This is a genomic window from uncultured Streptococcus sp. (assembly GCF_963545685.1).
Taxonomy (GTDB): domain Bacteria; phylum Bacillota; class Bacilli; order Lactobacillales; family Streptococcaceae; genus Streptococcus.
The window spans coordinates 1-57,671 of the sequence record NZ_CAUUKN010000003.1 but is presented as its reverse complement, the minus strand read 5'-3'; the positions used below and the strand labels follow the sequence as shown (position 1 = coordinate 57,671).

The window sequence follows — 57,671 nt, the reverse complement described above, 5'->3', positions numbered from 1 at the left end:
ACAAACTGAGATGTAACTCTCGTGACCTCCAATTTGTACCTGTGCCCCCTCATAAACTGGCTCACCATCGTCCATGCGTAGAACCATAGTTGCCTTTCTCGAACAGTAGTGACATATGGTCTTAATCTCTTCAATTTTATCAGACAAAAGTAAGAGATACTTAGATCCTTCAAATAGATTATTTTGAAAATCATTTTTGAGACCAAATGCCATAACTGGGATATCCAACTCGTCAACAATTCGTGCCAAATCATAGACATTTGCACGAGTTAGAAACTGAGCTTCATCAATCAAAACGCAATAAGGTTTCGGATTCATATCAGCAATATAGCCAAAAATATCCGTGTCATCTCCAATTGGATAAGCCTTACGTCTCATACCAATACGACTAGAGATATAGCCGACCTCGTCTCGATCATCTAATCGACTGGTCAGCAGCACTACCGGTTTCCCTTGCTCTTCGTAATTATATGCAACCTTAAGGATTTCAATGGATTTCCCAGAATTCATGGTGCCGTAGCGAAAATAAAGTTGTGCCACACCAGACTCCTCTTAAATTTGTATTGTACCTATTTTATCATAATTCTAAGCGCAAAAGGGAGAGAGTCCGAACAATTTTTGAAAAAAAGTTCGCCTCACTCCCTTATTTATTAAGAAGTATCGTTACTCCCACTCCCTTATGAATAGGCTTTAGCTAATCGTTCAAGGAGTTCTTCTTTCTCCTCTTCACTAGCAAAGGAAGCTTCAATCGCTGTCTTATTATGTGCATAGAAATCTTGAACTGTGCTATCAAAATGCTTGTGATAGAGTTCGTATTCCTTGGTTAAGTTTGTATCAGAAACCGTACGATTGTCTGTATTAATCGTAATGTTAGCACCTGCTGCTTTCATTTTAAGGTACGGAAAATCATTAAGAGTCACTGCTGCCTTGGTCTGTAGATTACTTGTTAAACATAACTCACCCGTTACACCGTTTTTGATAAATTCATCCAAAAGTTCTGGTTCTTGAGCTAGGATAGTCGCATGGCCATTACGCTTAATTCCCATAGCAATTGACTCAGCAAGAAAAACCGGACAGCCACACTCACCAGCATGGAAGGTCATAGGACGGTTGTAACTTTGGACTTGTTCAATAAGAGGTTTAATCGCTGCAGGTCCATAATGATGCTCATCACCGGCAAAATCAAAACCAACAAAGTCACTATCTTCAACTTCATTTGCTTCATCAAGAATACGAGCCGTTAATTCTTGATCTGATTGGCGCATGCCACAAACTAGGGCCTTGGCTACAATACCGAATTCTTCTTGAGCTTGACGTAAGCCTTGACAAACAGCATCAATGGTTTCAGCGACAGTCAATCCCTTATCCATTGACAATTCTGGAGCAAAACGCACTTCAATATAGATAACATTTTCAAGAGCAGCCTGTTTAGCAACATCATAAGCCGCAACGGTCAAGGCTTCCTTTGTTTGAAGCAAAGGACGAATATAATCAAAAGCCTCAAGATAATCTAAGAGACTCTCACAGGTAGCAGGTGCTGTCACATGGTGTTTGAGCTCCGCATCGTCCTCAGGTAACTCAATCTGTGCCAAGTCAGCTAGGTGGCGAATGGTTTCCAATGATAGAGAACCATCCAAATGACAGTGTAGTTCTGTTTTAGCCAACTTATGAAAATCAATAGCAGTCATTCTTTTCTTCCTCTCTAAACAATATGTTTTTTATCAGATAAAAATTAATTTTTACTATCTTATCATTCTTATAGAAAAAGTCAAGGTATCGCGCCTAATAGGACGTAGTAGATTCTTGAAATGCCATTAGCATTTTGTTAGGATGTAACTATCAAGAATACAAGGAGAAACTTTATGTCTGACTATATTTTACCAGAAGTTTGGGAAAACCCAACCTCTATGGGAGGTGCCTGGGGTGGCCTAAACCAACCTACAGCTGGCGCACGTTTTGAACAAACTCTGCCAAAAGGTGACCAACCTTTCCAACTCTATACACTTCCAACACCAAATGGCATTAAAGCAACTATTATGCTTGAAGAACTTAAAGAACTCGGTGTGACTCAGGCGGGATATGATGCTTATCGTATTAAGATTGGTGATGGTGACCAGTTCGGCTCAGACCTTGTTTCTATCAATCCTAACTCAAAAATTCCTGCTCTGATGGATTATTCTGAAGAACAACCGGTGCGTGTCTTCGAATCGGCTAACATCCTCCTTTATCTTGCTGAAAAATTTGGAAAACTCATTCCAACAGATCATGCTAAACGTACAGAAGTTCTCAACTGGCTCTTTTGGCAAACAGGTGCGGCACCTTTCCTAGGTGGCGGATTTGGTCACTTCTTCCACTATGCACCTGAAAAAATCGAATACGCCATCAACCGTTTTGCTATGGAAGCCAAACGCCAACTTGACTTGCTGGATAAAGAATTAGCAAACAAACCTTATATTGCTGGGGATGAATACACCATCGCCGATATCGCTATCTGGTCTTGGTATGGTCGTCTTGCCCAAGACAAGATTTGGGATAGGGCTGGTATTTTCCTTGATGTAAAAGAATACAAGCACCTTCAAGCTTGGACTGAGAAGATTGCTAACCGTCCAGCAGTTAAACGCGGACTTGAAGTCGAATATAAAGATATCTAATTTTTGTAACGGTTTGCCTAGGTGAATCGTTTTTCTATTGTTTCATGATATAATAGAAGCAAAATAACAAGGAGACATACATGACTTTATTTCAAGCTATTTTAGAAAAAATCAAAGCCTACGACACTATTATTATTCATCGCCACCAACGACCAGACCCTGATGCTATTGGTAGTCAGATAGGACTAAAAGAAATTTTAAAAACAAACTTCCCAGATAAAAAGATTCTTGCAACAGGTGTCAATGAACCTACCTTATCTTGGATTGCTGAGATGAATGAGGTGTCCGACAAAGATTATGAAGGTGCTCTTGTTATTGTTACCGATACAGCCAATACTCCGCGTATTGATGATAATCGTTATGATAAGGGTGACTTTCTTATCAAAATTGACCATCATCCTAACGATGATGCTTATGGAGACCTGCTTCTGGTTGATACCTCTGCTTCAAGTGCCAGCGAAATTGTGACCGACTGGGCTCTCACTCTTGGTCTTTCCTTGTCAGATGCTGCTGCTCGTGTTCTCTACAATGGTATTGTTGGCGATACGGGTCGATTCCTCTACCCATCTACAACACCTAAAACACTAGAAATCGCTGCTAAACTTCGTGAATATGACTTTGATTTTGCTGCTATGGCTCGTAAAATGGATAGTTTTCCTTTCAAAATTGCTAAACTTCAAGGCTATGTTTTCGATAATCTTGAAGTTGATGAAAATGGGGCAGCCCGCGTCGTCTTAACTCGAAAAGTTCTTGATGACTTTAATATCACTGATGCTGAGAGTTCTGCTATTGTTGGAACTCCTGGCCGTATTGATAGCGTTGAATCATGGGCTATTTTCGTAGAGCAACCTGAGGGCCATTACCGTGTACGTCTTCGTAGTAAAAGCATTGTCATCAATGAAATTGCCAAACGCCATGACGGTGGAGGCCACCCACTTGCTAGTGGTGCCAATTCCTACAGCTTAGAGGAAAACGAACAAATCTATCAAGAAATTAAGGATACTGTAGCCCATGCAACTCACTAATCGTCGTGTACGTCTCATGGGGACTGTGATTGATGTCTCCATCTATCATGAACAGCCAGAGCCTCTACTTGATCAAGTTGAAGTGCTGCTTAATCTTTATAATAAGCGTTTTTCTGCCAATGACGACAGTTCCGAACTCATGAAAATTAACAAGGCGGCAGGTTTACATCCTGTGAAGGTTCACCCAGAACTCTTTGAACTTATATCTCTTGGAAAATGGCATAGTTGCCAGCCGGGCAGTCACCTTAATATTGCTATTGGACCTCTCATTCAGACTTGGCGAATCGGCTTTTCTGATGCCAGACTCCCCCTTCCTGAAGAAATCGCTCCACTCCTAGATATTATTAATCCCAATGCTATTGTTCTATCCGAGGAAAATCAAAGTGTCTTTCTCCAAGAAAAAGGCATGAAAATTGATCTTGGTGCTCTAGCAAAAGGTTATATTGCAGATCGCATTGCAGATTATCTTAAAGCTGAAAATGTCACTAGTGCTCTGATTAATCTGGGGGGCAATGTCCTAACATTTGGACCAGCCTTACACAATCCTGATCAAAAATGGCGAATTGGTATTCAAAATCCCAAGGAGACTAGAAATACAAATCTTATGGTACTTGCTATAAGAGATCAATCTGTAGTTACTTCAGGAATATATGAACGCACTTTTGAGATAGATGGCAAAACCTATCATCATATTTTTGATAGTCAAACTGGCTACCCGGTCTCTAGTGATCTAGCCAGTCTCACCATTATTTCATCTCTCTCAGTGGATGGCGAAATTTGGACGACTCGTTTATTTGGGTCAAGTCTTGAACGCATTTTCCAGGAAGTTAGTTCGCAACCTAACCTTGAAGCAATCATTGTTGATAAAGATAATCACTGCTTCCAGACAGCTGGCATATACAAGATCCGACTTTCCTAAAAAATAGTAAAAAAGACTTGTCAAGAAGACTAGCTTTTGATAAACTAAAATAGTTAAAAAAACTATGGTGCGGAAAGTACCATGGCAGAAAGGAAATATTTTAACATGAAAAAAGATATCCATCCAGATTACCGTCCAGTAGTATTCATGGACACAACTACTGGTTACCAATTCCTTAGCGGTTCAACTAAACACTCAAACGAAACAGTTGAATTCGAAGGTGAAACTTACCCACTTATCCGTGTAGAAATCTCATCAGATTCTCACCCATTCTACACTGGCCGTCAAAAATTCACACAAGCAGACGGACGCGTGGATCGTTTCAACAAAAAATACGGTCTCAAATAAGCAACCTCTTGTTGTTAAGCCATTCCGATTGGAATGGCTTTTTTCTTGTTCTCGGCTATAACTTCTCCTTCATATTTAGGATTGAAAAAAACAGCTTCCCAAGGGAAACTGTTTAATCATCTTATCCTGCTTTACCAATAGCCAAAGCCCAGATGAAGAAAATAGCAAATCCAAATAAGAAAATCAAACCTGCAATGGCAAGTCCTTTCAACCAAGCTGGAAGGTCTTTCTTCTCTTTAGTAACAAGTACATAGTTCAAAAGCGCAAAGAATGGTGTTGTAAGGAAAGAACCAATCATGGCGAAACGAAGCATTATTGCTACTTGACCTTGGAAGAAGAAAATAATGATAAGACCAAGAATAGCTGTCAAAGTCATCCAAACTTTCAAAGGTGTCTCATTGGAGTCTTTTTTGTTAAACAAAAGACGAAGAGATGTTTCATTTACACGTGAATAACCATCAATAACTGTGATTACAGTACCGAAGATACACAAGAAAGCGATAAAGGTAATCAAATAACGTGACCAGTCACCCAGTACTGATGCGTACATACCAACAAACTGCGCAATATACTTAGCTGAAGCAGCCTCAACAGGTTTCCCTGTTGGATATTGGATAAGGGCACCAAGTGCTACGAAGAATACTGCAAGAATAGCTGTTCCGATAAAACCAACGTTAAAGTCAAAGAGTGCATCTTCGGTATTAAAATCAACTGTTTTCTTTTTCTCAGCTGACCACAGTGAGTTGATAGCTGAAATCTCAATCGGAGCAGGCATCCATCCAAGAAGTGACACGATAAATGGAAGAGCGGCTAGCTGCCATGGTGATTTTTCAACGAAATCAGCGCTATACTCTGGATGTTTGATTGCCGCAATAATAACTGCTGCTACTGTTGCAATAGTCAAAGCTGACATGATCCATTTAGCCATACCGTCAAGAAGTTTGTAACCACCAAAGAGTAACATACCCCAGATAATTGCAACCAAGATAATTGACCATGTGGTAATACTCAAACCAAGCATTGGAAAGGCACTGGCAATGATGGCTGAACATAGAATGGAAACTCCCGCTGTATTAACCAAGGCTGAAAAGACATTCAAGATGAAGAATACCCAGAGGTAAAATTTCCCCTTTTCAGCGTAACCTTCAACCAAAGTTTTTCCTGTATCTGTGGTATATTCCGCACCAAAACGGAAGAACGGGTACTTGAAGACGTTGGCAAGAATAACTAGGCCTAGCAAGGCCCATCCATAAGAACCACCCGCTTGAGTTGATGAAACGATATGGGAACCACCTACGGCAGCAGATGCCATTAGGATACCTGGTCCCATTGCTTTTATTTTACTACGCCAGGTAGACTGGTTAGATGCATTTGTTTGTGACATAAAAAAATCTCCTAAAACAAATTTTCAGAATAATCTGAATTGATGCTTACCATTTTACACAATTGTTGGAATAATTTCAATAGTATTTCACATATTTTCTGAAAAATATAAAAAAGCCATCCAAATGGACAGCTTTTCACTATTTAGAAAGTCCAGTAAAGAAATCTACGATAGCTTGCCAGATTTGTGCAAAAATATTTTTGCTGTTCTCAAGTGTTTTGTTAGCATCAAAGTTTAAGTTGATGCCAGAGAAAGTATTACCCGCTTTCGAAACGATAGAATCTTTAAGTGAACTCAAACTTGACTTGAAGCTAGCGCTATCAATGATTGATGACTTAGATAAATTTAAAGCAAAGTTCACCAAAAGATTGATTTGTGTATCAGAAAGATTCAAGTTGTAGTTATTGATGGTTTGCTGAACAATCGTTTTAGCTTGATCCTCAGTCAACTTATCCCCTTTATCAGCGACTGCCGCCTTGATATCAGTCATAGCTACATTAAGCTTATCCGCATCATAGTCACTTTTTCCTGAATTTTCCTCATTGATTTGAGAAAGGGTTTTAAGCTCCTCTTGAGCAAGCTCTTTACTTTCATCTGAAACTTTAGCTCCATTCTGCTCTAGAGAATAATAAATACCAGCCAAGGCACTTTCCCCAGTAACTGGAATAGGTGCTGCTACTGTAATCTTAGCATGTTCAATACCAAGTGTCGTTGCAGCATTACGATACATATCTGAAGTGATTTTTGTGATATTTTGTGGTGTCACAATTTCTACACTCAAGGTTTCCTTAGCACCTAGTTTAGCAATCTTAACTGAAGAATATAACTGAAGACTAGAATCATCTGCAACATTCATGATATTTGCATAGGCCGTAGTCGTTAAAGTCTTGACATTGGTATCCTTGCTACTATCATAACCTAGCAAGTTCAAGGTCTGATTACGCTCTTCCTCTGACAAAGAATAACCCATAACATATTCAGGTTGAACATAAGACTCATCAATAACCTTTTGGACGTCTGACGATGTGGCTGCTTGAGCAGCTGAAGCAAAAGTTGTCACCGAAGCTAGAAAAGCCATCCCAGCAACGAAAAGTTTTTTCAATTTCATGTGTGTTTCCTTTCGAAAATAGAATAATATCCATAATCTCCTGAAGGACGACCGAGTATGGGCTCAGCCGTGAATTCATTATACCATGACTTAAAAAAATAGGGTCAAAAAAACTACTCATGCAATTCCAAGGGGAGCCCGTCTGGATCAGCAAAGAAAGTCATCTTTTCCCCAGTAAAACTATCCTTGCGAATAGGTTGGCATGAAATACCTTTTTGTTCCAAAGCCTCGACAACCTCTTCAATATTAGCCACTTTAAAAGCTAAATGACGTAGTCCACACGCCTCAGGATAAGACAGACGCTTTGGTGGCTCCACATAGTCTAAATCACTAGTCTTATTTCCAAAGATTTCCAGTTCTATATCACCACAACGTAAGTCTAATTTATAATCATGACGTTCCGAACGGTGATTTTCACGTATCATTTCAAAACCTAGTTTATTAACATAAAAATCTCGAGAGCGCTCATAATCAGAAACAATGATTGCGAAATGGTGTATTGTTTTCAAAAACATTTTTCCCTCCATAGAAAAAAGCCTTACGGCCTTTTCTTAACTTTGAAATTGATTGTATGACTTATTGAAAGCTTCAATAATATCTGAACTTGCCTTATCAAAGTCTACCTGCGATTCCAAGTTCCCTTTGACAATTGTACGCTGAGTTGCTTCAGCATCTGTACAAGTTACCAAAGTCACTTCAGACTTGCCAGGAGTGTCATCAATCACTGCTACTTCAGTTGGTTGGACAATTTTAACCTCACTGATAACATAGGTGTAAACCTTATTTTTATCCGTAAGGTAAATCTTCATTCCTTCTTTAGCCCTATCTAATGGGGAAAAGAGCATATCAGAAGCCCCAGCGATACCGAAAATATGGTGACTAGCCAATGAGTAGTTATTTTCTCCACCCATGACTTGATTTTCCTTCATAGTTCCAGCACCATAGGTAAGCTCTGTATTGCCGAGTCCTTTGAAAATAGGGAGATTAATACCAACCTCAGGGATAGCAATTCCACCAATGACTGGAAGATCTTGGGCATCCATCTGGGCTTGCAAGACCGACTCTGTACTAATCGATTTAACCGTATCAAAGTCAAAACTCGCCTCAGCTTCCTTGTTTTTCTCTATGGTCTTTTTAGAAACATTACTTACTTGATATTTATTAGTATTCCAAGCGATTACAGTGTTTCGAATTGATTTATTGAAAATTAACGCTAAACCAACAACCAAGAGAACAACAATCAAGCTCCAACGAAGAACCTCAAGCCACTTACGACGCTTTTTAGGCGTCTTATTTTTGTTATCTTTACTCATTAGTTGTCACCACTTTCTTGGTCTTCAGTAACTTGATCAACTTCTTCAGGTTCAACCAAAGCGAAGGTAACAATACGAGCAGTAGCATCTAAACGCATGACCTTAACCCCTTGAGTTGCACGACCTGTTTGAGAGATATTAGCAACTGCGGTACGGATAATAACACCCGTATCAGTTATGACCATAATATCCTCATCACCAGAAACTGTAACAATACCTGCAAGCTTACCATTTTTATCAGTGATATTTGCTGTCTTAATACCTTTACCACCACGACCCTTAGTTGGGTATTCAGTAGCTGATGTACGCTTACCGTAACCTTTTTCAGTAATAATCAAGACTTCTTGGTCTTCAGTAATAGCTGTTGCACCAACGACTTGGTCACCGTCACGAAGGGTTACCCCTTTAACACCAGCAGCCATACGACTCATACTGCGAATAGTATCCTCTTTGAAACGCACACTATAACCAAATTTAGTCCCAATAATAATTTCTTCATTACCAGTAGTCAAGAAGACATTGATGAGTTCATCACCTTCTCTAAGTTTCAAGGCAATCAAACCATTTTGGCGGATATTTTTGAATTCTGCTTCTTTAGTTCGTTTCACTAAACCTTGGCGAGTTACAAAGACAAGGTGATTGTTATCTGATGCTTCATCACTCTTGGCATTAATCACTGTTTGTATTGTCTCACCTTCATCCAACTTCAAGAGATTGACAATTGGTAAGCCCTTAGCTGTACGGCCGTACTCAGGAATTTCATAACCCTTGAGACGGTATACACGCCCTTTGTTAGTCATAAAGTAAAGGTGATCATGAGTGCTTGTTGAAACGATATCACGAACAAAGTCGTCATCGTTCACACCTGTCCCTTGAACGCCACGACCTCCACGTTTCTGAGAACGGAATTCGTCTTGAGCCAAACGTTTGATATACCCCTTGTTAGAAAGAGTGATAACAACATCTTCTTCTTCGATTAGGTCTTCATCTTCAAGTGAGACAACTTCACCGACCATCAGCTCTGTACGACGGGCATCTGCGAATTTACGCTTACTTTCATCCAATTCTTCCTTGATGATAGCAATGACACGTTCAGGTTTTGCCAAAATATCAGCCAAATCAGCAATCAAGGCAAGGAGATCATTGTACTCATTTTGAATCTTATCACGTTCCAAACCGGTCAAACGACGCAAACGCATATCAAGAATGGCTTGGCTTTGACGTTCGGTGAGTTCAAAGCGAGCCATCAACTCGGCTTGAGCCTCTGCATCAGTTTGACTATTACGAATAATCGTAATCACTTCATCCAAATGATCAAGCGCAATCAGCAAACCTTCTAAAATATGTGCACGTGCTTCAGCCTTATCCTTATCAAACTGTGTACGACGGACCACAACCTCTTGTTGATGAGCAATATAGTCAGCCAAAATTTGACGCAAGGAAAGGATTTTTGGCACACCCTTTTCAATGGCCAACATATTGAAGCTAAAGTTTGTCTGAAGTTGAGTTAATTTGAACAAATTGTTCAAGATTACATTGGCAGACGCATCACGACGCACTTCGATGACAAATCGTACCCCCTCACGAGAAGACTCGTCGCGAACTGCTGTAATCCCCTCAATACGTTTTTCCTGAGCCAAACGAACGATATGTTCATGGACCTTAGTCTTATTGACCATATAAGGAAACTCAGTGACTACAATGCGCTCACGACCTGATTTGGTTGTTTCAATTTCGGTACGCGAACGAAGAACAATAGAGCCTTTACCAGTCTCGTAAGCACGGTGAATACCAGATTTCCCCATGACCAAACCACCAGTTGGAAAGTCTGGACCAGGAAGAACCTCCATCAACTCACGGGTTGTGACTTCAGGATTGTCCATCATCAGTTTAACGGCATCTATAGTTTCAGCCAAATTGTGTGGTGGAATGTTGGTCGCCATACCAACCGCAATCCCTGTAGCACCATTAACAAGAAGATTTGGAATACGTGATGGAAGAACAATTGGCTCACGTTCAGAACCATCGTAGTTATCTTGAAAATCTACGGTATTCTTATTGAGATCACGGAGCATCTCCAAGGCGATTTTAGACATACGCGCCTCAGTGTAACGCTGAGCGGCTGCACCATCACCATCCATAGAACCAAAGTTTCCGTGACCGTCAACCAACATGTAACGGTAGCTCCACCATTGCGCCATACGAACCATGGCTTCATAGATAGATGAGTCACCGTGTGGGTGATATTTACCCATAACATCCCCGGTAATACGGGCAGATTTTTTATGAGGCTTGTCAGGTGTCACCCCAAGCTCATTCATTCCATAAAGAATACGACGTTGTACAGGTTTTAAACCGTCACGAACATCTGGGAGTGCACGAGATACGATAACACTCATGGCATAATCGATAAAACTCGTTTTCATCTCAGACGTCAAATTAACGTCAATTAAATTATTATCTTGCACTCTAAAAATGCCTCTTTTCTTTCATTCAAATCATTCCAATTTCTCATAAAAGAGAATGGAATTTTTCTATAATATTATACCATAAAACGCTTTATATTTCAGATGTGTAAACGCTTTCATTCAATAATTCCTTAATATTTCGTGACATCTATCACTTAAAATGGTAGAATAAGCAGTGTATGGGGTAACCCAATAAAAAATTAAGGAGATGTTTAGACCATGACTGCAACTAAACAACACAAAAAAGTCATCCTTGTTGGTGACGGTGCCGTAGGTTCATCTTACGCTTTCGCACTTGTAAACCAAGGTATCGCTCAAGAACTTGGTATCATCGAAATTCCACAATTGTTCGAAAAAGCTGTTGGTGATGCGCTTGACCTTAGCCACGCGCTTGCTTTCACTTCACCTAAAAAAATCTATGCAGCTAAATATGAAGACTGTGCGGATGCTGACCTTGTAGTTATCACTGCTGGTGCTCCTCAAAAACCAGGTGAAACTCGTCTTGATCTTGTTGGTAAAAACCTTGCAATCAACAAATCAATCGTAACTCAAGTTGTTGAATCAGGCTTCAAGGGTATCTTCCTTGTAGCCGCTAACCCAGTAGACGTATTGACTTACTCTACATGGAAGTTCTCAGGATTCCCTAAAGAACGCGTTATTGGTTCAGGTACTTCACTTGACTCAGCTCGTTTCCGTCAAGCACTTGCTGAAAAACTTGATGTCGATGCTCGTTCAGTTCACGCTTACATCATGGGTGAACACGGTGACTCAGAGTTTGCGGTTTGGTCACACGCTAACATCGCCGGTGTAAACCTTGAAGAGTTCCTTAAGGATACCCAAAACGTTCAAGAAGCTGAATTGGTTGAGTTGTTCGAAGGTGTTCGTGATGCAGCTTACACAATCATCAACAAAAAAGGTGCTACATACTACGGTATCGCAGTAGCACTTGCTCGTATCACTAAAGCTATCCTTGACGATGAAAATGCAGTACTTCCATTGTCTGTATTCCAAGAAGGTCAATATGGGGTAAGCAACGTCTTTATCGGTCAACCTGCTATCGTAGGTGCACACGGTATCGTACGTCCAGTAAACATCCCATTGAACGATGCGGAACAACAAAAGATGAAAGCTTCTGCTGATGAATTGCAAGCTATCATTGATGAAGCATGGAAAAACCCTGAATTCCAAGAAGCTTCAAAAAACTAATCTTACTTTAGTTAAATAAAAGCCTCCACTTGGAGGTTTTTTAGTATTTTTAAAAAGAAAAACAGCTAATTCAAATGAATTAGCTGTTTAATATTATTCAGCCGAGATAGCTGCTTTAGCAATATAGCTAAGTGGTTGGTTAAAGTGTGGCAAGAAGAACAAATCAAGCAATTGTAGACGATCAATTGTTACTCCTTCTTGAATTGCCAATGAGAATATGTGGATTCCCATTGAGATATCCATGCGTGAAACCATTTGAGCACCCAAAACTTTACGAGTATCTTTATCATAAACAATCTTGATAGTTACATCGTCATTTTCATCTTCCATGAAGGCAGCTTTTTGAAGATCTGTTGATTCTACTACTGCTGGATTGAAACCAAAGCGTTTTGCTTTCTCTTCAGTCAAACCAGTAGAAACCATGTTCAAACCATAGATAGAGATACCATTTGATCCTTGAACACCATTTGATTCTACATCACCACCACCGGCATTGTGGCCACCGACGATACCTGAACGAACAGCGTTTGAAGCCAAGGCAATGTAGTTGACATCGTCAAGAGCATTGTCATAAACGGTAGCACAGTCACCGACAGCGTAAACGTCCTTAACTGATGTTTCTTGTTTCTTATTAACAAGGTAAGCACCATTGCGGAATGTTTCCAATTTACCAGCTCCAAGGGCTGTATTAGGACGGAAACCAACGGCAAGAACAACCATATCTACATCGTAAGCATTTTTATCTGTTACGATGCGTTCTACCTTAGTTTCACCTTCTACTGCTTTAACAGTTTCGCCAAAGGCCAATTGGATACCATTGTCTTCCATATTTTTAGCCATAAGGTCTGTCAAATCACGGTCATAGTATCCTGCCAAACATGTGTCAACAACATCAATTAGGATAACTTCTTTACCATGACGTTGGAAGGCTTCAGCCAATTCAACACCAATGTAACCTGCACCAACGACTGCTACACGTTTAATGTCTTGTGACTTATCGTTCAATTTATCAATAACTTCTTGAGCGTTTTGGAAAAGTTTAACGAATTGAAGGTTTTCAAGAGTCGCTTCGAAAGTACGGCTACCTTCTTTAATCTCAGCACCTTCGATTGGAGGCAAGATTGGTTGTGAACCAGTAGCCAAAATCAATTTATCATATGATTCAACATGTTCTTTACCATCAACAAGAGCTGTAACAGTTTTACCGTCAAAGTCAATAGACTCAACTGGTGAGTTCATATAAACTTTTGCACCCTTGCTTTCGAGGCCTTCTTTGTTGGCATAGAAAAGGCCATCAGAACCTGAGATTTGATTACCAATCCAAAGAGCCATACCACAACCCAAGAATGAAATGTTAGAGTTTTGGTCGAAAACAACTACTTCATTTTGGTCTCCGTAATTATCGAGAATAGTATTAATACTAAAAGTACCAGCGTGGTTAGCACCAACAACTACGATTTTTGACATAAGTTTTTCCAACTTTCTTTTGATAATAGTTTACTATTTCATTCTACCATAATTGGAAAACGGTTACACCTTTTATGCTCAGACTTTGTTACTTTTTGAACAAATAAGACATTTTATCTAAAATCACCATATTATCGGCTCAAGACATATTAATTAGTGTGCTATATTGAATACTCTTATCACTAACTGCTCTTAGACTCTCTATCATTAAGCTAGTATCAAATTCTAATAATGACGGACTACTTGGCTCTTAGGCCACACAAAAAAGAGTGAGTGACACTCCAACTCATAGAGAAGATGTCACCACTCTTTTTGATTATACTAACTCATTAAAATCCCAAACGTCTGTCCAACCTTCATAAAATTCAGGTTCGTGACATACCATGAGGACACTACCTTTAAAGGTCTGAAGGGCACGCTTCAATTCGTCCTTTGCGTCAACATCCAAGTGATTGGTTGGCTCGTCCAAAACAAGGACATTATTTTCACGATTCATAAGGAGACAGAAACGAACTTTAGCCTGCTCTCCTCCTGATAACACCTGAATTTGACTTTCAATGTGTTTAGAAGTTAAACCACATTTGGCTAAGGCTGCACGAACCTCTGCTTGATTTAGGGCTGGAAAAGCATCCCAAACCGCTTCAAGTGGTGTCTGACGTGAGCCTTCTGCTTCTTGCTCAAAATAACCTAGGTCAATAAAATCACCCGTTTCAACTTCTCCTTCAAGAGGTTGAATAATACCAAGTAAACTTTTCAGCAAAGTAGTCTTACCAATACCATTGGCACCAACGATAGCTACCTTTTGATTGCGTTCGAAAGTGAGATTCAAAGGTGACTTAGTCAATGGATGGTCGTATCCAATAACGAGATCCTTAGTTTGGAAAATAAAACGTCCAGGCGTACGGCTTTCCTTGAAATGGAATTCAGGTTTTGGTTTTTCCGCTTGCAACTCGATAATTTCCATCTTATCCAATTTTTTCTGACGAGACATGGCCATATTTCGAGTAGCAACACGCGCTTTATTACGGTTAACAAAATCTTGAAGGTCAGCAATTTCCTTTTGTTGACGTTCATAGGCAGCTTCCAATTGTGCTTTTTTCATAGCATAGACAGATTGGAAATTGTCATAGTCACCTGCATAGCGAACCAAATCTTGATTTTCAACATGGTAGACAATGTTAATCACATCGTTTAAGAATGGAATATCATGCGAAATGAGAACAAAAGCATTCTCATACTCTTGGAGATAGCGTTTAAGCCAGGCGATGTGTTCAGCATCCAAATAGTTGGTTGGCTCATCGAGGAGCAAGATATCTGGTTTTTCAAGCAATAATTTAGCCAAGAGAATCTTGGTACGTTGACCACCTGAAAGGTCCGTCACATCTGTATCCATACCAAAATCCATGACACCCAAGGCACGAGCAACCTCATCTATCTTAGCATCAAGCGTATAGAAATCACGAGTTTCCAGTCGATCCTGAAGCTCACCCACTTCTTCCATCAAAGCATCAACATCAGCACCTTCTTCTGCCATAGACATGTAAATCTCGTTGATACGTTCCTCAGTTTTAAATAACTCATCGAAAGCCGTACGAAGAACATCACGAACGGTCATTCCCTTTTCTAGAACAGCGTGCTGATCCAAATAACCCGCTGTCACATACTTAGACCACTCTACCTTACCTTCATCTGGCTGCAATTTTCCAGTAACGATAGACATAAAGGTTGATTTTCCTTCACCGTTAGCACCGACAAGACCGATATGCTCACCTTTGAGCAAACGGAATGAGACATTTTCAAAAATGGCACGGTCACCAAATCCGTGACTAAGATTTTTGACTTCTAAAATAGACATAGCATATCTGGGCTAAAACAGTCTTTAGCCCTTTCCTTTCTTGACATTAACTTAACTATTTTACCATTTTTTGGTGTAAATTTGGACCTCTGCTTATGGAAAATCGAAAAGAAAAAGCAGGTCCAACCTGCTAAATCTTTAGTTTCTCCATAAAATACGCTTAAACACTGGATATAAGAGAGGAACCGCAATAATCGTAACAACCGATGTCCCAAAAGTCCCACCAATCTTAACCACTGAAGCCAACATGGCAGCTTTTAAGGGTAAAGATGCAACGACAGTGTTCATAATCGTATATTTGACAAAATTAAGAATGATTTTCGTCACTGCAGCTATCACTCCAGCGATAATGATGTTAGACATTCTATCATTTGATTTTAAGAGTTTTTCAAAAACAAGATAGAGCACCAGACAGACAATCAAAGATTCTAAAATGGTAATCCAAACCTCAGCAGCATATCCATTAAAAATATCAAACATCCCTAATCCTACTGTTGCTACAAGGGCGCCTTTTCTAGCACCAAAAATTAAGACAGCAATGACAACCAAGGCATTTCCCAGATGGACAAATTGTGGTCCAAAAGGAATCCGAATAAACTGTACACTTACAAGAATTAAGGCTGCATACAAACTCAATTCAACTAATTCACGCGTTTTGTCATTTTTCATTTTTCTCCTCCAATAGCTTATTAATGCCATTAAATAAATAATCGATATAAGGCTCATAAGAGAGACCATATTTTAAAGGACGACCACTAGAAAGTGTCAATAATAGGACTTTATCCATAAAATCCAAAGCCAAATCACAAACTTTTAGAAAATCAAGGTTATGAAAGTAGCCAGCTGATAAAATTGCCGTCAGTAAGTCCCCGCTCCCATAAAAATGTGATTGATATCGTTTCCTCATTCGATAAATTACTTGATTGGTCTCCTTATCAAAATAAGCCAATCCGATTTTTTCAGTCTCAAATGAAATACCTGTTAAAATAACTTTTCGAGGTCCAAGCTTGCTCAAATCTCTCAGAAGATTCTCAATAGTAGCCTTATCATAGGTACCTTCCCCAAGATAAGGAGAATCCGTCAACAAAGCAGCTTCTGTCAGATTGGGAATTATGACATCAGCCTGTTGACAGAAATCTCTCATAGCTTCTACGTAGTTCCTATCAAACCCTTGATAGAGACGACCATTATCACCCATAATGGGATCAACAAAAAGAGGAATCTTTTTTTGGCAAGACAATTGACTTACAAGGTCTAGTTCTTCTTCTGACTTGAAATAACCACTGACTAAGCCATCCACTCTAAAATCTAATTGCTCCCACTGTTTACAAAAACCTTGCATATCAACTGTAAGATCTCGCACATAGATATTGTCAAAGTCACCAGTATGAGAAGACAAAAGAACTGTTGGCAAGGGAAGAACTTCAGTCTGACAAGCTGACATGATAGGGAGACTACTGGTCAAAGCAACCTTCCCCAAACCAACAAGATCATTGGCAACAATTACTGTGGTCATCTATTTTCCTTCCCAAACTTTTTTAAACTGTTTGATAAATCCTGTATGGAAGTAAATATAGTAGGCAAAACCTAAACCAAGAATAGCAGCTACGAGATCAAAAGGAATTTTCATCATAGCATAGGCTGGTGTTCCATAGATAAAGGCTCTTCCAAAACCATAACCAAGTAAGTCAATAATTGCCCCAAGCAAGAGACCCAAAATAGCCCTAGATTTACTCAATTTTCCTAAACGCCCACCGACAACAAGTGAGATAGCAAGAACTTGAAGGCTGTGTGTTACTAATGTTACCCACATAGGAAGAGGATAAAAAAGAAAATCTCCAATAAATGACCCCACACCAGCAATTATGACTGCTTCCATAGGTGGAAATATCAAACCAACCAAAAAAATGATAATACCGTTAAAATAAAAGTGACCACCTGGAACAGGAATTGACAAGAGACTTGAACTCAAAATGATAACAAGTGCCATGAAAAATGCAGAGAGGGTTAAACGTTTTGCTGACATACCTAAAACTCCTTAGAAATAAATATAGTACAAGTTTATGGAAATTCTGACGATTAAACAAGTAGCTATTTCTCTATCTGACTGGGTACAGTTTTAAGGCTATAAAAAATCACCACACATCCATGTGGCGATAAACCTTATTGACCTTTGTTATCAAAGTATTTGACAGGTGCATTTTCAAGATTTTGCAATGAAATATTAGCAGTCGCATTTACTTCTGTACCATAGTCTGAGAATTCAATTATCAAGTCATGATCAAAATCAGACACGGCATAGTCAACAACAATTTCCTTAACTTCCTTAGGAGCAATCTCTGTCTTATTAGCAATCTTGTCTTTGTCATCATCTTTAGAGAAGACCATTGTCGCAACCTTCAATTCTTCCTTCTCCTGTTTAACATCGAGAACCACCTTCATCAAAAGTGTGTAGGCATTCATGGTTTCTTTGCTTGTGTTGCTGAGTTTATAGTGAACACGAACTGCTTTTTGACCTTCAGGGGATTCGATTTTAGTGGCAGAAAGGACTTGTACGCTAGCATCTTGTCCCACAAAGAGCATTTTGTTTTTATCGTATGTCCAAGTAGGCTCTTTCTCCGGTGTGCAGGCTGACAAACCAATAATGGTTAAGCAGGCAAGAGCGAGAAGTCCTAAGATTTTCTTAAATGTCATTCTTACAATCTCCTTAAACTTTTTTGGAATGGGCATTTAGTATTTCCTAATAACCTTTTTATTATGTCAAAATCTAATAATCTTGTCAAATGCTTCCAGACATCTTGCTCTCAGAGGACAAATAGGGTAAAATAAGAAAAAATCTGTAAGGGGTCAGTTATGAGCATTTATCAAGAAATTGTTGAGACTATCACCAAAGATATCCAAAATGGTAATTTGGAGAAAGGAAGTAAATTACCATCTATTCGTCAGCTTAGCCAGACTTATGGTTGCAGTAAAGATACTGCTCAAAGAGCGCTCTTGGAGCTCAAATATCAAAACTATATTTATGCCGTCCCCAAAAGTGGCTATTATGTTCTCGAGGGTCCCTCTAATTCCAATGATAAGATTCTACTCAACCTTAATGACTATAATCAATTAGCCTATGAGGATTTTCGTCTTTGCTTAGATGAAAGTTTGGCAGGGCATCAAGACTACCTCTTCAACTATTATCATGAGCAAGCTGGACTAAAAGAACTGGTTGAAGCATTAAAAAACCGCCTTGCCTCTGACGACATTTATGTCAATTCGAATCAGATTGTCATAACGTCAGGAAGCCAACAGGCCCTCTATATCCTATCACAGATGGATTTCGGTAACGGTGCTCACAAAATACTTTTGGAGCAACCTACCTACCACCGTATGAACCAACTGGTTAACAGTCAGAATCTAGCCTACGAAACCATCAATCGCAATTTTGATGGTCTGGACTTTAATCTATTAGAGGAGTACTTTAAATCTGGTCAGATTAAGTTTTTCTATACCATTAGTCGTTACTCTAATCCTCTTGGATTGAGCTACACTGCTAGTGAAAAAGAAAAGCTGGCTCAACTTGCCAAACAGTATAATGTCTATATCGTCGAGGACGACTATATGGGTGACTTTAGCGATAGTAAAAATCTACCAATTCATTACTACGATACTCAAAATCACACGATTTATATCAAATCCTTTTCCATGGCCCTTTTTCCAGGTTTACGGCTAGGTAGCCTCGTCTTACCACCAAACCTTAAGACTACCTTTTTGTCCCACAAAGGACTTATCGACTATGATACCAACCTCATCATGCAAAAAGCACTTTCAATTTATCTCGATAATGGTATGTTCCAAAAAAATATTAAGAAACTTGGAGACCTATTTCAACAAAACATGGCTAAAAGTCACGAAACTATCCAGAAAGCTCAGGTTAGCATTCCCTATCAGATTTCCCCTAGACACATTACCTGGAAGCTTACTAAAGGGATCTCATTAGAAAATTTCAAAGCTCAGAAACAAATTCGCTTTTTAGAAACATCCTTTATAAGACCGACTTCTGAGATTTATATGCAAATAGGACATGGAAATGAACTGAAGACTTTTTTAAAACTTTTGAAAATGACAGACTAAAAACTCAGACACAACAAAAGCCATCAAAGCGATGGCTTTTATTTATTTAGTCTGCTCAAAGCGTAGGTGTACGATTACTTTGTCACCATAACCGTTACGCTCCAAATCTCGTTGCAAACGGTATGAAATATAATGCTCAGCAATATTGATAAAACCGGCTTCCATGAGACGATTTTCAACCAATGATTGAATCATGTTAATGGTTGGACGTTCCACTTGAGCATCTTGGAGATCAAGTACTACTTTTTTAGTGACTTGAGCAAGGTTTTGGCGCCAAGAATCATCAAGAACATACACAGTCTGTGCTGCTTTTAAGATGGCTTGGTAGATTTTATCAGGATCAAATTCAGCAACTTGACCATTACGTTTAATAATTTGCATGGCTACCCTCTTTTCAAGTTTTTTCTTTTATTATGCAGAGAATTTACATATTTGTCAAGTACGAATCACTAAAAGAGCTATTCAGACTACTTATTCCCAGAATTTAGAAATGTACAGTGGTTTGCCATGTTTATCAAAGGATAGAGTTGCAGGATAGGACATTGACTGATTATGTCGAATATGATTAGCAATTCTCTTGTCAGCGTTTATCAGATGAATGTCATAAACCTGTCCGTCAGAATCAATAAAGACAGCATTGATCCTAGCACTACTCGATTTTGAACCGAAAGAACTAATCTCTATTTTACCAACTTGGCCATCAATAGTTTTTGATACAGGTCCTCTATAATCTTTGTAAATTGTGACGGTAGCCAAAGCATCCTCAACCAAAATCCAGCTCATTCCGAAAACAAAGAGATAAACGATTGGTAGGACAATCAAAGATAATTTACTTTTGCGGAACGTTTCTTTATGCCACTCCCAAATATCCTGAGGTGACATTTTCGTAAACTGCTTAATATATCGATGGATGAATAATCTATAGGCTAGTATTAGAAATGCTAGTTGACCCAAAGGATAAGCAACACTAGGTAAGCCATCAATAAGTACATTTACTTTATCAGATTCAAAAGTGTAACGTCCCCAAATTCCATCAAAGAACTCTAAAAACAAGTTATCTCCTTTTAGCCTTATATCTACTATCTTAAAAATCCATCTTATCAGATGGATTTTTAACTATTAACGTACTTCTGCTTCGACCTTTTCAGTAAGAGCTTTAGTAATTTTTTCCATATATTTGGCAACTTCTTCGTCTGTGAGGTTGTCATTTGGATTTTGGAAGGTAAGGCTATAAGCCATTGATTTCATACCAGCACCAAGTTTTTCACCTGCATAAACGTCAAAGAGTTTAACAGCAACCAAACGTTTTACACCTGCTGAATAGATGGCATCAAGAACTTCTTGATGGGTGATGTCAGCCTTAAGAAGAAGGGCGATGTCACGTGATACTGCAGGGAATTTTGTGATTTCAACAAATGGTTGAGCTGGTTGCAAGGCTGCTTCGACAGCACTAAGGTTAATTTCAGCCACATAAGTTTCTGGAATACCGTAGTTTTTAGCTGTTTGTGGGTGAACTTGGCCAAGGAATCCAATTGTTTGACCATCAAGCACAATAGCAGCTGTACGACCTGGGTGCATGCTTGCTAGGTCTTTTGTTGCTACATAGTCGACTGAAACTTCAAGTTTATCGAAGAGAGCTTCAACGATACCTTTAGCATAGAAGAAATCAACTGGCGTTGCTTTGGTTTGGAAATCTTTTTCCGCTACGAGACCAGAAATTGCGAAAGCAAAGGTATTGATTTCATTTGGCAAGTTCTCTTTTGGATTACCGTTTTGTTCAAAGACCTTACCGATTTCGTAGATGGCTACGTTGCTATTCTTACGGTTGACATTGTAAGCAACAGTATCAAGCATACCAGAAACCATGTTCTGACGGAGGGCTGAACGGTCAACAGTCATTGGCCACATCAACTCAGTCAAGTTACTTGGTGTCGCAGCAAATTCAACGGCTTTTTCAGGTGTTGTCAAAGCATATGAAATAATCTCTGTCAATCCAGCACCTTCAGCAATGGTACGAACCTTACGGCGAAGTGCTTGTGTTTCAGTCAATTCACCGGCTGTTCCTGCTGCTTCTGGAAGTGTAGTAGGTAATTTATCATAGCCATAGATACGGGCAATTTCCTCTACCAAGTCAGCTTGGATACTGATATCCCAACGACGACGTGGTACAGATACAGTGAATTTATCAGCATCACCTGAAAGACCAAAGCCAAGTTTGGCAAAGACATCTTCAATATCCGCAAATGTCAATTCAGTACCTAGACGGACATTTACATAGTCAAGGCTTGTAGAAACTTGGACTGGTTCTGTGTCGACTGAACCTGCTTGAACACGGCCTGCAAGAACAGTACCACTTGCCAATTCTTGCAACATTGCTGCTGCAAAATCAAGGGCTTCTAGGACAGTATCATTATTGATACCTTTCTCAAAACGTGATGACGATTCTGAACGAAGGTTGAGACGGCTACTTGTCTTACGAATCGATTTGCCATCAAAAACAGCAGCTTCGAGAACAACATTTTTAGAATTGTCATCAATCTCAGTTGATGCACCACCCATGACACCACCAAGCGCAACAGGTTTATCAGCAACGGTAATAACAATATCTTCGGTAGTTAATTCACGTTCTTCACCATCAAGAGTAACCAGTTTTTCACCCTGGCGTGCATCACGGGCAACAATGTGTGAGTCTTCAAACTTGTCCAAATCGAAGGCATGCATTGGTTGTCCAAAGTATAGAAGAACATAGTTTGTCACATCTACCACGTTGTTAATTGGACGAATACCAGCATTCATGAGAAGGTTTTGCAACCATTGTGGACTTGGTTGAACCGTGACATTCTCAACCACACGACTAGCATAAGTAGCCACTTTATCACTTTCGATAGCTACTGAAATCTTATCAGAGGCTGGTTTGCTGTCTTCAACAACTGTTTTTTCTGGGAAATGAACAGATTTACCGTAGATTGCAGCAACTTCATGAGCCACACCACGCATAGAAAGAGCATCAGCACGGTTAGGTGTGATTGACAATTCGATGATTTCGTCATCAAGGTCGAGGTATGGGAAAATGCTATCTCCAGGAACAGCATCTTCTGGCAAAATTTGGATACCGTCCGCAAATTCTTTAGGAATAATGCTATCTGAAAGTCCAAGTTCCGCCAAAGAACAGATCATACCAAGAGACTCCATGCCACGAATCTTACCTTTTTTAATCTTGTAATTGTCTGCAATTCGGGCACCAGGAATGGCAACAATAACCTTGATTCCAGCAGTAACATTTGGAGCGCCACAAACAATTTGACGTGGACCCTCAGCATCTCCTGTATCTACTTGACACAAGTGCAAGTGTGTTTCAGGCACATCTTCACACGTCAAGACATGACCAACAACTAATTTTGACAAGCCTTCAGCAGGTGTCTCAACACCTTCCACTTCAATACCTGTCGTCGACATTTTTTCAGCGAGTTTGGCAGTGGTAACATCCACATCAACCAACTCTTTTAACCATTTATAACTAACTAGCATAATTATGATACCAAGCCCGTTAAGAGCTCTCAGCAAAAATAGGAAAGGCATCGTTGGTGCACTAGCAACTAGATGGCTTTATCTTTTTTGCCCAGAGCTTAGGGCGGGTTCAAATCCTTTCTGTAATTTAGGAATATCTGTATTTGATATATGAGGAAGACAAACTTATGAGTTTTATCGTCTTCTTAAATCCTCTCTATCAACTTAATAATAGGTTTATAGTTTCAATTTTAGCAACCAATCGCGGTCCACTTTACCATCACCGACTGGAAAATCGTGTTCTGCGAATTTTTCAAAGCCATAATTATCGTAAAAAATCTGTGCCTTGAAATTCCTTTCCCAAACACCTAACCAAGCCCAATCACAACCCAGGTCACGAGCTTCTTGTAAAGCAAACTCAAATAATTGCTTACCCAAGCCCATCCCTTGGAAGGCCTGACTGATATAAATACGCTGAATTTGAAAGGCGTTGTCTAAGTGCTGTTCTGTTTGGGCAGATCCAACATTAGTTTTTAGAAAACCAGCCTTTTCACCATCAACCAGAATGAAAAAATAACGTGATTCTTCGTGAGTAATTTCATTGAGGAGCACTTCCTCAGAAAGTGCAGTATCAAAATAACCTTGCAATTGAGCTTCAGTATTATCATGAGCAAAAGTCTCTCTAAAGGTATCTTCTGAGATAACTTTTAATTCTTCAACCTCTTCGGGAAGAACCTTTCGAATAACAACCGTCATGACAACCTCCTAAACCTTATTTAAACTGTTCTGAGAAGCGAACGTCTCCTTGGTAGAAACCACGAATATCGTTTATTCCATAACGGAGCATGGCAATACGTTCTTGACCAAGACCGAAGGCAAATCCTGAATATTCTTCAGAATCAACACCTGACATCTCAAGTACTTGTGGGTGAACCATACCAGCACCGAGGATCTCAATCCAACCTGTCTTCTTACATACGTTACATCCTTTACCACCACACTTGAAGCATGATACATCAACTTCAACTGAAGGTTCTGTGAATGGGAAATAAGAAGGACGCAAACGGATTTGACGCTCTGCACCAAACATTTTTTGAATAATCATTTCAAGTGTTCCTTTAAGATCCCCCATTGAAATGTTTTTACCAACAACCAAACCTTCGATTTGGTGGAATTGGTGACTGTGAGTCGCATCATCTGTGTCACGACGGAAAACACGTCCTGGTGAGATCATCTTAAGAGGACCTTTAGAAAAATCATGTTTATCAAGTGTACGAGCTTGGACAGGACTTGTATGTGTACGAAGCAAGATTTCTTCAGTAATGTAGAAAGTATCTTGCATGTCACGTGCTGGGTGATCCTTAGGCAAGTTCATACGTTCAAAGTTGTAGTAATCTGTTTCAACTTCAAAACCATCAACAATTTGGAAGCCCATCCCCAAGAAAATATCTTCGATTTCTTCAGCTGTTTGGCTAAGAATATGACGGTTACCAAGGTTTACTTGGCGACCTGGAAGAGTTACGTCAAGACTTTCAGAGTCAAGTTGAGCTTGAATTTTAGCTGCTTCAACAATTTTAGCTGCCTCGTCAAAAGCTTCAGTCAAAACGTCACGAACTTCGTTGACCATTTTACCAACTTTAGGGCGTTCTTCATTAGGAAGGCCTTTAAGTCCCTTCAAAAGGTCCGTCAAAGAGCCTTTTTTACCTAAAACTGCAACACGCAATTCTTGTAATTCCTTAGAGTGTTCACCACGCATTTCAGCTAATTTAGCCTGCGTTAAGGTTTTCAACTCTTGCAATTGTGTTTGTAAATCCATGTGATTCCTTTCTGATATGACAATTTCGAATCGCAAACAAAAAACCACATGCCAAAACTCCAACCCGGAGCGTTGACACGCGGTACCATCCGTTTTTTATCTGGTTACCCAGACCTTGATTCGTCAGCCGTTTTCATGAGTGAATTCGCCAAACTTCCCTTGAGGAGGCTTCCAGTCCATGGCCCCCAATCCCTGTCAATTTCCATAAGGTTACTAGTCTCTACGACTTCTATTCAATTACTACCAATTTTACCAAAAAAATATAAAGCTTTCAAGAGGAGAAAAAATCCAGGTTTCCCAGCCTGGATTTTTTACTCGAAATAAGACTTCTTAGACTTGCATACTCAAAGCCTAACATGTGTCCAGAAAATCGTATCTTAACACATACACTATAACTAACTTCAAAAACACCATATCCCCATATGACATTTCCATAATTATTGTAACATGTCAGTAGAAAAAGACAAGCTGACCTCTTTCTCATAAAGGCAAAAATCCTAATCATAGCCACTGTTAGAGCATTTTACGCAATCGGTTGCGTATTTTTGAAAGCGCCAACCTTATTTTTTTCTGAAAGCCGTTTCAAATTTTTTTGAGACTATAAAAAAGATAGTGATAAAGCTATCAACTATCTTTCATGAAAATATAATCTATTTTTAGTCAAAATCAAGGTCTTTCAGTTTGACCGAGACGATTTTCGAGACACCTGATTCCTGCATGGTTACCCCATAAATAGAGTCTGCCGCAGACATCGTTCCCTTACGGTGGGTAACTACAATAAATTGACTGGACTTGTCAAAACGATTAAGGTAGTCACCGAAGCGTTTAACATTGGCTTCATCCAAAGCCGCTTCTACTTCGTCAAGGATAACAAATGGAATGGTTTTAACACGAATGATGGCAAAGAGAAGGGCAAGAGCTGACAAGGCCTTCTCACCACCAGACATAAGGTTAAGTGATTGAATTTTCTTACCTGGTGGCTGCACAGAAATTTCTACTCCAGCCTCTAGGAGATTGTCTGAGGTCAAAATCAAGTCTGATGAACCTCCACCAAACATCTGGGTAAAGGTCTGTTTAAAGCTTTCTCGGATAGCCTCAAAGGTTGCTTTAAAGCGTGATTTCACTTCATCATCCATGTCATTTATGGTATTCAGAAGGAGACTCTTAGCTTCGAGCAAATCATCCTTTTGTCCGTTCAAGAAATCAAGACGTTGCTTAACCTCTTCAAATTGGGCAATAGCATCTACATTGACCGGACCTAAAGCTTTGATTGAACGCTCAAGACCTTGCAGGTTCTGGCGTGTTTGTTCGACATTGTCAAGTGGGCTAGCCTGACCTTTGGCGACTTCAAGTGTCATCTGGTAATCTTCAGCCAACTGAGTCGCAAACTTACGAAGTGATTGACTAATCTGACTTTCACGTTCTTCCAAACGAGTCTGCTGACGAATCAAGTCCTCATTACGATTGCCAGCTTTAGCCAAACGCTCCTCCAAGTCTTCCAACTGACCTTCGTAATCTTGCACCTGAATCTTGGCACGGACAAGAGCTTGTTCCAAATCGTCCTTACGTTGGACAGCTTCTTTATGCTGTGCTTGCAAATGCGGAAGGCGGTCAGTTTGGTCATCATTGACCTGATTATTAAGGAGCGCTTTAAGACTATCCGATTCCTTCATTAACTCAGACAAGTCGGCTTGAAGACGATTACTTTCTGTCTTAGCAAAACGCAATTCTGCTTGCAAATCACGTTCCTTCAACTGAAGTTCTGATTGCTTGTCTAAGAGAACCTGTTTTTGTTGGCCAAGAGCATCTTTGTCTTCCTTAATGGCCTCAATACGGTCGTTAATGGCCTCACGCTTAGATGCAATTTGTACTAACTCTGCTTTAAGTTGTTCAGCCTTATCTTGAAGATTTGCCCCATCAGTTCCCTGAGAATCCTGTTTGAAACTATCCACTAGGGTTTGATTTTTCTCCACCTCTGACAAGGCTTGTTGGTGTTCTAGGTCTAGTTTTTGCTCTTGCAGACGAGCATTTTCACCATCTACCTTAAGGTCTTCTAGTTCTTTCTGTAGAGCCTTACGTTTGATCTTGAGGGCTTCAACTTTAGCTTCACTATCACTTAATTGAGCCTTAATCTGGTTAATTTCAGCAGTCAATGCATCCAGTTCAGGCTTGATGAAGAGATTATTATTTTGTTTGTTGGTACCACCAGCAAAGGCACCACCGGGACGAATCTCAGACCCGTCAAGAGTAACCATACGAACTTGGAAACGAACAGCTCGAGCTGCCTTATTAGCATTGTCAATGGTATCAAAGATTGCCGTTACCCCTAGGAGGTTTTGAAAAATATTAGATAAGCGGTCCTCATAGGTAACCAAATCGGAAGCCATACCAATAAAGCCCGGTGCATTGGCTAGACTTTGGGCAAATTGTCCGTTAAGTTGACGTGGTTTGATGGTTGTCAACGGCAAGAAAGTTGCACGCCCCTGACGATTGCGCTTCAAGTAGTCAATCGAACGCTTAGCAGCCGCTTCATCCTCAACAATAATATTTTGCCCACTAGCCCCCATAGCGATTTCAAGAGCCGTCTGATAGCGCGTATCAAAGGTCAAGTGTTCACTAACTGCACCAATAATTCCTTGAATGGATTGGGCGTTTTGAAGGACAGCCTTAACCCCTGCATAGAAATTAGAATGATTTTTTTGAATAGATTCAAGACTTTGACGACGGGCATCTTTACTCTTAAGGTGATCCATGAGGTCAAACATCTGCTTTTGAGCCTCTTGATAGTCCTTATCAAGAGTTTGATAAGCCTGAGCCTTTTCTTTGTAGATAGTTAGAAGGTTTTGAAGACTGGCTTGGGCTGCTTGATAAGCTTTTTGGGTTTCGCTGGCCACTTCCTGAGCGGAAAGCAAGTCTGCCTGAGCTTGTTTATACTCTTCAGCTTGAGCTTCCAATGCCTGTGTCTGACTATCCATGTCGTGGGTTACCTGAGTCAAACTGTTGGAAACCTTGGCTTCCTCCTGCATCAGACCAACATAGTCCTCACGTAAACGTTCAATAAGCGTATCTGGGTCATCAGAAAATTGCTCTAGTTCTTTTTGAATAGCAATCAGCTCCTGGGCAAGGCTATCCAACTCAGCATTCAATTCAACTTGGCCTTGATTAACCTTATTGAGTGCTGTCTGAGCTTCTTCTTTCAAATGCTCTAACTCACTGAGACGAGCTTCAGTTTCTTCTTTTTTCTCTGAACGCTGCTGACTCTCCATAGTATAAAGATCAATTTGACGCTCAAAGTCACTAATAAGACGTGTGACATCCACCAAGGTTTGTTGGTCAGAAGAAATTTGTTCTGAAATTTGATGTCGTTTCTGTTTGAGCTCCTGGTTCTCAGTCTCTAGGCGATGGCGTTCCTCATAATAGCTGGTTAATTTTTCCTTGACCGCTGCCAAATCCTCTTGGGTCTGGCTCAAATCAGATTTACCAACTTCAATATCGTGGACCAAAAGATTAAGCTGAGTCTGTCTACGTTCCTCATCTAATTCCAAATAACGTTTGGCAGTCGCAGCTTGCTTTTCAAGCGGTTTAACCTGACCATCTAACTCGTAGATGATATCTTCCAAACGATCAAGATTATCTTGGGTTTGATTAAGCTTGCTTTCCGTTTCTTTCTTACGTGTCTTATATTTGAGAACCCCTGCTGCTTCTTCGAAAATAGCGCGGCGTTCTTCAGGTTTGGCATTAAAAATAGCCTCAACACGACCTTGGGAAATAATGGAAAAAGAATCACGCCCTAAACCTGTATCCATGAAAAGGTCATGAATATCACGTAGACGAACCTTACGACCGTCAATCAAGTAATCATTGTCACCGTTTCGATAAATGTGGCGTTCCACACGAATTGTTTCACCAGCACCCGCGATAAAGCCATCACTGTTATCAAGTGTGACCGCTACTTCCGCATAGTTGAGAGCCTTACGAACCTCTGTTCCTGCAAAAATAACGTCAGGCATCTTGCCCCCACGCAAGCTCTTGGCAGATGATTCACCCAGTGCCCAGCGCAGACTCTCTGTAATATTTGATTTTCCCGATCCATTTGGACCTACAACGGCTGTTACTCCCTTGTCAAAGATGACTTGCGTCTTATCCGCAAAGGATTTAAAGCCCTGCATTTCAATTGATTTCAAATACATGCTTAATTTCCTAGTTGTTCAAGGGCAGCCTTTGCCGCTGCCTGTTCAGCTAATTTCTTAGATTTTCCAAGACCTGTGCTGAGTTCCTTACCATCAACAGCTACCTGCATAGTAAATTCTTTGGCATGAGCTGGTCCAGACTCGTCGATAACAGTATAAGTAATATCAACCGTTCCATTGACCTGAAGACACTCTTGCAAGGCTGTCTTATAGTCCGTGACGCGGTCAAAGTTTCCCTTTTCAACCTGAGGAATCATGACCTGATTCAAGAATTTCTCAACAGCAGGCAAGCCTTGATCCAGATAAAGGGCACCGAGGAAGGCCTCCCAGAGGTCACCAAGGATAGTGGCACGTTCACGTCCACCGGATTTTTCTTCCCCTTTACCAAGACGAATATACTGCTCGAATCCGCAAGCCTTAGTAAAACCTGCCAAACTTTCTTCACGAACGATAGTACTACGCATCTTAGACATTTCCCCCTCTGGCTTGTTAGGGTAGCGATTGTAAAGATAAACGGAAATGACTAATTGCAGAGCCGCGTCTCCTAAAAATTCCAAACGTTCATTATGTGAAATGTTTAGGAGGCGGTGCTCATTGGCATATGAGGTATGGGTAAATGCTGTTTCTAAGAGGTCTTTTTGGCTAAAAACAATACCAAAATCCTGCTCAAGTTTTTGTTCAAGTTGATTCATGAAACTTCCTTTCTTTTTAAGCACACTAATTATAATTATATCAAAAAAAGCTGATTTTCATGATAGAAAACTGCTTTTAGAGCCTAATCTGCTGATTTTGTGAGATTTAACCTATTCAACTAAAAAAGCTGAGCAATCTGAATCTGCTCAACTTCATTTTCTTAATAATCTGGACGAACAACACCTGTAACTGTCTCACGTGTTGCTTCGACATCTTCTTCAAGAACGACCTTGATGATACGTTTAGCTTCTTCTGAAGTACATGCAACCAATGGCAAACGAAGTGGTCCAACTTCGAAACCAAGATGGTTAAGAACAGCCTTAACAGGTGCAGGACTTGGTACTGAGAAGAGAGCGTTAACTTTAGGAATAAATTTACGTTGGATAGCTGCTGCTGTCTTGAGGTCACTATTTTCAATAGCTTCAAGCATGGCGTGCATCTCATCACCATTTGTATGAGAGGCTACTGAGATAACACCGTTAGCTCCAAGGTTCATAGCGTGGAAGGCATCCCCATCTTCACCAGTATAAACCAAGAAATCTTCTGGTTTATGTTCGATAAGGTAGGCCATATTAGCAAGGCTGGTACATTCTTTAACCCCGATAATATTTGGATGTTCAGCCAAACGAAGCATGGTATCAGGAGCCATTTCAACAACCACACGACCAGGGATGTTGTAGATGATAATTGGCAAATCAGAAGCGTCCGCAATAGCTTTGAAGTGTTGGTACATACCTTCTTGTGATGGCTTGTTGTAGTATGGAACGATAGCAAGACCAGCTGCAAAACCACCAAATTTAGCAACTTCTTTGGCAAACTCGATAGAGTCGCGTGTATCGTTGGTACCGACACCAGCAATTAATGGCACACGTCCATTAACGATTTTCTGAACAGCCGCAAAGAGTTCCAATTCCTCATCGTGAGTAAGTGTTGGACTTTCAGCTGTTGTCCCCGCCAAAAGAAGAGCTTCTGTATGATGAGCCAAAAGATGCTCAATCAATTCTGGAAGCGCATCGTAATTGATTGAGCCATCTTCGTGGAAAGGTGTAATAAGGGCTGTAATCAGTTTGACATCTCTTAATTGATCAATTGACATAATATTCTCCTTCAACCGTTTTCTAATCCTTTCCATTTTACCATAATTTTGACCAGACAGACAGATAAGTTGACAATTTTCTGAAAACATGAGGACTGACTGTTTCAATTGATGGCCAATAAACAAAAAACAGAGAGAAGTCTCTCTGCTTTATAGGATTCAGCATGATTTTAGTATTCAAGTACAACACTAAATCCTTACTGATTTCTGTTTCGCTCCCTATTTCAATTCAAATTTCAATTCTGAAGTTGAGCGAACCAAACCACGTTCGTGAAGTGTTTCTGCGATTTGGACTGAGTTCCAAGCGGCACCTTTAAGGAGGTTATCTGAAACAACCCACATGTGGATACCTTTTTCAGCATCCAAGTCTTTACGGATACGTCCGACGAATGTATCACGTGAACCTACAGCATTAACGGCTTGTGGGTAGACTTGGTTAGCAACGTCGTCTTCAAGGACTGCACCTGGGAATTCTGCAATAGCAGCTTTCACTTCGTCAATTGGTGCCACTTCTTTTGTTTCAATGTAGACTGACTCTGAGTGAGCTGACAAGACTGGAATACGCACACATGTTGCTGATACAGCAATGCTATCGTCTTCCATGATTTTCTTAGTTTCGTTTGTCATCTTCATTTCTTCGTAAGTGTAGTCATTTTCAGTGAAGACGTCGATTTGAGCCAAGGCGTTAAAGGCGATTGGATAGTGTTTCTTATCACCACCACATGGCAAGATTTCAGCTTTGACATCACGTGGGTTAACGCCATCATTCAAAACTTCTTTCAACTCACGTTGTGTTTCAAGGATTGCTCCCATACCAGCACCTGATACGGCTTGGTAAGTTGACACGATGATACGGTCCAGGCCCCATTTTTGACGAACTGGCTCAAGGGCAACCATCATTTGAATAGTTGAACAGTTAGGGCAAGCAATAATACCGTTGTGAGCATCAAGCGCATGTGCATTGACCTCAGGTACAACCAATGGTACATCTGGGTTTTGACGGAAGTATGATGTATTATCAACGACTACTGCACCAGCTTTAACGGCGTATGGTGCATATTTAGCAGAGGTAGATCCACCAGCTGAGAAAAGTGCAATATCTACACCTTCAAATGCGTCTTCAGTCGTTTCTTCGATGGTCACGTCTTGGCCTTTAAATTGCAAGACTTTGCCTGCAGAACGAGCAGACGCAAGGTAGCGAATTTTATCGATTGGAAGAGTTGATTCTTCCAACATTTTGATCATTTGAGCACCAACGGCACCTGTAGCACCGACAACAGCAACTGTGTATCCCATAGTAAAACCTCTTTCGGAATTTTCTATCAATTTAGTTTAGTGAATCTATTATACTACGTTTAAGCCCAGTTGAAAAGGGTTAAAAGGCCAAGAATAAAGAAAAGCCCCTACCAAATGGTAAGGGATAGGAGGCATCTTTCGATGAGAGTAGCAGGTTCACACAACTACTCAAGGTCCGCTCCTGCGTTACAATCTAATGTAGACCTCCTCAGCGCAAAAGGCTCCAAAGAGCCAATCGACTCATCGCATGTTTCTATTCTAGCATATTGAACGACAGAGTCAAGCTCTTGATTTCTATAAATACTTACTTGCCTCACGAATGCTAAGAGATGCCATTTGACTAGCATGTTGATCAATAAAAGCCCGAACCCAATCAGGATTTACCTTTGAGTAATTGCGCAAACTCCAACCGATAGCCTTATTAATGAAAAACTCTGTCTGCCCAAAGTTGTTACAGATAACCTCTGCTAGGAGAGCAGTATCTGTCAAATCTTTACGCATAAGCTGGTGGTCAATGGCAATACGTCTCAACCAAAAATCCTCATCAAGACTCCATTGGCGCATGATATTCTTGGTTTCTGGATAGTGAAAAGTAACCTCTCCGATGATAAGGTCCAATTGATCTATACTGTCCCACCATGATTTGGTTTGAGCCAATTCCTTTAGCTTTGGAAAATCTTCAGGTCTAAGCTCCTTCTTCTTTTTATCCAGATAATCCATAGCAATATATTGAAACTCACGGTAAGGTTGCTGCCAACACTCTTCCACAAAAGTCCAATCAATTGGATTTTTTATGAAAGGCTTAAAAAACTCTCTTTCAATCTTTTTGAGAATTGGTTTTTGAACGCCAAGAAAGCTGAATTTATTTTTCATATAAGCTTCCATTGCTGGGACTTTCGTTGAATCAGCTTGGTCTTCTAACAATTTCAAAAGAATGTTTGTATCCATATGATTTCTTCTTTTTTACATCAATGGTCCAATCAGAGAAAAGAGATAGCCACCTAGACGATGAGCCATAGGCATTTTCGACAAACTTTCCAGAGTAACTTCCTCTGAGAGAGCCTGGGTTTTCTCAAAATCTTGTTCAATCTTAATCACTTCCAGATTTTTATAAAGATAAATACCATCTTCAAAATTTTGATAGAGGCTTCGGTAGTCTGTGTTAATAGTGCCTACCACAGCTTGTTTGGCATCAGAAACATAAACTTTTGCATGGACAAAGCCTGGGGTATAACGGAAAATACGGACGCCAGCCTCCAAGAGGGCTTTAAAATAGGTAGTCGCAATATCAAAGGCATACTGTTTATCCGGAATTCCTGGCATAATGATACGAACATCAACACCTCGTCTGGCCGCAAAGGTCATGGCTCGAACCAATTCGTCATCCAAAATCAGATAAGGCGTCATGATATAGACATAATTAGTTGATGTATTTAGAAGATGTAAATAAACATTTTCGGCAACCTTGTGGTAGGTCAGCGGTGAATTGCCATAAGGGAGTACAAAGCCTTGACTCTTTCTTTGTTGAGGTTTTTCTTGTAGATAGTACTCCACATCCGTTTTATCCTCTATTCCAGTCACTGTCCACATGGTCAAAAAGAGAGCTTTTAGCGTTTGAACTGCTGAACCATCTAAACGAAGGGCTGTGTCCTTCCAATGACCAAAGCGTTCTCGTTTATTAACATACTCGTCAGCGATATTAACGCCACCAGTATAAGCAACTTGACCATCAATCACTGTAATCTTTCGATGGTCTCGGTAATTGTAATAGGTTGATAGAACGGGTTTGACTGGTGAGAAGGCCTGGGCTTTAATGCCAACCTTGTGTAGTCGCTCAATATAATCGTAGGACAAGGTAGTCATCTCATTCATCCCATCAAACATGACACGAACGTCCAGACCTGCCTTGGCCTTCTCCTCTAAAATTGTTAAAATCTCGCCCCACATGATTCCTTCGTCAATGATGAAATATTCCATGAAGATATAACTCTCCGCCTTTTTCAAATCCTCCAACAAGGCTGGAAGCATGTCATCTCCAAGTGGAAAATAGGTAACCTCTGTGTTTCTGTAGATAGGAAACTGTGCTGGACTATGCTCCAAAAAATAAGCTAATTTCTGTAATTGGCGATCACTTTGGGATAAATAATCAGCAACTTCTGGATTGGTGCTTAAATGGTCGGATGCCTGCACTGTAGCATCCTCAAGCCGTTTCTTCAAGCGTCTGACACCCAAATCAGCCAGTGAAAAGTAAAGCAGAGCCGTCCCAAAAATTGGAAAGAGGGCAATGATAATCATCCAGGACAGTTTGGAACGAGAATCCATGGAACGATTGAGCAAGTAAAAGAAGGTAAAGACACTCAACAAGTGTTCCCATAAGATAATGGATGGGAAATGCTCTTGTAGGCTGAGATATGAAAAGACAAGAAAGGCCAATTCCAGTAAGAAGAACAGGAGGATGGGAACCTTTCGGTTAAGTAGAATTTTGCCCCATCTGGAGGGCTTTTGGGGTAACAGTCTAGCACTTTGTTCTTGAGTCATATAGGCTCCTTTCGTGTAGGGGAGACCATTACAACTTTCCGGTCTCCTTCAGTAATTTTATTAGTATCGTTTTAGCCTATGAAAAAGGCAGGAATAATTAGCTATTGCAATTTAGAATTGGCGTGGTTTCTACTGTATTTTCCTGACAGGGCCATCTATGGTCTTTTGCATCCAGACGATATCATGCCATTTGTTAAACTTATAGCCAATCTTTGGGAAATGAGCCACTTGAACATAGCCCCGCTTTTCATGCATGGAAATGCTCGCTTCGTTCGGAACAGCGATACAAGCCAGAAAGCGTAAGTAGCCTCGTGCTTGCAACTCCTCTTCTAAGGCCGTATAAAGGGCCGATCCAATCCCTTGTCCACGCGCCTCTTTGGCTACATAAATAGACAATTCAGTGGTCCAATCATAGGCTGTACGAGCATAATAGGTTGAGGCATAAGCATAGCCTAGCACTTGGCCATTCTCTTCCGCTACTAAATAGGGGTATTTTTCAAGCGTCTTGCAAATGCGTTTTTCAAACTCTTGAACACTGGGAACCTCATATTCAAAGGTAAAAGCTGTCTTCTCGACATAGGGTGTATAGATGGCCTGGATAGCTTGTGCATCTGACAAGCTGGCTGGACGAATGGTTAACATCATTTTCTCCTTCGACTTCATTATCTTTATTTTAAACTATAAAAAAAGAGGGCTCAACCCTCTTATAACAAGTCTTGTCACTACATCAATGGCGCAACTAATCTGGTCAATAAGCCCAAGCACTTCTGGTGAAATGGTCGATTTTTAACATCAGTCATGCTGACTCGATGACACTTGGCCATTGTCGCTTGGAAATCTTCCTCAATACCAACCACTGATGACGTCCTGTAAAGATAGGTCGCACACTCAAAGTGGTGATAAAGACTGCGGTAATCCAAATTAATCGTTCCGACAACAGCCCTACTATTGTCACTCACAAATACCTTTGCATGAACAAATCCAGGAGTGTACTCATAGATTTTTACGCCGGATGCCAAAAGTGTTGGGTAGTAAGTCTTAGCGAGGTAGTAAGCTGACTTTTTATCAGGAATACCAGGCATGATGATACTGACGTCTACCCCACGCTCGGCCGCAAATTTCAAAGCATGTAGTAACTCACCATCTAAAATAAGATAAGGCGTCATGATGTGAACAAAATCGCGCGCATGGTTAAGGATGTCAATATAGACATTCTCACCAACTTTATCCTTGTCCAATGGAATATCTCCATAAGGAACAACAAAGCCAGGGGTATCAAAGACCTTATGTTCAACCATATACGGCGTAACATCTAAGGTTTCGTTAGAATAGGTCCACATCTGAAGAAAGAGAACTAAAAAAGTATCAACCGCTGGGCCCTCCAGCATCAAGGCAGTATCTTTCCAATGACCGAAACGCTCAATCTTGTTGATATACTCGTCAGCTAAATTAACCCCGCCTGTGAAAGCAACCTTACCATCAATCAGCAAGATTTTTCTATGGTCACGGTAATTGTAATAGGTTGACAGGAAAGGGGTTACCGAGGCAAAAACTCGAGATTGAATGCCAATTTTTTCCAATCGTTTCTTATAGTCAAAACTCAAAGTTGAAAATTCATTCATACCGTCATACAGGACTCGAACTTCCACCCCTTCTTGAACCTTTTGTTTCAAGATTGCTAGGATTTCACCCCACATTTCACCTTCACCAATGATGAAATATTCCAAGAAAATGTACTTCTCTGCTTTAAGGAGCTGTTTCTTCATTTCCTCAAACTTGGCTTCACCACTTGGGAAATAGGTCGTCTTCGTGTGACGATAAACTGGAAAGGAAGCGTTCACATTTTCAAGATATTGGACCAAGTTATAGTTGCTGGTGTGACGCTGTTTAAGCTCTTCGAGGGCCTGATTATCTTGTTTCAGAATACCAGAACTGCGGTCAATATTGCTCTGAATAGCACGCTTCATCCCTGTGTAACCTATATCAAGTTTCGTATAAGCCAAGAGCAAGGTTCCGATAATTGGAAAAGGCAAGACTATCAGGAGCCAAGTATTGACGGCTGTTGATTCCATATCACTTTGAAAGAGATAAATAATGGCCAGAATACGAAGGACTACTTCTGTAACTTGCAGGTGTATCCTATATTGATGCAACCAGAGGTAAGACATGGCCACAACAACAAGCTGCAGTAAGATGATCAAGAAGATAATCGTAGCACGACTAAAGATTCCACGAAGAAAGCCGCGACGACTCTTATCATAAAGACGTTCAATTTTAGCTTCGTTTTTGATAGCATGACTCCTTTCCCTTTTTAATTAATCTTATTATAACCAAATTTGTAAAATTAAGCAAGACAGAAAAAGCCATCTAGGCTAGTCTCAGATAAACACCACATTTATCTGAAAGGAACTAACATATAGGACGAAATGGATTACCGAAACAAATGGATTTTACGAATGTTTCTCAAAATTATGAGGCTGGGACAAAAGTCCTAGCCTCTCAATTTGTCTTTGGATTGTCGAGAAAGACGCAGTGGTTGAGTGGGCTCTACTACGCTGATTTCATCAGCTTTTACAGCCCTACTCAACTGTGCGGAGGTGGGACGACGAAATCGAATTCTAACGAATTACCGATTTCTGTCCCACTCTCAAGAAATAGAATTCCTAGGAAATCATTGAATTATCAATCACCCTACCAAGTTTTTCTGAGTTACTTGAAAAGTCTAACTTAATTTGACAATTTAGGTTCTTAAACGTCTCTAGTTAATCAACTAAAAATTATAACTAGCTGGGTGTTATCTAATCTCCCCTCATTTTTAAGTTATTATCATTTTTGATATAATGGTAGAGAATGAAAGGAGATTTTATGTCAACTAAAAATTTAACGCCGGTCTTAAAAACCTCTTTTGTGCTACTGGCTATCCTGGTCCTTCTTGGTATTGTTATGCCTGACGGCTACCAAGTTTGGTCAGAACAACTAAGGGAAGTTATTTCAGATAAACTTGGCTGGTTTTACTTATTACTGGTCACGTCAATCGTTCTACTTTGTGGCTTTTTCCTGGTTAGTCCCGTTGGGCAAATCAAACTGGGGGAACCCAATTCGGTGCCTGAACACTCTACTATCTCTTGGATTGCCATGATATTTTCTGCTGGAATGGGAATCGGCCTTGTCTTCTACGGTGCCGCAGAGCCCTTATCCCATTATGCCATTTCAACGGTACGAGCTACCCCAGGGTCGCAGGAAGCCTTAGCCGATGCTTTCCGTTACACTTTCTTTCACTGGGGCATCCATGCCTGGGCAATATATGCTTTAATCGCCCTGGCCCTCGCCTACTTTGGTTTCCGAAAAAAAGAGAAATATCTTTTATCGGTTACCTTAAAGCCCTTGTTTGGTAAAAAAACAAACGGTAGCCTTGGTAAGATTGTAGATACGATTACAGTGGTCGCTACTGTTATCGGGGTGGCAACCACTCTTGGTTTTGGGGCAGCCCAAATCAATGGGGGACTCAACTACCTCTTTGGTATTCCAAACAATGCCCTTGTGCAAGTTATTATCATAATTATCACAACCATCCTCTTTACCATTTCAGCCCTTTCTGGTCTTGGAAAAGGGGTAAAAATCTTATCAAACACCAATCTTATTTTAGCGGTTGGACTACTCGCCATCACCATAATCATCGGTCCCACAGTCCAGATTTTTAATACCTTGACCGATAGTATCGGACTGTATATTTCCAATTTCTTCCGTATGAGTTTCAGTGCTGGTTCCTTTGGTCAATACAATCGTGACTGGATCAATACTTGGACGATTTTCTATTGGGCTTGGTGGATTTCTTGGTCACCATTCGTGGGAGTTTTTATTGCCAGAATTTCTAAAGGACGTAGTATCAGACAATTTCTATCCATCGTCTTATTAGCACCGACTGTATTAAGCTTTTTATGGTTTTCTACCTTTGGAACACTTTCAACGCATGTTCAATCACTTGGAAATGTAGATTTAACACAGTTTCCAAGTGAGCAGACCTTGTTTGCAACCTTCAGTCAACTGCCATTTGGTTTTATTGCCTCCGTTGTTGCCATCATCCTGATCATTACCTTCTTTATCACGTCAGCAGACTCTGCGACCTATGTGCTAGCTATGCTCTCTGATGATGGGAATCTCAAACCAAAGAATAACCTTAAAATCTTCTGGGGCGTACTCCTTGCGACTATTGCCATCGTCTTACTTCTTTCAGGGGGCTTAGTAGCCTTGCAAAATACGCTGATTATCGTAGCCTTTCCATTTTCACTCATCATGGTACTGATTATGGTTTCCCTAGTCATTGAATTGCTACACGAAAAAGACAAGATGGGACTGTCAATCACACCGACACGATACCCTAAAAAAGATCAACCCTTCAAATCTTATGAAGAATAAATAACCCAATTTGTAAAATTAAGCTAGACAGAAAAAGCCATCTATGTTAGGCTCAGATAAACACCACATTTGTCTGAAAGGAACTAAGATAAATGACCTATACTCATCTTACCACAAACGAGCTTGTAACGATAGAGGCTTACTATCAAGAAAACATAATAAAAATTAATATAAAAAGTGTCTAAAATACATATTTAAACACTTTTTGTATGCTATAATTTTCATTAACACTATAACAAAGGAGAACCAAATGAAACGTTTAAATACTCTATTTCATATTATAAAAGTTACAGGTTTTAATCAATTTTTGATAAGTTTTGTAAGTTTTATTTTTATTTCAGGAGGAATACTTTTATTAGTTGAACCTCAAATAAGTAATTACTGGGATGGACTATGGTATGCTTTTGTCACATCAACAACAGTAGGTTACGGAGATATACTAGCTACTACTCTAATCGGACGTATTACTAGCGTCTTTTTAACTGTATATGGACTTATTTTTTTTGGATGCTTATCAGCCGTAATTGTCAATTACTACAGCAAATTAAATACATCTAATAATAAAACTGACTAACATATTTCTTAGTAACTGTAAAAAATAATTCTTTCTCTGCCAATTCCAAACGGCTACAATTTCCTGACCTCGCGATACTTCTTGACTATCCTCTCCAGTCTGAACAAGATTACCATCTTCGACATCATCTAAGTCTAATTCTTTCTTGATAGTCTTGAAGAGTTTTCCAAATCCAATCTGTCGTTTCCGATAAAGTCCCTCAAACAAATCACCCGTTATCCGTTCCTTCGTCTCTTCAGGCAAGACAATCACTTGTTTGTCATTCTCTTTCTCGACATCAAATGGATTTTACTAATATTTCTCAAAATTATGAGGCTGGGACAAAAGTCCTAGCCTCTTTATTGTTTTTGGATTGTCGAGCAAGACGCAGTGGTTGAGTGGGCTCTACTACGCTGATTTCATCAGCTTTTACAGCCCTACTCAACTGTGCGGAGGTGGGACGACGAAATCGAATTCTAACGAATTACCGATTTCTGTCCCACTCTCAAGAAATAGAATTCCTAGGAAATCATTGAATTATCAATCACCCTACCAAGTTTTTCTGAGTTACTTGAAAAGTCTAACTTAATTGTTATCATTTAATTTATCTAACAGAGCCTCTGCTACTTTTTCTGGAATGCCAAGTGCTTGGATGTCCTCAACAGTAGCTTTTTGGATAGCTGTCATAGACTTGAAGTGTTTGAGAAGTTTTTGTTTGCGCTTAGGTCCAAGGCCCTCCACGCCATCAAGTTTGGAGCTGAAACTATTTTTACTACGAACTTGACGGTGGAAGGTGATAGCAAAACGGTGAACTTCATCTTGGATACGGTGAAGAAGGAAAAATTCCTCGGATTGACGTGGCAAATCAATGACTCGCAAAGGATCTCCAAAAAGCAATTCATTGGTTTGGTGCTTGTCATTTTTCTGAAGACCTGCAACTGGGATAGATAGATTGAGTTCCTTGCGAAGCACATCCTTGGCCACATTGACCTGTCCTTGACCACCATCCATGATAATAAGATCTGGTGGTGTTAGCCCATCGCGTTTGACACGACTATAACGTCGACGAATGACCTCACGCATGCTGGCATAATCGTCAGGACCTTCAACAGTCTTAATCTTGTATTTGCGGTACTCTTTTTTATTAGGTTTACCATTTTCAAAGACAACCATGGCAGAGACAGGGCTAGTTCCCATGATATTAGAGTTATCGAAAGACTCGATACGGACCGGTGTCGGAATCCCCATGAGTTTGCCTAGATTTTCAATAGCTCCTTGGGTCTTAGCCAAGTCTTTTTCGAGGAGATCAAATTTTTGGGTCAAACTGACGCGGGCATTTTTCGTCGCCAGATTAACCAACTGCTTCTTCTCTCCACGTTGAGGTTTAAAGACCTTGACCTCATCTCCAACTAGAGCCTCAACAGACTCTTGATCAATGTCTCCTGGAATGAAAATCTCCTTAGGCTTGAGATGACGACTATCCAGATAAAACTGACCCATATAGGTTAGGAAATCTTCCTCAGCATCATTATAATAAGGGAACATATTGACATCATGCTGAATGAGTTTCCCTTGGCGAACAAAGAAAACCTGAACACACATCCACCCCTTATCCACGTAGTAACCGAAGATATCACGGTCCTGCATGTCTTGACGGATAACCCTTTGCTTGGTCCTAAGCGTCGAAACCGCCTCAATCAAATCGCGATACTCCGCAGCACGCTCAAACTCCATCTGGTCAGACATATCCTTCATCTTGGCCTTAAGCTGATTAACGATTTTATCATCATGACCGTTTAGGAAATTCTTGACATCTTCAACCAAACCTTGCCAATAGTCCTCAGTGGTGTGACAGATGGTGTGGGCATTACATTGGCCAATATGGTAATAGAAACAGACCTTATTGGCCGGATTTTTACATTTCTTAAAGGGGAAAATACGGTCCAAAAGCTTCTTGATTTCATTGGCCGCACCAGAGTCTGGGTAAGGACCAAAATAGAGACCGCCATCCTTCTTAACCTGGCGGGTAATCAAGAGCCTTGGATAGAGCTCCTTAGTAATCTTGATAAATGGATAAGACTTGTCATCCTTGAGGCGGATGTTGAATTTAGGCATATTCTCTTGGATAAGATTAATTTCCAAAAGCAGGGCCTCAATATTGGACTCGGTTACGATAAATTCAAAGTCTGCAATCTCAGATACCAAAAGCTCCGTCTTAGTATCATGACTTCCACGAAAATAGCTACGCACACGATTTTTTAGATTTTTAGCCTTACCGACATAGATAATATTGCCGAATTTGTCCTTGTGGAGATAGCACCCCGGGTTGTTTGGGAGCAATTCCAGCTTATGTTTAATCAGATTATTCATGCTTTCATTGTAGCAAAAAAAGAGCTGAAAAGCTCTTAATAGTCATGGGTAAATACAATTTGAAAAGAGGTCTATTTGCTCAAAATCGTCAAAATTTCTTGGTAGTTTTTGACTTGATAGGTTGGAACAGCTGGAGTCTCATTAACCAAACCTTTTGGATTAAACCAAATGCTGTCAATTCCTGCATTATTACCACCTTGAATATCAGCAGTTAGACTATCACCAATCATGAGGGCCGAATCGGGATGAAAGTCATTCACCTGATCCGCAATTTTTTCAAAAAAGTCCGTAGACGGTTTGTGGGCACCCACTTCATCTGAAATGAAAATATCGTCGAAGAAAGGCAAGATGCTTGAGGCTTGCAGACGACCACGTTGGATGTAGCTAACACCATTAGTTGCTGCATAAATCTTGTGACCGCGATTTTTAACGTTCGATAAGAAAGCATGGGCCTGAGGCAACTCCTGCCCCTGTTGGCTCAAGAAATGCTGGTAACGGCCAGCTAAGTGACTGCCATCAACCTCCTGTCCAAAATGCTCAAAAAGACGAGAAAAGCGAGTGCGAAGCAATTCCGGCTTAGTGATTAAACCATGATTGAGATCTTCCCACATGGAACGATTCATGGGGATATAGTGATCCTTGTAAACTTTAAGATCTCGTGAAGCCACCCCAGCCCCTTCAAGAAGGTAGGTCAAAGCCAAATCTTCAGCACGGTCAAAATCTAGGAGGGTGTGGTCAAGGTCGAAAAGTAAATGCGTGTAGGTCATGGTATATCCTTTCTAACTGGAAATCTTTAGGCTCTATTTTACCACAATCCAGCTACATATAATTAAAGAAACACAAAAGGGCGACCCACAGGCCACCCTCTCAGATTTATGAAAAATAAGTATTGCTTACTTAATAGACTGCTATTATATCCATTGAAGCTTAAAGAAAGCTTAAAGTAGGTTATTTTTTTTGATTCTATAGATTTTTACTTAAACAGCGAATCTCTTTAATTCGTGGTATACTGAAAATACAAGATTAATCAAACGAGGCGTGTTATGAAAAATTTAAAATTTCAATCCGTTTTTGACATCATCGGACCTGTCATGGTCGGGCCTTCCTCTAGTCATACTGCAGGAGCTGTTCGTATTGGCAAGATTGTTTCTGCCATCTTTGGTGAGACACCGACTGAGGTAGAATTTCAACTTTTTAATTCCTTTGCCAAAACCTATCGAGGTCACGGGACAGATGTGGCTCTAGTGGCTGGTATTTTAGGTATGGAAACGGACGACCCTGACATCCCACGCGCTCTGGATATCGCATACGAAAAAGGCATTAAGGTCTACTGGAAAATTAACAAGGATAGTAATGCGCCACACCCCAATACGACTCGTATCACCTTAAAAAATGCTACAAAAACCATTTCTGCCACAGGCGTTTCTATCGGTGGAGGAAATATCCAAGTAACTGAACTCAATGGTTTTGCGGTCAATCTCAAGATGAATACACCGACTCTCATCATTGTCCACCAAGACGTTCCAGGAATGATTGCCCTTGTCACAGATATTTTGTCGCGTTATGGCATCAATATCGCCCAAATGACTGTTACTCGGGAAAACGCCGGTGAAAAGGCCATTATGATTATCGAAATTGACTCGCACCAGTGTGATGAGGCCGTCACTGAAATCGCTAGAATTCCTCATCTACATAATGTCAACTTTTTCAGCTAAGAGGGGGATTGCATGTTTTACACTATTGAAGAATTAGTTCAACAAGCTGACCGAGATTACCAAGGTAATATCGCCGAACTCATGATTGCTACAGAGACAGAGCTAACTGGACGGGAACGTCCTGAAATCCTAGCTCTGATGGCTCGAAATCTTGAAGTGATGAAGGAGTCTGTTCAGGCTGGTTTGTCTCCTGAGAAATCACCAACTGGCTTAACCGGGGGAGACGCTGCCAAACTGGATGCCTATATCAAAAATGGAAAGACCTTGGCTGATTCTGCTGTTTTGGGTGCTGCTAGAAATGCCATGGCCGTCAATGAATCTAACGCCAAGATGGGCTTGGTTTGTGCTACACCAACTGCTGGATCAGCTGGTTGTCTGCCTGCTGTTCTTACAACTGCTATCGAAAAACTGGGCTTAACCGAATCACAACAATTGGACTTTCTCTTCACTGCGGGTGCATTTGGTCTAGTCATCGCAAATAATGCCTCGATTTCTGGTGCCGAGGGAGGCTGCCAAGCCGAAGTCGGTTCCGCCTCTGCTATGGCTGCTGCCGCTATTACAATGGCTGCTGGTGGAACACCTTTCCAAGCTAGCCAAGCCATTTGCTTTGTACTAAAAAATATGTTGGGACTCATTTGCGACCCCGTAGCTGGATTAGTCGAAGTCCCTTGTGTCAAACGTAATGCCATGGGGGCAAGCTTTGCCCTAGTCGCTGCCGACATGGCACTGGCAGGTATCACATCGGCTATTCCAGTAGACCAGGTTGTCGACGCTATGTATCAGGTGGGATCAGCCATGCCAACTGCCTTTCGTGAAACTGCTGAAGGTGGCTTAGCAGCAACTCCAAAAGGAAAAGCACTAGCAAAAGAAATCTTTGGTTGAGAATCAGTCGACATCCGTAATGACTAATTCAAAACTATAATATGTCTAATTAAAAAACTTAGAAGCAAAAATGCTTCTAAGTTTTTTCTTCTTACACTTCGCTTACATCAAACAAATAGCTTGTCCGTCTTAGCTGAATAGCCATTTTGTTAAAAAGTGCCATGTTTCTTTAGCAATACTTGCAAGAAAGGTTGAAAGACTAAATTTGTTAAATGTTTTTAGAAGATTGTCAACTACTGGAGCGATAGTCTTTGGTGTTTCCACTGGAGTGTTACTTTCTTCTTGCTTACTAGCATTGTCCTGAGATGAGGATGGGGATGGTACTGTACCTGTATTGTCTTGGCCACCAGTTTGTCCAGTTGGTTCAGGCTCTGGAGACACTTCTGGCTGATGTTTGGGTTCATCTGGTTTGTTTTCCGGATTTGGCTCTGGCTGAGGATCCGGTTGAATCATCTCGTCAGTTGTGCTACTGCTTGAGTTTGTCATTTTTTCAGTAACGAAGAAGTTTCGGAATTCAACGGCTCCATCCCAAAGACCGACACCTACATGGGCTTGATTGAAGTAATTGTCCACGGCATCAAATTGATGATGGAGAACTTCCTTGCCATCAACATAGACTGTCATCGTGTCCTTGCCCTTTTCAACCTTGACGTGATGATACTGGCCATCATTGATTGCTTTATCCAAATGAGTTTCAGCGATGGTTTCACCACCAAAACGGAAGAGACGAACAGTATCATTAACAGCAAATTGGACAGAGTAGGCACGACCTGGTTCTTCACGTTCCGCAGCTACAAAGAGGTTGACCAAACCATGTTGATATTTGACGTCGATATCATAGTCAAATTGTTTGAAGCCATTACTTTCATAGGCCATGAAGTAGTCATTGGCACTGATATTGCTATCGTAAAGCGTGTCGTCATCAATATACCAATCACCAGTAACTGCCTTCAAGCCTTTGAGATTAGTCGCAAAATTGTTAAGTGTGATGGCAATATTAAAGGTCTTGGTCAATGAAGGATTTTCAACGGAGGTTGCTGTGACAGTGAGATTACCTTTATGAAGGGCTTTGAGAGTAAGTTTATTGTCATGTTCAGTGAATGACACCAAACTTGGATCACTAACTGTCCATGTCACATCTTGCTCTTCAGAAGCCGGTGCGAGGTAAACCTGCAAGTCCTTACTTTGACCGACTTCAAGGGCTAAATGACCTGAAGCTGTTGTGTTCATGGCAACAGCCTTTGTGACTTCCTTCTTGTCAGTCCAAGTACTCTTAATTGGATAAATAGCAATGTTTGCTCTGGCTGGACCGCCTTCAACCAAGACACTTGCTCCAACGGCTCTTGGGCTTGGGAAAATCTGGTTAGCACCAGCCACTGTATGCCCCTTAGCAAAGACTTCTACACTCGCACGGTCTACATAAAGGTGCAAATCAATAGAACCATCTTCATTGCGAGTCACCCGTTGGCTATTAACCTTAGCAAAGGCATCAGAAAGAATTGTACCAGATTGGCTACGGTCAATAGACAAGGTTTCCTTGCTTAAATCGTAAACGACCTTAGTAGCTTGACCATCACCAACTCGAAGGTTAAAACCAACTGCTGTCGTGTCCTTACCTGGTACAAAGTGAGAAACCACTTCATAAGTGTCGCCTGTGAAATCTTTAAGCAGTTCATTGTCAGAAGCTACTGTGACATTTTCAAAATACTGGGCATTATCTGTATCACGGAGGCTTTCATAGGCCTTAACAGGAGTTTGTGTTAAGAGGTAACGGTCGCCTGATTTGACCAAACCAAGGTCAAGGTTAAGGTTAAAGGTACCATTAAATTTTTGGCCAACAGTATCGGCAACCAGATTACAATAGTCTTCCCAGGTGTTCATCCAGTTGATTTCAGTCAATTGAGGGATATTTGGATGGCTAGCTGTCCCAAAATCATGAACATAATAAGTCATGGCAGCATAGGAATCCTTACCAAAGTTCATGATTTCATCATGGTCTTGGTAGACCTCATCAGCTACAAAGGCCCACTTGCCACCCACTTGTTTAAAATCACCAACCTTGTAAGAACGACCACCACGTGAGAGTACCCACTTGAGAGCCCCATCATTGGCCACTATTGGATAAAGGTCTGGACATTCTGTATGTAAATCCTTATAGGTTGTTTCAACCTGCCAGTTCTTCAAATCTGGTGAGGAATAAATGCGGAGTGGACCACCAGCAAGGACCATAAACCATTGGTTATCCCAGCGAAAGACCTTAGGGTCACGGAAATCTTGGTTTTGAAGTGGGTCCTGAGACCAGTCGGCAACCACCTTATCATATTTTTGCCAAGTTCTACCCTCGTCCTCACTATAGGCAATTTCAATCCGTTGCCCATTACCGTTTGAAGTGATAATAGCTACCAGGCCACCTTCCGGAGATTTGAAGAGACCTGAGCTATTCGTACTGTCAACCACGATAGAGCCTGAGAACATGTGACCTGTTGCATCTGGATAAAAAGCAATTGGCTCTTCATCCCAATGAAGCAAGTCTCGGCTGGTCGCATGGGCCCAGTGCATTGGACCCCATTTGGTATCATCGTAAAATTGATAGAAGAGATGGTAACGTCCCTTGTAGAAGACCAAACCATTAGGGTCATTAGCCCAACCATCCTTAACAGAATAATGATACTGATCCCGATAAAGCTCGTTGTAATACACATCATCGCTCTGTCTTCGGTGGATATTGACACGGTAGGTCAAGGTCACAGGACGACCAAGCGAATCGGTCATACTACTTTCAATGGTAAAGTAATTGGCACCCACAGCCACTGGCAATTGAGAAATATCTGTGTAGACATTTCCTTTAGCATCTTCTACCCTGATAAGAGCATTAGGATTGTGCTTAGTGATGTCAAAGCCCACCGTCTCAGCATTATGGCCTACATATTGGATATGAAGTGGTTCTTCGGAGAAGAATTGAGCTTGTTTTTCAACAGAGCCTGTCTTTGAAGTTACCACAAGGTTATCAATCAAAGGAAGACTGGATTCGTCAAGATTGACATAACGGGTATTTCTGAAAATGACATTGGCATTCCAATTCAGAAGACCAAAGTAGCCCTCTGAAAGAACCTGGGGTTGACCCTTGTCACTTTTTTGAAGAACAGAGTCACCTGTACTAGCCACAAGTACATCATTGACATAATAAGATAGCCACTGATTGGCTGCAATCACCCTAAGATTGTAGGTTTCATCAACAGTTGGTGTCACATCTTTTTCATCTACGAGTTGAATATCCTGATTATTGACCCAACGCCAAAACTTAACCTTATGGTTACCAGAGTCCACATTGACCCCATACATATTTTTATCGCTACTGTCATTGTTACCACGGAAAATGAGGGCTGCGGCACCACCGACTTCCTTGAAGGTCACATCAGTTGAATAGATAAAATTTTTACCCTCAGATTGAGAATAAAGGAAAGAGTCTCCCCTGTCTTTGGCTTCTGAATGTATACCATCATCCTTCATTTCCCAGTGACCATTTTGATCTGCGGTCATTCCTTCAAGATTGGTAACTGCTTCATTATTAGGCAAATCCGTTTTATCTTCTGTCACATGAACAGGACTGGTACTATTCGTTATAACTGGCCTTTCTTGACTGGTCTGATTCAAATCAGCTTTTTGCGTTTGATTAGTCACTATTTCAGCCTCACTAGCCTGTGTTGGCACTTCTTTTGGTTGATCAGTACTAGACTTAGTGGCATTCTCTTCAGATGCTTTAGCTGGCTCGGTAACAGGGGAAGGGCTAGATTCTACCACCTGGGGGGCTTCCTTGGTCGTGCTAGGAGCAACCTCCACTTGAGGGGCGACTTGATGATCAGTCTGAACTACCACTTCTTGAGCTGTTGGGCTCACAGTCGCCGGTTCCACTTGGTCCGCATAGACAGGACCAACTAGGGCCAAGCCTGCAAAACTTACCAGTGCACAGCCATAGACCCATGTCTTCCCACTTTTACGCATAAACCAATTTTTACAAACAGTATCATTCATGACTCTTCTCCTTCTTTAGAGTAACATTAAATGTTATCTCGTTTTTCATGAAAATTCAAAGTCAATACATTTGCCTTTATTAATAAGCCTATCAAAGTTTCCGGAAATATCTCTAGCATTTATATTAAAACGGTAAACGCTTACTTTTAATATCATTATAACACTATAATCTGAAAACGTCATCTTTTTCTGTTATATTTTTCAGATAAATGAAAAACCTCCGAATTTGCCATTCGAAAGTCTCTTACTTATGCTTAATCTGAGCCTGTTAGTAGGCTATTTCCAATAATACCAAACCAAAGAGCCCTCACAAAATATGATTGTTTTATAATTGTAAACTCCTATAATTATTCTATTGGACAGTATTTATAACAATAAAAAAAAAGGAGGTTATCATAATGACTTCCTTAGTTTAACTTTTCACTTTAACTTATCCTCATGTTTCTTAAGGTATCTTTTACCATACCAATTCGACAGTGACTTAATCCTAGTCACCTTTTAGCTGTACCTGTGTGTGAGCTAGGAGGTCACCTAGATGCCTCTTATCTTTCCTGAACATCATCATTGCTAGTAAGAAAACTGCAAGTAGAGTCGCCGAAATCGAGAGGATAATGGATAATACATCAAAATTACTATAGAAGCCATGAATCGTTCCCATATGACCTATTTGCCAAGGTAAAAATTTAATGGTATTTCTGATTAAGCTAGCTTGCACTGTTTTTTTCTGGTAGACCAGTTCAAGTCCCGCTTTTACCTTCCCAAAACTCCCATTATTTGCATAATCCAAGAATGTGAAAAGGAGCGTGATTGGCAAAACAGAGGTGAAAAATACGAGCCACTGCGACTGAATTTCTGTAAATTCTGGGACACCATTAAAAAAAATGAAATAAATAAGCATAGAACCTAAAAACAGAAGAAATAAATAAGCTAGAATGAAAAGATAATCAAATAGAAATTCCATCATTCTTTTTTTAAACGAAATAGGATTAATTGCTAAGATCTTCATCATCGTCTCCCCTTTCTCATTTACTATTATAACATTTTTAATATTCTAAATAATATTTGAGAGGAAAAATTGAAGGCTATTGAGCTCGCAAAATGCGTTTGTTTCATAATTGTAAACTCCTGTAGATTCTATTGTACACTAGATTCAAAGTCTTTTGGACTTTATTTCGATTTTACGTTATATTAGTATTAAAAATCTGAATCATAGGGGTAATGTATGTCTCAGGATATTAAAATAGAGATTGGAAAAAGAATTCGTGAAGAACGTGAGCGACAAGGGTTAACACGTGAGCAAGTCTGTGACACTGAAGAAGAATTAACCGTCAAACAACTGATGCGGATTGAGCTTGGTCGTTCATTGCCAACTATTGTCAAACTGCAATACATCAGTAATCAACTAAATGTTTCCCTGAATTATTTGTTGGGAGAAACTAATTTAGACATTCCTGAAGACTATTATCAGGCTAAATATAAACTCATGAAGTCTCCTGTCTATGGCGATTCTGAACGTATCAAGAAAAAACTACAGGATATTGAAGAACTTTATGAAAAATATATTGACATACTACCAGAGGACGAGCTTCTAACCATTGATATCATTGAAAGAACCCTGAATTTTATATCTAAAGAGAAGAAAGAAGATCTTGTTGAGATTGTATTTGAAGACTATTTGAATCAGGTATTAAAAAAAGAAGAGTACACCTTGAATGACCTTTTGTTGATAAAATATTATGCTGTACAATGTCAAGGTTCTTCATATGATAAAGCTACAATTGAGCATTTTCGAATGAAGTTAATAAAACAAAGATTGCAAGGTGATGAATTATCCAATGTGGAACTATTGGGGGCTTTATCAGCTGTAGCTGGGATTTATGTGATGCATCATGACTATAAAGAAATGAAGTCTGTTGTTGATAAAATGTATGAGGTCATGCATTTTATTATGCAACATTCCTATCAACCTGGGATAGCAATGCTTGAAGCGAAATACTATTTATATTATGAGAATAACCTAGAGAAAGCAACCAAGCTCTATCATACAGCCACCGTACTAGCCGAAGCCTTCGGTGACCAAGTCTTCATCAAAAATCTAAAAATGGAAAGGAAAAAAGATTTAAAGATAAAAAAGTAAGAAGGCGTATGTTCGCCAAACATAGGCCTTTTTACTTCCTTTTATCTTTTTGATATAATCTATTAAAATTTTACCTATTGAAAGAAGTTCTATGATTGAAACAAGAGAAATGGGCGCACTTTTCAAAAAGATTCGCTTATCAAAAAAATTAACTTTAAAAGACGTTGCTGGTGACTACTTATCTCTATCTTTCTTGTCAAAATTTGAGCGTGGAGAATCAGAAATTTCTTTATCTCGGTTCTTCTTACTACTAGAAAATCTAGATGTTAGTATAGAAGAATTCTATGGTATTCTCTCAAAAGAAAAACCGACTTATACAGAACTACTGTTAGAACGTGTTAGTAAGGCGTATTATCAAAATGATGTCCTTGCTTTAAAAGAATACCTAAAAGAAGAAACTAAAAAATATCATGATAGCAATAAAAAACTATTCCTGTATAATACAATCATGATTGAATCCTTTTTATCTACCATTACAAGTGAAGACGTAGATGAGGATAAGATAAAAATTATCACAGACTATCTTTTTGATATTGAACAATGGGGTAAGAGGGAGTTGATCATACTAGGAAATAGTATGCCAGCTATTTCTTCAGAAACTCTCAATTTACTTGTTAAAGAAATCATTTACAAAACAACCCTTTTTGGAAATAATGAATCTAATCTAAAAATTAGGCTTGATATACTGATAAATGCAACATCTGAATTTATTGAAAGAAATCAACTGGATTTAGCAAAGTCATATTTAGATATCATTTCAGATATAGGTATTCCAGAAACCCTTTTACACGAAAAACTTGAGTATAATATACTTTTAGGAGCATTCTGGATTAAATCAGGTAAAGTAGAAATTGGAAAAAAACTTATTGAGAACTGCCTTGAAATTCTCAAAACTTTAGGAGCAGACAATCTACTCCTATCTCATGAAGCCTACTATGAAGAACTACTAAATTCCACTATATAACAATATTTAACTTTGATGTTTAAAATGATGTAAGCTAGAACTGTAAAAAGATAATATCTTTTTATAGTTCTAGTTTTTTTAAGGAGAATATTTATGATTGATACCATGATTTTTCCAACTAATCTATAACGCTTTGATAAGTACGGTACAAAATAAGGACAAAAATTATGAAAAAATACATCTTACAATTTAAATTTAAAAATTTATTGCATATCATTCTCATTGCTTGTAATTCTGCATTTCTTGTAGGTGCTTCTGTTACCTTAGCATTTATGACCAATCAATTAGTCGCAGGTAATTTTAAACGTTTCCTTATTTGGTTGGGAATTGAAATATCACTCTACCTTCTCTATCTTGTATTTACCTATATCATTAATATTCATCAGGTTAAGTTAATACAAGAAATGTCTCTAAAAATTCGTTCCGATTATATCAAAAATATAACTAATGCTTCTTTCCATACATTCCAAAGCAAAACTATCGGAGATCATATCTCCATATTGAATAATGATATTCAAATCATCGAAAATAGTGGCTTTTCGAACTTATATAATCTATTTTCTACATTATTCACCACCCTCTTTTCTATTATTGCTCTTTTAAGTTTTGATATTAGAATTGTAGTTCTAACTATCCTATTAACAATTTGTCTTACCTACCTTCCTAAACCATTTGCTACAAAAATGCAACATTTTATGTCGCTTTTTTCAACTGCAAACGAAGAGCTCGTATCTGGATTAAACGACCAATTATCAGGATACCAAACACTTTATTATTCGAACAAAAAACCTACTTTATTAATTCAGACCACAAAAATCATTAGAAACTATATCACACAAAAAGTAAACTTTACTCAAAACAGTACTAGGATAGAGATAATCATGTCTACGTTTTCTATTATTGCACAAGTGTCAATTCTTTTCTTGACAGGTTTACTTATCACTTTAGGACAAGTTTCAATTGGTTCTATATCTTCTGTGGGACAAATTTCAGGTAATATTTTTAATTCATTAACAACACTTAATCAACTACAAGTGGCAATCAATTCTGTTAAACCTTTATTTTTAAAATTTGAGATTTCTTCTAAAAATACCGAGAAAAAAACAGTCAATAACATTGAGAACATTGATATTTCCGATTTAGAATACAATTTTGGTAATAAGAAAGTCTTCTCTAAACTCAATCTCAACTTAGTTAAAAATAAAAAATATGCTATTATTGGTGAATCTGGAAGTGGCAAGTCAACATTGATAAATATTATCTTAGGAAATCTACAGAATTATACTGGTCATGTAACATACAACAATTTAGAGTTAAAAGAAATTGATGAAAATTCCATTGTTTCTCAAGTCGCATATATTAGTAATTCTACACATATTTACAATGACACACTTGAAAATAATTTAACGCTGTGGTCTCAAGACATTACTCAAAATGACATTAAAAAAGTTTTGAAAGATGTCAATTTACTGGACTTACAGGGGCGTTTAAAGGAAAAGGTATCTAATGATCTACTTTCAGAAGGTCAAAAACAAAGAATTGGTATTGCAAGAGCATTATTAAAAGGTAGTAACATTATTATTATGGATGAAGCTACAGCCAATCTTGATAAGGCTAATGCTGATTTTATTGAAAATAATCTTTTAAAAAACCCTGATATTACCTACATTACCGTAACACATCACCTTAGTTCAGAAAGAGAAAAATACTTTGATCAAATAATTAAATTAGCATAATAAAGTGCTGAAGCTTTTGGTGACCAAGTCTTCATCAAAAATCTAAAAATACAAATGAAAAAAAGATTTAAATAAAAAACAAATCTAAGTGACATAAATGTCCTTTAGATTTGTTTTATTTTAGTTTATACTAATTTATATCATTAAAAAGGAGAAATCAATAAATGACAAACCTTATCGTAGCAAAGCAGTTAAGCAAAGTCTTTCAAGATTATAAAGCGATAGAAAATCTAAGCTTCACAGTTGAAGAAGGTGAAATTTTAGGTTTCCTAGGTCCATCAGGTTCTGGTAAAACGACAACAATCAATATCCTAACAGGTCAACTCACTCCCACTCAGGGAGAAACCTATATCTTAGGCAAACCATCCCTTCAGTTAAAAGAAGAGGATTTGTCAAAAATTGGTTTAATCACTGAAAATAGTGGTTTTTATGAAAAATTGACACTCTATGATAATCTTCTATTCTTTGCAAAACTCTACAATGTTTCACCAGATTATATTGACGATTTGATGAAACGTGTCGGCCTCTATGACCATCGAAAAACCTTAGCAGAAAAACTCTCTACAGGGATGAAACAACGGATGCTTTTAGTTAGGGCTATCATTAACAAGCCAAAAGTTCTCTTTCTTGATGAACCGACTTCTGGTCTAGATCCATCAACATCTCAAACCATTCACGCTCTCATCAAAGAGCTTAAAGAACATGGGACAACCATTTTTCTGACAACACATGACATGAACGAGGCTACCATTTTATGCGACAAGATTGTACTCCTAAATAAAGGAAGGATTGTCGAAGAAGGAAAACCCAATGAGCTTATTCAGAAATATAATACCAATAAGATGGTAAAAGTAACCTATTGTTCAGGTCAAGAGAAAGTGATTCCCTTCTCTGAATTAAACCAGATTACTGCCATTCAGGATATTCAAACCATCCACTCATGTGAACCAACTTTAGAAGACATCTTCATCCAACTGACAGGAGGAAAACTTAATGTTTAACCAATTAAAATCTTTACTATGGCTTAGAAAACGAGTAATCAAATCTAATAAAAGCATTCTCCTACAAATCCTCTTTCCTTTAGGATTTGCCTTTCTCTACAAATATATTTATGAGATTCAAGGTAGCCTAAACAATTCAATGAAAGTCACTCTATTACTTAACTGTTTAACCATATCTTTGAGTTTATCAGTTGGAAATCCAATCAGTACTTTTGTTTCCGAAGAAAAGGAAAAAAATATTTTAAGAACCTTGTTTTTAAGTGGTGTTAACAGTACAAACTATATCCTTTCAGTTTTGTTTTACCCAGTGCTTATTAGCTTAGTTATGACAACTGCTATTCCTAGAATACTCGAATTGAATATTGAAAATAATTATGGTGCTTATCTTATCATCTCACTTGCTACAGCTTTAGTAATGATGCTTATCAATCTTTTCATTGGATTAATCAGCAAAACTCAAGTATCTGCCCAAGTGATTAGCGTTCCAGTAACACTGATTAGTATGTTTATTCCAATACTTTCAGGAATCAGTAAAGATTTCGATAGTATAGTAAAGTATAGTTATATGGGACTTTTCACGAAGTCTTTAAATCACCTTGAAACCTTTAAGTGGCAGGACCAAGTAGCAAGCTCACTATCCCTGCTAGTCTGGTTACTCCTATTTACTGCACTGACCATCCTACAATCTAAGAGATTACGAAAAATATCTTAATCATAACCACAACCATCTAAGACTCAGTTTAGATGGTTGTTTTGTTTATTCCCTCTATTTTGCTCTAACTAGAAACACAGACAAGTTCCTAGAGTCTTTTCATTCACATGATTTTAAGGTATATTATTATATAATTAAAACTCAAGGGAAATACAGATGTCTGAAGATATTAAAATCGAGATTGGAAAAAGAATTCGTGAAGAACGTGAACGAATAGGTTTAACACGTGAGCAGGTTTGTGATACTGAAGAAGAATTAACTGTCAAACAGCTGATGAGAATTGAGCTCGGACGTTCTTTGCCAACCATTGTCAAACTGCAGTATATCAGTGATAAATTAGGAGTTTCCCTCAACTATTTGTTAGGTGAAACAAAACTAGACATTCCTGAAGATTATTATCAGGCTAAATATAAACTCATGAAGTCTCCTGTCTATGGCGACCTCGAACGTATCAAGAAAAAGCTAAAAGATATTGAGGAACTCTACGACAACTATATTGATATTCTACCAGAAGAAGAACTATTAACCATTGATATCATTGAAAGAACCCTGAATTTTATATCTGAAGAGAAGAAAGAAGATCTTGTTGAGATTGTATATGAAGACTATTTGAACCAGGTATTAAAAAAAGAAGAGTACACCTTGAATGACCTTCTGCTAATAAAATACTATACCTTTCAATGTCAAGTTGGTGACTATGATGAAGAAATTGTTGAAAGTTTTCGATGCAAATTAATTAATCAAGAATTACAAGGGGAAGAGCTAGTTAATGTTGAACTACTGGGGGCATTGTCAACTATAGGTGGAATCTATGTGATGCATCATGATTATAGAAATATGAAAACTATTGTCGATAAAATGCATACTATTATTGATAAGACGCTACAACATGCTTACAAACCCGCCGTACTCATTTTTGAAGCGAAATTTTATCTTTTCTATGAGAACAATAGAGATAAAGCGACTGAGCTTTATAATACAGCTACCGTACTAGCTGAAGCTTTTGGTGATCAAGTCTTCATAAAAAATCTTAAAATGGAAATGGAAAAAGATTTAAACATAAAATAGAAAATATATCATCAACATTTTAAACATGATTCATTCCAAATGTAATAACTACCAAAGAAGCATCTGAAGTTAAACTCAGATGCTTCTTATCTTTCCTGAATATCGTTGAGTAAACGAAAGTTTTTCGGCAACGAATTTTTGAGTGAAATCATTGTCTTCTCTCAAATCCCTTAAACGTCGGTACATCAATCTTTCTCCTAAGGAAAAGTATAGAGGAAAAACAGGAAAAATTTTATGTATTGTCCTAATTGGACAATATGAAATATACTCAATAATATCCACTAGTATTCAAGTATATTCCATTTATAGAGGGTTGATATGTCTTATTTATATTATTTGTAGGTATTTATTTACTTTATTTGATAATAACTCTTGATCCATGTTTAAAGTACCAGTTATGATAAGAGGTTCCAGAAATGTTAGACCTGTCAAATACTGAATCGTAGTGATAGGCTTTAAAATCTCTTCAATTGTTACATGGAAGCGGCCGTTTCTCGTGTAGTCATCTTGCCCAGCTCCAAAACTAGCTACCAACATGACTTCCTTGCCTTGTAAGGCAGTACCAGTCGAACCATAGGCCCAACCGTATTCAAAAACAACGTCAAACCACTGTTTCATGAGGGCTGGCGTTTGGTACCAATAAATTGGGAACTGGAGTACAATGCAATTACTTACCTCTAGAATCTTTTGCTCCGTTTTGACATCAATGTCAAAATTGGGATACAGTTGGTACATATCTCGCACGTCATAACCAGCTCCAGCAGCAGCTGTTGCCAGTTCTTTATTAATGCGTGAGCCCGTTTTTAATTGAGGGTGAAATGTAAAAATTGTGGTTTTCATATCGTTTCTCTTTCTTATCTTAATTATGCTTGACCTTCCTTAGACACAAACCATACATCAAAAACGCACTAGAAACACATTACTCAAATGCAAAATTGGAGGGGACCAATAAGCTTATCAAAGACATCAAACGTCTGGGCTTCGGTTTTAGAAACTTCATCAACTTTAAGAAACGTGTCTTCATCATTCTGAACATAAAAAAAGAGAAGACCTATCAGGTCCTCTCTAGATGTTAGCTTTTCGTCA

Annotated in this window: 48 protein-coding genes and 2 pseudogenes (1 of these 50 running past the window's edge); 17 read left to right on the top strand and 33 right to left on the bottom strand. The window is 39.3% G+C overall.

Annotated elements, in window-relative coordinates:
• Nucleotides 1-540: the 5' portion of a thymidine kinase gene (locus RWZ99_RS01355; protein WP_314675903.1), read on the bottom strand. The gene continues 57 nt to the left of window position 1, outside the view; only the first 540 of its 597 coding nucleotides appear in the window; it begins with the start codon at nt 538-540; its stop codon lies off the left edge, out of view.
• A 137-nt stretch (nt 541-677) separates the two neighbouring features.
• On the bottom strand, nt 678-1,688 hold the full coding sequence (gene add / locus RWZ99_RS01350; protein ID WP_314675901.1) for an adenosine deaminase: 1,011 nt from the start codon (nt 1,686-1,688) through the stop codon (nt 678-680).
• A 174-nt stretch (nt 1,689-1,862) separates the two neighbouring features.
• Here add and yghU point away from each other — a divergent pair, with 174 nt between their 5' ends.
• From yghU to RWZ99_RS01330, 4 genes are all read left to right on the top strand, one after another.
• Nucleotides 1,863-2,651, top strand: coding sequence for a glutathione-dependent disulfide-bond oxidoreductase (gene yghU, locus RWZ99_RS01345; RefSeq protein WP_314675899.1), 789 nt, complete (start codon nt 1,863-1,865; stop codon nt 2,649-2,651).
• Nucleotides 2,652-2,731: 80 nt separating this feature from the next.
• The gene (locus tag RWZ99_RS01340; protein ID WP_314675897.1) at nt 2,732-3,676 is read left to right on the top strand and encodes a bifunctional oligoribonuclease/PAP phosphatase NrnA; all 945 of its coding nucleotides are present in this window, start codon (nt 2,732-2,734) and stop codon (nt 3,674-3,676) included.
• Nucleotides 3,663-4,595 (top strand): FAD:protein FMN transferase, encoded by a 933-nt coding sequence (locus tag RWZ99_RS01335; RefSeq protein WP_314675895.1) that lies wholly within the window; start codon nt 3,663-3,665, stop codon nt 4,593-4,595. Before RWZ99_RS01340 ends, RWZ99_RS01335 begins: the two co-directional genes overlap by 14 nt.
• Before the next feature lie 105 nt (nt 4,596-4,700).
• Nucleotides 4,701-4,943, top strand: a complete 243-nt coding sequence (locus tag RWZ99_RS01330; protein ID WP_002945948.1) for a type B 50S ribosomal protein L31 — start codon at nt 4,701-4,703, stop codon at nt 4,941-4,943.
• A gap of 121 nt (nt 4,944-5,064) precedes the next feature.
• On the opposite strand, the gene RWZ99_RS01325 is transcribed toward RWZ99_RS01330, so the two are convergent.
• The 5 genes from RWZ99_RS01325 to gyrA form a co-directional block, all read right to left on the bottom strand.
• The gene (locus RWZ99_RS01325; protein WP_314675891.1) at nt 5,065-6,327 is read right to left on the bottom strand and encodes an NRAMP family divalent metal transporter; all 1,263 of its coding nucleotides are present in this window, start codon (nt 6,325-6,327) and stop codon (nt 5,065-5,067) included.
• Nucleotides 6,328-6,466: 139 nt separating this feature from the next.
• On the bottom strand, nt 6,467-7,435 hold the full coding sequence (locus RWZ99_RS01320; protein WP_314675890.1) for a DUF1002 domain-containing protein: 969 nt from the start codon (nt 7,433-7,435) through the stop codon (nt 6,467-6,469).
• Between the two features lie 113 nt (nt 7,436-7,548).
• Nucleotides 7,549-7,950 (bottom strand): VOC family protein, encoded by a 402-nt coding sequence (locus RWZ99_RS01315; protein ID WP_314675888.1) that lies wholly within the window; start codon nt 7,948-7,950, stop codon nt 7,549-7,551.
• A gap of 36 nt (nt 7,951-7,986) precedes the next feature.
• A complete protein-coding gene (locus RWZ99_RS01310) occupies nt 7,987-8,748 on the bottom strand; it encodes a class A sortase (RefSeq protein ID WP_314675887.1) in 762 nt (253 codons plus the stop codon).
• Nucleotides 8,748-11,216 carry a DNA gyrase subunit A gene (gyrA, locus tag RWZ99_RS01305; RefSeq protein ID WP_314675886.1) on the bottom strand — a complete coding sequence of 823 codons (2,469 nt, stop codon included), beginning with the start codon at nt 11,214-11,216 and terminating at the stop codon, nt 8,748-8,750. Before gyrA ends, RWZ99_RS01310 begins: the two co-directional genes overlap by 1 nt.
• Nucleotides 11,217-11,435: 219 nt before the next feature.
• Between gyrA and RWZ99_RS01300 the strand changes: the two genes are divergently transcribed.
• Nucleotides 11,436-12,422, top strand: coding sequence for an L-lactate dehydrogenase (locus RWZ99_RS01300; protein WP_004182359.1), 987 nt, complete (start codon nt 11,436-11,438; stop codon nt 12,420-12,422).
• A gap of 93 nt (nt 12,423-12,515) precedes the next feature.
• On the opposite strand, the gene nox is transcribed toward RWZ99_RS01300, so the two are convergent.
• The 6 genes from nox to RWZ99_RS01270 all read right to left on the bottom strand — a co-directional run bounded on the left by nox (nt 12,516) and on the right by RWZ99_RS01270 (nt 18,438).
• The gene (nox, locus tag RWZ99_RS01295; RefSeq protein WP_314675885.1) at nt 12,516-13,889 is read right to left on the bottom strand and encodes a H2O-forming NADH oxidase; all 1,374 of its coding nucleotides are present in this window, start codon (nt 13,887-13,889) and stop codon (nt 12,516-12,518) included.
• Nucleotides 13,890-14,205: 316 nt separating this feature from the next.
• The gene (locus RWZ99_RS01290; protein ID WP_314675883.1) at nt 14,206-15,744 is read right to left on the bottom strand and encodes an ABC-F family ATP-binding cassette domain-containing protein; all 1,539 of its coding nucleotides are present in this window, start codon (nt 15,742-15,744) and stop codon (nt 14,206-14,208) included.
• Nucleotides 15,745-15,882: 138 nt separating this feature from the next.
• Nucleotides 15,883-16,413 carry an ECF transporter S component gene (locus RWZ99_RS01285; RefSeq protein ID WP_314675881.1) on the bottom strand — a complete coding sequence of 177 codons (531 nt, stop codon included), beginning with the start codon at nt 16,411-16,413 and terminating at the stop codon, nt 15,883-15,885.
• Nucleotides 16,403-17,260 carry a pyridoxamine kinase gene (locus tag RWZ99_RS01280; protein ID WP_314675880.1) on the bottom strand — a complete coding sequence of 286 codons (858 nt, stop codon included), beginning with the start codon at nt 17,258-17,260 and terminating at the stop codon, nt 16,403-16,405. The genes RWZ99_RS01285 and RWZ99_RS01280 overlap by 11 nt, the downstream gene beginning before the upstream one ends.
• The gene (locus tag RWZ99_RS01275; protein ID WP_314675879.1) at nt 17,261-17,770 is read right to left on the bottom strand and encodes an ECF transporter S component; all 510 of its coding nucleotides are present in this window, start codon (nt 17,768-17,770) and stop codon (nt 17,261-17,263) included.
• A 137-nt stretch (nt 17,771-17,907) separates the two neighbouring features.
• On the bottom strand, nt 17,908-18,438 hold the full coding sequence (locus RWZ99_RS01270; protein ID WP_314675877.1) for a DUF5067 domain-containing protein: 531 nt from the start codon (nt 18,436-18,438) through the stop codon (nt 17,908-17,910).
• A gap of 159 nt (nt 18,439-18,597) precedes the next feature.
• Here RWZ99_RS01270 and RWZ99_RS01265 point away from each other — a divergent pair, with 159 nt between their 5' ends.
• Complete coding sequence (locus tag RWZ99_RS01265; RefSeq protein WP_314675875.1) at nt 18,598-19,863, top strand: PLP-dependent aminotransferase family protein; 1,266 nt, start codon at nt 18,598-18,600, stop codon at nt 19,861-19,863.
• Between the two features lie 42 nt (nt 19,864-19,905).
• Here RWZ99_RS01265 and RWZ99_RS01260 read toward each other — a convergent pair whose 3' ends face one another.
• From RWZ99_RS01260 to cls (RWZ99_RS01200), 13 genes are all read right to left on the bottom strand, one after another.
• Nucleotides 19,906-20,244, bottom strand: coding sequence for an ATP cone domain-containing protein (locus RWZ99_RS01260; RefSeq protein WP_037600742.1), 339 nt, complete (start codon nt 20,242-20,244; stop codon nt 19,906-19,908).
• Nucleotides 20,245-20,334: 90 nt separating this feature from the next.
• A complete protein-coding gene (locus RWZ99_RS01255; RefSeq protein ID WP_314675874.1) occupies nt 20,335-20,916 on the bottom strand; it encodes a hypothetical protein in 582 nt (193 codons plus the stop codon).
• Between the two features lie 66 nt (nt 20,917-20,982).
• On the bottom strand, nt 20,983-23,391 hold the full coding sequence (gene pheT / locus RWZ99_RS01250; RefSeq protein ID WP_314675873.1) for a phenylalanine--tRNA ligase subunit beta: 2,409 nt from the start codon (nt 23,389-23,391) through the stop codon (nt 20,983-20,985).
• Between the two features lie 216 nt (nt 23,392-23,607).
• Nucleotides 23,608-24,126, bottom strand: a complete 519-nt coding sequence (locus RWZ99_RS01245) for an N-acetyltransferase (protein ID WP_314675871.1) — start codon at nt 24,124-24,126, stop codon at nt 23,608-23,610.
• A 16-nt stretch (nt 24,127-24,142) separates the two neighbouring features.
• Entirely contained in the window at nt 24,143-25,186 is a 1,044-nt protein-coding gene (pheS, locus tag RWZ99_RS01240; protein ID WP_314675870.1) for a phenylalanine--tRNA ligase subunit alpha, read from the bottom strand.
• 656 nt (nt 25,187-25,842) lie between these two features.
• Nucleotides 25,843-29,376, bottom strand: a complete 3,534-nt coding sequence (gene smc, locus RWZ99_RS01235; protein WP_314675868.1) for a chromosome segregation protein SMC — start codon at nt 29,374-29,376, stop codon at nt 25,843-25,845.
• Between the two features lie 2 nt (nt 29,377-29,378).
• Nucleotides 29,379-30,068: a ribonuclease III gene (gene rnc / locus RWZ99_RS01230; RefSeq protein ID WP_021143992.1), complete on the bottom strand. Its 690-nt coding sequence runs from the start codon at nt 30,066-30,068 to the stop codon at nt 29,379-29,381.
• Between the two features lie 161 nt (nt 30,069-30,229).
• On the bottom strand, nt 30,230-31,165 hold the full coding sequence (dapA, locus tag RWZ99_RS01225) for a 4-hydroxy-tetrahydrodipicolinate synthase (protein ID WP_013990425.1): 936 nt from the start codon (nt 31,163-31,165) through the stop codon (nt 30,230-30,232).
• A gap of 219 nt (nt 31,166-31,384) precedes the next feature.
• The gene (locus RWZ99_RS01220; RefSeq protein ID WP_295494269.1) at nt 31,385-32,461 is read right to left on the bottom strand and encodes an aspartate-semialdehyde dehydrogenase; all 1,077 of its coding nucleotides are present in this window, start codon (nt 32,459-32,461) and stop codon (nt 31,385-31,387) included.
• 294 nt (nt 32,462-32,755) lie between these two features.
• Nucleotides 32,756-33,409, bottom strand: a complete 654-nt coding sequence (locus tag RWZ99_RS01215; RefSeq protein WP_038676220.1) for a DNA alkylation repair protein — start codon at nt 33,407-33,409, stop codon at nt 32,756-32,758.
• A gap of 15 nt (nt 33,410-33,424) precedes the next feature.
• Nucleotides 33,425-34,999: a cardiolipin synthase gene (gene cls, locus RWZ99_RS01210; protein WP_038676223.1), complete on the bottom strand. Its 1,575-nt coding sequence runs from the start codon at nt 34,997-34,999 to the stop codon at nt 33,425-33,427.
• Nucleotides 35,000-35,128: 129 nt separating this feature from the next.
• Nucleotides 35,129-35,641 (bottom strand): GNAT family N-acetyltransferase, encoded by a 513-nt coding sequence (locus RWZ99_RS01205; protein WP_002885332.1) that lies wholly within the window; start codon nt 35,639-35,641, stop codon nt 35,129-35,131.
• Between the two features lie 80 nt (nt 35,642-35,721).
• The gene (gene cls, locus RWZ99_RS01200; RefSeq protein ID WP_172798563.1) at nt 35,722-37,272 is read right to left on the bottom strand and encodes a cardiolipin synthase; all 1,551 of its coding nucleotides are present in this window, start codon (nt 37,270-37,272) and stop codon (nt 35,722-35,724) included.
• Between the two features lie 592 nt (nt 37,273-37,864).
• On the opposite strand from cls (RWZ99_RS01200), the gene RWZ99_RS01195 reads away from it, so the two are divergent.
• Nucleotides 37,865-39,415, top strand: coding sequence for a BCCT family transporter (locus RWZ99_RS01195; protein WP_002885312.1), 1,551 nt, complete (start codon nt 37,865-37,867; stop codon nt 39,413-39,415).
• Between the two features lie 250 nt (nt 39,416-39,665).
• Complete coding sequence (locus RWZ99_RS01190; protein ID WP_003096828.1) at nt 39,666-39,989, top strand: potassium channel family protein; 324 nt, start codon at nt 39,666-39,668, stop codon at nt 39,987-39,989.
• Here the strand turns inward: RWZ99_RS01190 and RWZ99_RS01185 are convergent.
• The 3 genes from RWZ99_RS01185 to RWZ99_RS01175 all read right to left on the bottom strand — a co-directional run bounded on the left by RWZ99_RS01185 (nt 39,960) and on the right by RWZ99_RS01175 (nt 43,105).
• A complete protein-coding gene (locus RWZ99_RS01185) occupies nt 39,960-40,241 on the bottom strand; it encodes a protein rep (RefSeq protein WP_002891204.1) in 282 nt (93 codons plus the stop codon). The genes RWZ99_RS01190 and RWZ99_RS01185 overlap by 30 nt on opposite strands.
• Nucleotides 40,242-40,553: 312 nt before the next feature.
• On the bottom strand, nt 40,554-42,338 hold the full coding sequence (uvrC, locus tag RWZ99_RS01180; RefSeq protein WP_314675863.1) for an excinuclease ABC subunit UvrC: 1,785 nt from the start codon (nt 42,336-42,338) through the stop codon (nt 40,554-40,556).
• Nucleotides 42,339-42,409: 71 nt separating this feature from the next.
• Nucleotides 42,410-43,105, bottom strand: coding sequence for a YjjG family noncanonical pyrimidine nucleotidase (locus tag RWZ99_RS01175; RefSeq protein ID WP_037600698.1), 696 nt, complete (start codon nt 43,103-43,105; stop codon nt 42,410-42,412).
• A gap of 276 nt (nt 43,106-43,381) precedes the next feature.
• On the opposite strand from RWZ99_RS01175, the gene sdaAB reads away from it, so the two are divergent.
• Nucleotides 43,382-44,053, top strand: a complete 672-nt coding sequence (gene sdaAB / locus RWZ99_RS01170; protein ID WP_002885347.1) for an L-serine ammonia-lyase, iron-sulfur-dependent subunit beta — start codon at nt 43,382-43,384, stop codon at nt 44,051-44,053.
• A gap of 12 nt (nt 44,054-44,065) precedes the next feature.
• Nucleotides 44,066-44,935, top strand: a complete 870-nt coding sequence (gene sdaAA, locus RWZ99_RS01165) for an L-serine ammonia-lyase, iron-sulfur-dependent, subunit alpha (RefSeq protein ID WP_014634647.1) — start codon at nt 44,066-44,068, stop codon at nt 44,933-44,935.
• A gap of 129 nt (nt 44,936-45,064) precedes the next feature.
• Here sdaAA and RWZ99_RS01160 read toward each other — a convergent pair whose 3' ends face one another.
• Entirely contained in the window at nt 45,065-48,967 is a 3,903-nt protein-coding gene (locus tag RWZ99_RS01160) for a GH32 C-terminal domain-containing protein (protein WP_314675861.1), read from the bottom strand.
• 487 nt (nt 48,968-49,454) lie between these two features.
• Nucleotides 49,455-49,976, bottom strand: coding sequence for an RDD family protein (locus RWZ99_RS01155; RefSeq protein ID WP_179968904.1), 522 nt, complete (start codon nt 49,974-49,976; stop codon nt 49,455-49,457).
• Between the two features lie 213 nt (nt 49,977-50,189).
• On the opposite strand from RWZ99_RS01155, the gene RWZ99_RS01150 reads away from it, so the two are divergent.
• From RWZ99_RS01150 to RWZ99_RS01125, 6 genes are all read left to right on the top strand, one after another.
• Nucleotides 50,190-51,104, top strand: a complete 915-nt coding sequence (locus tag RWZ99_RS01150; protein ID WP_314675859.1) for a helix-turn-helix domain-containing protein — start codon at nt 50,190-50,192, stop codon at nt 51,102-51,104.
• A gap of 91 nt (nt 51,105-51,195) precedes the next feature.
• Complete coding sequence (locus tag RWZ99_RS01145) at nt 51,196-52,068, top strand: helix-turn-helix domain-containing protein (protein ID WP_314675858.1); 873 nt, start codon at nt 51,196-51,198, stop codon at nt 52,066-52,068.
• A 167-nt stretch (nt 52,069-52,235) separates the two neighbouring features.
• Nucleotides 52,236-53,804 carry an ABC transporter ATP-binding protein gene (locus tag RWZ99_RS01140; protein ID WP_314675856.1) on the top strand — a complete coding sequence of 523 codons (1,569 nt, stop codon included), beginning with the start codon at nt 52,236-52,238 and terminating at the stop codon, nt 53,802-53,804.
• Nucleotides 53,805-53,968: 164 nt separating this feature from the next.
• Nucleotides 53,969-54,805 carry an ABC transporter ATP-binding protein gene (locus tag RWZ99_RS01135; RefSeq protein WP_314675855.1) on the top strand — a complete coding sequence of 279 codons (837 nt, stop codon included), beginning with the start codon at nt 53,969-53,971 and terminating at the stop codon, nt 54,803-54,805.
• Entirely contained in the window at nt 54,798-55,517 is a 720-nt protein-coding gene (locus tag RWZ99_RS01130; RefSeq protein WP_314675854.1) for an ABC transporter permease, read from the top strand. Before RWZ99_RS01135 ends, RWZ99_RS01130 begins: the two co-directional genes overlap by 8 nt.
• 156 nt (nt 55,518-55,673) lie before the next feature.
• Nucleotides 55,674-56,585 carry an XRE family transcriptional regulator gene (locus tag RWZ99_RS01125; RefSeq protein WP_314675853.1) on the top strand — a complete coding sequence of 304 codons (912 nt, stop codon included), beginning with the start codon at nt 55,674-55,676 and terminating at the stop codon, nt 56,583-56,585.
• 87 nt (nt 56,586-56,672) lie between these two features.
• Here the strand turns inward: RWZ99_RS01125 and RWZ99_RS01120 are convergent.
• Nucleotides 56,673-56,771: pseudogene (locus tag RWZ99_RS01120) on the bottom strand (XRE family transcriptional regulator); the annotation flags it as partial.
• A gap of 141 nt (nt 56,772-56,912) precedes the next feature.
• On the bottom strand, nt 56,913-57,425 hold the full coding sequence (locus tag RWZ99_RS01115) for an NAD(P)H-dependent oxidoreductase (RefSeq protein ID WP_314675851.1): 513 nt from the start codon (nt 57,423-57,425) through the stop codon (nt 56,913-56,915).
• A gap of 32 nt (nt 57,426-57,457) precedes the next feature.
• Here RWZ99_RS01115 and RWZ99_RS01110 point away from each other — a divergent pair.
• Nucleotides 57,458-57,654, top strand: a pseudogene (locus tag RWZ99_RS01110) (transposase); the annotation flags it as partial.
• Nucleotides 57,655-57,671 lie beyond the last annotated feature (17 nt).

Excerpts from the sequence above, each read along its gene's own strand:
- add (WP_314675901.1), bottom strand. The coding sequence starts at position 1,688 with ATGACTGCTATTGATTTTCATAAGTTGGCTAAAACAGAACTACACTGT.
- yghU (WP_314675899.1), top strand. The coding sequence starts at position 1,863 with ATGTCTGACTATATTTTACCAGAAGTTTGGGAAAACCCAACCTCTATG.
- RWZ99_RS01340 (WP_314675897.1), top strand. The coding sequence starts at position 2,732 with ATGACTTTATTTCAAGCTATTTTAGAAAAAATCAAAGCCTACGACACT.
- RWZ99_RS01335 (WP_314675895.1), top strand. The coding sequence starts at position 3,663 with ATGCAACTCACTAATCGTCGTGTACGTCTCATGGGGACTGTGATTGAT.
- RWZ99_RS01330 (WP_002945948.1), top strand. The coding sequence starts at position 4,701 with ATGAAAAAAGATATCCATCCAGATTACCGTCCAGTAGTATTCATGGAC.
- RWZ99_RS01325 (WP_314675891.1), bottom strand. The coding sequence starts at position 6,327 with ATGTCACAAACAAATGCATCTAACCAGTCTACCTGGCGTAGTAAAATA.
- RWZ99_RS01320 (WP_314675890.1), bottom strand. The coding sequence starts at position 7,435 with ATGAAATTGAAAAAACTTTTCGTTGCTGGGATGGCTTTTCTAGCTTCG.
- RWZ99_RS01315 (WP_314675888.1), bottom strand. The coding sequence starts at position 7,950 with ATGTTTTTGAAAACAATACACCATTTCGCAATCATTGTTTCTGATTAT.
- RWZ99_RS01310 (WP_314675887.1), bottom strand. The coding sequence starts at position 8,748 with ATGAGTAAAGATAACAAAAATAAGACGCCTAAAAAGCGTCGTAAGTGG.
- RWZ99_RS01300 (WP_004182359.1), top strand. The coding sequence starts at position 11,436 with ATGACTGCAACTAAACAACACAAAAAAGTCATCCTTGTTGGTGACGGT.
- nox (WP_314675885.1), bottom strand. The coding sequence starts at position 13,889 with ATGTCAAAAATCGTAGTTGTTGGTGCTAACCACGCTGGTACTTTTAGT.
- RWZ99_RS01290 (WP_314675883.1), bottom strand. The coding sequence starts at position 15,744 with ATGTCTATTTTAGAAGTCAAAAATCTTAGTCACGGATTTGGTGACCGT.
- RWZ99_RS01285 (WP_314675881.1), bottom strand. The coding sequence starts at position 16,413 with ATGAAAAATGACAAAACGCGTGAATTAGTTGAATTGAGTTTGTATGCA.
- RWZ99_RS01280 (WP_314675880.1), bottom strand. The coding sequence starts at position 17,260 with ATGACCACAGTAATTGTTGCCAATGATCTTGTTGGTTTGGGGAAGGTT.
- RWZ99_RS01275 (WP_314675879.1), bottom strand. The coding sequence starts at position 17,770 with ATGTCAGCAAAACGTTTAACCCTCTCTGCATTTTTCATGGCACTTGTT.
- RWZ99_RS01270 (WP_314675877.1), bottom strand. The coding sequence starts at position 18,438 with ATGACATTTAAGAAAATCTTAGGACTTCTCGCTCTTGCCTGCTTAACC.
- RWZ99_RS01265 (WP_314675875.1), top strand. The coding sequence starts at position 18,598 with ATGAGCATTTATCAAGAAATTGTTGAGACTATCACCAAAGATATCCAA.
- RWZ99_RS01260 (WP_037600742.1), bottom strand. The coding sequence starts at position 20,244 with ATGCAAATTATTAAACGTAATGGTCAAGTTGCTGAATTTGATCCTGAT.
- pheT (WP_314675873.1), bottom strand. The coding sequence starts at position 23,391 with ATGCTAGTTAGTTATAAATGGTTAAAAGAGTTGGTTGATGTGGATGTT.
- RWZ99_RS01245 (WP_314675871.1), bottom strand. The coding sequence starts at position 24,126 with ATGACGGTTGTTATTCGAAAGGTTCTTCCCGAAGAGGTTGAAGAATTA.
- pheS (WP_314675870.1), bottom strand. The coding sequence starts at position 25,186 with ATGGATTTACAAACACAATTGCAAGAGTTGAAAACCTTAACGCAGGCT.
- smc (WP_314675868.1), bottom strand. The coding sequence starts at position 29,376 with ATGTATTTGAAATCAATTGAAATGCAGGGCTTTAAATCCTTTGCGGAT.
- rnc (WP_021143992.1), bottom strand. The coding sequence starts at position 30,068 with ATGAATCAACTTGAACAAAAACTTGAGCAGGATTTTGGTATTGTTTTT.
- dapA (WP_013990425.1), bottom strand. The coding sequence starts at position 31,165 with ATGTCAATTGATCAATTAAGAGATGTCAAACTGATTACAGCCCTTATT.
- RWZ99_RS01220 (WP_295494269.1), bottom strand. The coding sequence starts at position 32,461 with ATGGGATACACAGTTGCTGTTGTCGGTGCTACAGGTGCCGTTGGTGCT.
- RWZ99_RS01215 (WP_038676220.1), bottom strand. The coding sequence starts at position 33,409 with ATGGATACAAACATTCTTTTGAAATTGTTAGAAGACCAAGCTGATTCA.
- cls (WP_038676223.1), bottom strand. The coding sequence starts at position 34,999 with ATGACTCAAGAACAAAGTGCTAGACTGTTACCCCAAAAGCCCTCCAGA.
- RWZ99_RS01205 (WP_002885332.1), bottom strand. The coding sequence starts at position 35,641 with ATGTTAACCATTCGTCCAGCCAGCTTGTCAGATGCACAAGCTATCCAG.
- RWZ99_RS01195 (WP_002885312.1), top strand. The coding sequence starts at position 37,865 with ATGTCAACTAAAAATTTAACGCCGGTCTTAAAAACCTCTTTTGTGCTA.
- RWZ99_RS01190 (WP_003096828.1), top strand. The coding sequence starts at position 39,666 with ATGAAACGTTTAAATACTCTATTTCATATTATAAAAGTTACAGGTTTT.
- uvrC (WP_314675863.1), bottom strand. The coding sequence starts at position 42,338 with ATGAATAATCTGATTAAACATAAGCTGGAATTGCTCCCAAACAACCCG.
- RWZ99_RS01175 (WP_037600698.1), bottom strand. The coding sequence starts at position 43,105 with ATGACCTACACGCATTTACTTTTCGACCTTGACCACACCCTCCTAGAT.
- sdaAB (WP_002885347.1), top strand. The coding sequence starts at position 43,382 with ATGAAAAATTTAAAATTTCAATCCGTTTTTGACATCATCGGACCTGTC.
- sdaAA (WP_014634647.1), top strand. The coding sequence starts at position 44,066 with ATGTTTTACACTATTGAAGAATTAGTTCAACAAGCTGACCGAGATTAC.
- RWZ99_RS01160 (WP_314675861.1), bottom strand. The coding sequence starts at position 48,967 with ATGAATGATACTGTTTGTAAAAATTGGTTTATGCGTAAAAGTGGGAAG.
- RWZ99_RS01155 (WP_179968904.1), bottom strand. The coding sequence starts at position 49,976 with ATGATGAAGATCTTAGCAATTAATCCTATTTCGTTTAAAAAAAGAATG.
- RWZ99_RS01150 (WP_314675859.1), top strand. The coding sequence starts at position 50,190 with ATGTCTCAGGATATTAAAATAGAGATTGGAAAAAGAATTCGTGAAGAA.
- RWZ99_RS01145 (WP_314675858.1), top strand. The coding sequence starts at position 51,196 with ATGATTGAAACAAGAGAAATGGGCGCACTTTTCAAAAAGATTCGCTTA.
- RWZ99_RS01140 (WP_314675856.1), top strand. The coding sequence starts at position 52,236 with ATGAAAAAATACATCTTACAATTTAAATTTAAAAATTTATTGCATATC.
- RWZ99_RS01135 (WP_314675855.1), top strand. The coding sequence starts at position 53,969 with ATGACAAACCTTATCGTAGCAAAGCAGTTAAGCAAAGTCTTTCAAGAT.
- RWZ99_RS01130 (WP_314675854.1), top strand. The coding sequence starts at position 54,798 with ATGTTTAACCAATTAAAATCTTTACTATGGCTTAGAAAACGAGTAATC.
- RWZ99_RS01125 (WP_314675853.1), top strand. The coding sequence starts at position 55,674 with ATGTCTGAAGATATTAAAATCGAGATTGGAAAAAGAATTCGTGAAGAA.
- RWZ99_RS01115 (WP_314675851.1), bottom strand. The coding sequence starts at position 57,425 with ATGAAAACCACAATTTTTACATTTCACCCTCAATTAAAAACGGGCTCA.